General features: G+C 71.4%; 34 protein-coding genes and 1 tRNA gene. 12 read left to right on the top strand and 23 right to left on the bottom strand.

Features of this window, described 5'->3' with window-relative positions:
• Window positions 1-167: 167 nt before the first annotated feature.
• Entirely contained in the window at window positions 168-620 is a 453-nt protein-coding gene (locus tag AC1DQF_RS10075; protein WP_477525093.1) for a DUF4870 domain-containing protein, read from the bottom strand.
• A 179-nt stretch (window positions 621-799) separates the two neighbouring features.
• On the opposite strand from AC1DQF_RS10075, the gene AC1DQF_RS10070 reads away from it, so the two are divergent.
• The 3 genes from AC1DQF_RS10070 (at window position 800) to AC1DQF_RS10060 (ending at window position 3553) form a co-directional block, all read left to right on the top strand.
• Window positions 800-1330 carry an ArsR/SmtB family transcription factor gene (locus tag AC1DQF_RS10070; protein ID WP_477525092.1) on the top strand — a complete coding sequence of 177 codons (531 nt, stop codon included), beginning with the start codon at window positions 800-802 and terminating at the stop codon, window positions 1328-1330.
• Window positions 1327-2583, top strand: a complete 1257-nt coding sequence (locus AC1DQF_RS10065) for an MFS transporter (RefSeq protein WP_477525091.1) — start codon at window positions 1327-1329, stop codon at window positions 2581-2583. Before AC1DQF_RS10070 ends, AC1DQF_RS10065 begins: the two co-directional genes overlap by 4 nt.
• Window positions 2584-2791: 208 nt before the next feature.
• Window positions 2792-3553, top strand: coding sequence for an SDR family NAD(P)-dependent oxidoreductase (locus AC1DQF_RS10060; protein WP_477525090.1), 762 nt, complete (start codon window positions 2792-2794; stop codon window positions 3551-3553).
• A gap of 16 nt (window positions 3554-3569) precedes the next feature.
• On the opposite strand, the gene AC1DQF_RS10055 is transcribed toward AC1DQF_RS10060, so the two are convergent.
• The 7 genes from AC1DQF_RS10055 to AC1DQF_RS10025 form a co-directional block, all read right to left on the bottom strand.
• Complete coding sequence (locus AC1DQF_RS10055) at window positions 3570-4391, bottom strand: MIP/aquaporin family protein (RefSeq protein ID WP_477525089.1); 822 nt, start codon at window positions 4389-4391, stop codon at window positions 3570-3572.
• Between the two features lie 156 nt (window positions 4392-4547).
• Window positions 4548-4620, bottom strand: a tRNA-Ala gene (locus AC1DQF_RS10050).
• A gap of 60 nt (window positions 4621-4680) precedes the next feature.
• Complete coding sequence (locus tag AC1DQF_RS10045; RefSeq protein WP_477525088.1) at window positions 4681-5325, bottom strand: histidine phosphatase family protein; 645 nt, start codon at window positions 5323-5325, stop codon at window positions 4681-4683.
• The gene (rsfS, locus tag AC1DQF_RS10040) at window positions 5322-5780 is read right to left on the bottom strand and encodes a ribosome silencing factor (RefSeq protein WP_477525087.1); all 459 of its coding nucleotides are present in this window, start codon (window positions 5778-5780) and stop codon (window positions 5322-5324) included. The genes AC1DQF_RS10045 and rsfS overlap by 4 nt, the downstream gene beginning before the upstream one ends.
• On the bottom strand, window positions 5777-6403 hold the full coding sequence (nadD, locus tag AC1DQF_RS10035; RefSeq protein ID WP_477525086.1) for a nicotinate-nucleotide adenylyltransferase: 627 nt from the start codon (window positions 6401-6403) through the stop codon (window positions 5777-5779). The genes rsfS and nadD overlap by 4 nt, the downstream gene beginning before the upstream one ends.
• On the bottom strand, window positions 6403-6552 hold the full coding sequence (locus AC1DQF_RS10030; RefSeq protein ID WP_477525085.1) for a hypothetical protein: 150 nt from the start codon (window positions 6550-6552) through the stop codon (window positions 6403-6405). Before AC1DQF_RS10030 ends, nadD begins: the two co-directional genes overlap by 1 nt.
• A gap of 88 nt (window positions 6553-6640) precedes the next feature.
• Window positions 6641-7921 (bottom strand): glutamate-5-semialdehyde dehydrogenase, encoded by a 1281-nt coding sequence (locus AC1DQF_RS10025; RefSeq protein ID WP_477525084.1) that lies wholly within the window; start codon window positions 7919-7921, stop codon window positions 6641-6643.
• Window positions 7922-7995: 74 nt separating this feature from the next.
• On the opposite strand from AC1DQF_RS10025, the gene AC1DQF_RS10020 reads away from it, so the two are divergent.
• Window positions 7996-9555 (top strand): hypothetical protein, encoded by a 1560-nt coding sequence (locus AC1DQF_RS10020; protein ID WP_477525083.1) that lies wholly within the window; start codon window positions 7996-7998, stop codon window positions 9553-9555.
• Between the two features lie 64 nt (window positions 9556-9619).
• On the opposite strand, the gene AC1DQF_RS10015 is transcribed toward AC1DQF_RS10020, so the two are convergent.
• The 4 genes from AC1DQF_RS10015 to AC1DQF_RS10000 form a co-directional block, all read right to left on the bottom strand.
• The gene (locus tag AC1DQF_RS10015) at window positions 9620-10582 is read right to left on the bottom strand and encodes an electron transfer flavoprotein subunit alpha/FixB family protein (RefSeq protein WP_477525082.1); all 963 of its coding nucleotides are present in this window, start codon (window positions 10580-10582) and stop codon (window positions 9620-9622) included.
• Between the two features lie 27 nt (window positions 10583-10609).
• Window positions 10610-11401 carry an electron transfer flavoprotein subunit beta/FixA family protein gene (locus AC1DQF_RS10010; RefSeq protein ID WP_477525081.1) on the bottom strand — a complete coding sequence of 264 codons (792 nt, stop codon included), beginning with the start codon at window positions 11399-11401 and terminating at the stop codon, window positions 10610-10612.
• Between the two features lie 165 nt (window positions 11402-11566).
• Window positions 11567-11926 (bottom strand): hypothetical protein, encoded by a 360-nt coding sequence (locus AC1DQF_RS10005; protein WP_477525080.1) that lies wholly within the window; start codon window positions 11924-11926, stop codon window positions 11567-11569.
• A gap of 77 nt (window positions 11927-12003) precedes the next feature.
• A complete protein-coding gene (locus tag AC1DQF_RS10000) occupies window positions 12004-12795 on the bottom strand; it encodes an enoyl-CoA hydratase/isomerase family protein (protein WP_477525079.1) in 792 nt (263 codons plus the stop codon).
• A gap of 71 nt (window positions 12796-12866) precedes the next feature.
• Between AC1DQF_RS10000 and glgX the strand changes: the two genes are divergently transcribed.
• Window positions 12867-15032, top strand: a complete 2166-nt coding sequence (glgX, locus tag AC1DQF_RS09995; protein ID WP_477525078.1) for a glycogen debranching protein GlgX — start codon at window positions 12867-12869, stop codon at window positions 15030-15032.
• The gene (locus AC1DQF_RS09990; RefSeq protein ID WP_477525077.1) at window positions 15029-15715 is read left to right on the top strand and encodes an ion channel; all 687 of its coding nucleotides are present in this window, start codon (window positions 15029-15031) and stop codon (window positions 15713-15715) included. Before glgX ends, AC1DQF_RS09990 begins: the two co-directional genes overlap by 4 nt.
• Before the next feature lie 299 nt (window positions 15716-16014).
• On the opposite strand, the gene AC1DQF_RS09985 is transcribed toward AC1DQF_RS09990, so the two are convergent.
• Both AC1DQF_RS09985 and glgP read right to left on the bottom strand, forming a co-directional pair.
• The gene (locus AC1DQF_RS09985; protein ID WP_477525076.1) at window positions 16015-16920 is read right to left on the bottom strand and encodes a helix-turn-helix transcriptional regulator; all 906 of its coding nucleotides are present in this window, start codon (window positions 16918-16920) and stop codon (window positions 16015-16017) included.
• A gap of 70 nt (window positions 16921-16990) precedes the next feature.
• A complete protein-coding gene (glgP, locus tag AC1DQF_RS09980) occupies window positions 16991-19603 on the bottom strand; it encodes an alpha-glucan family phosphorylase (protein WP_477525075.1) in 2613 nt (870 codons plus the stop codon).
• Window positions 19604-19718: 115 nt separating this feature from the next.
• Between glgP and AC1DQF_RS09975 the strand changes: the two genes are divergently transcribed.
• From AC1DQF_RS09975 to glgB, 5 genes are all read left to right on the top strand, one after another.
• Window positions 19719-23573, top strand: a complete 3855-nt coding sequence (locus AC1DQF_RS09975) for a M36 family metallopeptidase (RefSeq protein ID WP_477525074.1) — start codon at window positions 19719-19721, stop codon at window positions 23571-23573.
• A 95-nt stretch (window positions 23574-23668) separates the two neighbouring features.
• Window positions 23669-25639, top strand: a complete 1971-nt coding sequence (locus AC1DQF_RS09970) for an alpha-1,4-glucan--maltose-1-phosphate maltosyltransferase (protein WP_477525073.1) — start codon at window positions 23669-23671, stop codon at window positions 25637-25639.
• Window positions 25636-27408 (top strand): maltose alpha-D-glucosyltransferase, encoded by a 1773-nt coding sequence (gene treS, locus AC1DQF_RS09965; protein WP_477525072.1) that lies wholly within the window; start codon window positions 25636-25638, stop codon window positions 27406-27408. Before AC1DQF_RS09970 ends, treS begins: the two co-directional genes overlap by 4 nt.
• Window positions 27405-28808 (top strand): maltokinase N-terminal cap-like domain-containing protein, encoded by a 1404-nt coding sequence (locus AC1DQF_RS09960; RefSeq protein WP_477525071.1) that lies wholly within the window; start codon window positions 27405-27407, stop codon window positions 28806-28808. Before treS ends, AC1DQF_RS09960 begins: the two co-directional genes overlap by 4 nt.
• Entirely contained in the window at window positions 28805-30742 is a 1938-nt protein-coding gene (glgB, locus tag AC1DQF_RS09955; RefSeq protein ID WP_477525070.1) for a 1,4-alpha-glucan branching protein GlgB, read from the top strand. Before AC1DQF_RS09960 ends, glgB begins: the two co-directional genes overlap by 4 nt.
• 65 nt (window positions 30743-30807) lie before the next feature.
• Here the strand turns inward: glgB and AC1DQF_RS09950 are convergent, their stop codons facing one another.
• From AC1DQF_RS09950 to AC1DQF_RS09935, 4 genes are all read right to left on the bottom strand, one after another.
• Window positions 30808-31668: a hypothetical protein gene (locus AC1DQF_RS09950; RefSeq protein ID WP_477525069.1), complete on the bottom strand. Its 861-nt coding sequence runs from the start codon at window positions 31666-31668 to the stop codon at window positions 30808-30810.
• 50 nt (window positions 31669-31718) lie between these two features.
• Window positions 31719-32579, bottom strand: coding sequence for a hypothetical protein (locus tag AC1DQF_RS09945; protein ID WP_477525068.1), 861 nt, complete (start codon window positions 32577-32579; stop codon window positions 31719-31721).
• Window positions 32580-32775: 196 nt separating this feature from the next.
• Window positions 32776-33621, bottom strand: coding sequence for a hypothetical protein (locus AC1DQF_RS09940; RefSeq protein ID WP_477525067.1), 846 nt, complete (start codon window positions 33619-33621; stop codon window positions 32776-32778).
• A gap of 185 nt (window positions 33622-33806) precedes the next feature.
• Window positions 33807-34655 carry a hypothetical protein gene (locus AC1DQF_RS09935; RefSeq protein ID WP_477525066.1) on the bottom strand — a complete coding sequence of 283 codons (849 nt, stop codon included), beginning with the start codon at window positions 34653-34655 and terminating at the stop codon, window positions 33807-33809.
• Between the two features lie 156 nt (window positions 34656-34811).
• On the opposite strand from AC1DQF_RS09935, the gene AC1DQF_RS09930 reads away from it, so the two are divergent.
• Window positions 34812-36674: a multicopper oxidase domain-containing protein gene (locus AC1DQF_RS09930; protein ID WP_477525065.1), complete on the top strand. Its 1863-nt coding sequence runs from the start codon at window positions 34812-34814 to the stop codon at window positions 36672-36674.
• Window positions 36675-36684: 10 nt separating this feature from the next.
• On the opposite strand, the gene AC1DQF_RS09925 is transcribed toward AC1DQF_RS09930, so the two are convergent.
• The 5 genes from AC1DQF_RS09925 to AC1DQF_RS09905 all read right to left on the bottom strand — a co-directional run.
• Complete coding sequence (locus tag AC1DQF_RS09925; protein ID WP_477525064.1) at window positions 36685-37320, bottom strand: GntR family transcriptional regulator; 636 nt, start codon at window positions 37318-37320, stop codon at window positions 36685-36687.
• A 32-nt stretch (window positions 37321-37352) separates the two neighbouring features.
• The gene (locus AC1DQF_RS09920) at window positions 37353-38249 is read right to left on the bottom strand and encodes an NAD(P)-dependent oxidoreductase (RefSeq protein ID WP_477525063.1); all 897 of its coding nucleotides are present in this window, start codon (window positions 38247-38249) and stop codon (window positions 37353-37355) included.
• Entirely contained in the window at window positions 38246-39298 is a 1053-nt protein-coding gene (locus AC1DQF_RS09915) for an ABC transporter substrate-binding protein (RefSeq protein WP_477525062.1), read from the bottom strand. The genes AC1DQF_RS09920 and AC1DQF_RS09915 overlap by 4 nt, the downstream gene beginning before the upstream one ends.
• A complete protein-coding gene (locus AC1DQF_RS09910; protein ID WP_477525061.1) occupies window positions 39295-40107 on the bottom strand; it encodes an ABC transporter ATP-binding protein in 813 nt (270 codons plus the stop codon). Before AC1DQF_RS09910 ends, AC1DQF_RS09915 begins: the two co-directional genes overlap by 4 nt.
• On the bottom strand, window positions 40104-40419 hold a 316-nt coding region (locus AC1DQF_RS09905), incomplete at its 5' end, for an ABC transporter permease (protein WP_477525060.1). The genes AC1DQF_RS09905 and AC1DQF_RS09910, both read right to left, overlap by 4 nt.

Genomic DNA, 40419 nt, shown 5'->3' with positions numbered 1-40419 from the left:
GGTCCGGGCATGAAAAAACCCCTCGCAGGGAGGGGTGGCCGCGCGACTCGTGGAGTCAGCGCGGCTGGCCAAGGAGCAGGGACTGCGTGCACATGTCGTCCATGCTACCGCCGTACGTCGACCGGCGGCGACCCGGTTGTCGGGCCGCCGCCGGTCGTGGGCACGGTTCAGCGCACGAATCGCGGCGTCATCGGCGGGTCCCACCACTGACCGTTGTTGGCCTTGATCGCCCCGATCAGGTGCACCACGAACGCGAACACGAGCGCGAGGAAGTAGGTCACGAAGCCGACGAGCACGAACATCAGCGGGATCGAGATCAGCAGGACGATCCCGGTGACGATCTGCACGTTGAGCGAGTTGGCTGCGTGCTGGCGCACGAACGGCCCGCGGTCCTTGTACATCAGGTAGATCACCAGGGACCCCACGAAGCCGAGCGTGCCCGCGGAGAGCACCATCGCGACGAGCGGCACGCCGTGGGCGGCGGCACCGAGGGTCCTCTCCTGGGCGGGCGAGATCGACGTCTGCGGGGCGCTGTAGTCCGCCGGGGGCTGGTAGGCCGGCGGTTCGTACGCCGGCCGCTCGCCGTACGGGTTGGACGGGTCCAGCGGTGACTGGCTCATGGTGACCTCCTGTGGTCTGTGTCCTCCACTCAACCACGCGGTGGGGCGGAAACCATCCCGGCTCAGGGGTGGTTCAGGGTCGGCTCAGGGGTCGGCACGGGTAGACCCCCCAAGAACTCCTTGACAGTGGGCCCGGACGTGGGTGACGATCACTCCCCAACGACTGCTGGAGGGTTCTCGTGGACGCCACGGACAAGACGGCCATCTCGGCCCTGCGCTCGGTGGCGCACCCGGTGCGCCTGCGCATCCTCTCGATGCTGACCGCCCAGCCGATGAGCGCCGCCGAGGTGGCCCGTGAGCTCGATCTCACGCACGCCAACGCGTCGTACCACCTGCGCGTGCTGCACGACGCCGGCGAGCTCGTGGTCGAGAGCGAGGAGAAGATCCGCGGCGGGACCGCGAAGCGCTACCGGTACGTCGTGGGCGGCGACCCCGCGCGCCCCTCGGGACCACCGACCGTCGAGGACGAGATCGCCTGGCAGCACGCGACCCACTCCGAGATCGTGCGGCGGCTGGGCCAGCGCGTGCGGGGGCCGGGCAGCTCCTCGGACATCGAGACCTGGGTGACCCCGGAGACCTGGCGCGAGGCGATCGACATGGTGTCGGCCGCGATGACCCTCCTGCACGACCGGGCACGACCGCCCGGTACCGAGGGCACCGTCCACGTCAGCGCCTCGTCGCAGGCCTTCATGATGGGAGACCGGTCATGAGCTGGGCCGACGCGATCCAGCCCCTGCGGCAGCGCAACTTCGCGTGGTACTTCGCCTCGCGCTTCGTCAACACGCTCGGCACCATGATGGCGACCATTGCGTTGACCTTCGCGGTGCTGGACATCACCGACTCGGCCGCCGCCCTCGGCCAGGTGCTGGCCGCCCACACGATCCCGATGATCCTGCTGCTCCTGTGGGGCGGGGTCATCTCCGACCGGTTCCCGCGCACGCTGGTGCTCCAGTTCTCCAACGTCGCATCGGCGCTGACCCAGGGCGTGATCGCCTTCCTGGTGCTGTCCGGCCAGGCGGAGCTGTGGATGCTGATCTCGCTCTCGGCCGTCCACGGTGCGGTCTCGGCCATCTCCATGCCGGCGATGGCCAGCGTGATGCCCCAGCTGGTGCCGCGCGAGCAGCTCCAGCCGGCCAACGCACTGGTGGCCCTGACCCGCAACGGCCTCACCGTCATCGGCCCGACCGTCGGCGCCCTGCTCGTGGTCACCGCCGGCTCCGGCTGGGCCCTGGCCGTCGACGCCGTCACCTGGCTCCTGTCGGCGCTCCTCCTCGTCCCCGTGAAGATCCCGGCCCCTCCGCCCCGCGCCGAGCAGACCAGCACCCTCACCGAGCTCCGCGAGGGCTGGACGTTCTTCCGGGCGACCACCTGGCTGTGGGTCGTCGTGCTCGGCTTCGGCTTCCTCAACGCCATCCACACCGGCGCGATCTTCACGCTCGGACCCGTCGTCGCCGAGGACACGATCGGGCGCCAGGCGTGGGGCTACGTGCTGTCGGCCGAGGCGCTGGGCCTGCTCGCCATGACCGTGGTCATGCTGCGCGTGCCGCTCCAGCGCCCCCTCCTGTGGGGCATGGTCGGGTGCTCGGCGATGTCGGTCCCGATGTTGATGCTCGGGCTCGACCCGCACCTGGTCGCCCTGGTGGTGGCCGCCTTCATCGGCGGCGCCGGGATCGAGGTCTTCGGCATCGGCTGGAACCTCGCCATGCAGGAGAACATCGAGGAGCGCATGCTCTCGCGCGCCTTCTCCTACGACATGCTGGGCTCGTTCATCGCCATGCCCGTCGGCCAGCTCCTCTGGGGGCCGCTGGGGGTCGCGTTCGGGAACTCCCGGGTCCTGGTCGTCTCGGGCATCGCGTACGCCGCGATCTGCCTGCTCGTCCTGTGCTCGCGATCGGTGCGGGACCTCCCCCGGCGTACGAGCGACGTCGAGGTCGTGGCGCCGGCTGGTACGACGACGTCGTAGCAGGAGTGGCTGGGCCACATTGCGTCCGGCCCTGCCGGCCGCGGGGGCGGTGAGTCAGCCACATTCCTGCGACCTGGCACGTGGCTGGCTCACCGCCTCCCCGGCGAGTCCCGGCGACCCGCCGTACGAGCGGTGACTCAGCCACCATGCTGCGACCGGGAATGTGGCTGGCTCACCGCCCCGCAGCCGGCTGGCTAGAGTCGCGGCCATGACGACTCCCGAGATGTTCCGGCTCGACGACAAGGTCGCCATCGTGACCGGCGCCTCCAGCGGCCTGGGCGTGGCGTTCGCGCAGGGCCTGGCCGAGGCCGGCGCCGACCTGGTGCTCGGCGCCCGCCGTGCCGACCGGCTCGAGGAGACCGCCCAGCTGGTGCGCGACGCCGGCCGACGCGTCCTCACCGTGCAGACCGACGTCGCCGACCCGGCACAGTGCCAGGCACTCGTCGACGCCGCGATGGCGGAGTTCGGCCGCGTCGACGTGTTGGTCAACAACGCCGGCGCGGGCACCGCGGTGCCTGCCACCCGCGAGACGCCCGAGCAGTTCCGCTCGGTCATCGACGTCAACCTCAACGGCTGCTACTGGATGGCCCAGGCCTGCGGCCGGGTCATGCAGCCGGGGTCCTCGATCGTCAACATCTCCTCGGTCCTCGGCATCACCACCGGCGGCCTGCCGCAGGCGGCGTACTCCGCGTCCAAGGCCGGCCTCAACGGCCTCACCCGCGACCTCGCACAGCAGTGGACCGAGCGCAAGGGCATCCGGGTCAACTCGGTCGCGCCGGGCTTCTTCACCTCCGAGATGACCGACACCTACCCGGACGGCTACCTCGACCTCGCGATGCAGCGGGTGCCCGCCCGTCGCAAGGGCGACCCGGCCGAGCTCGCGGCCACGGTGGTCTTCCTCGCCTCCCCCGCCGCCGGCTACATCACCGGCCAGACGCTGCCCGTCGACGGCGGCATGACGATCGCCTGAGAGGCCGGGGCCTGGCTCAGATCCCCGTCGGGTCCTGGTCGAGGATGCCCTGCGCGGCATCGGCGCCGCTCGCTGTCGGCCTCCCCTTGAGCAGGTACTCGAACCCGACGGCGACCAGCGCACCGGCGATCGGCCCCACGACGTAGATCCAGTAGTTGCTCAGGTCCCCCGCGATCAGCTCGGGCGCGAACGAGCGGACCGGGTTCATCGACGCGCCGGTCACCGGTGCCGCCCAGACGGACACCAGCCCGATGTAGCCGCCCACGGCCAGCGCACCGTTGAAGCCGATGTTCCGGGCGCCCGACGCGGTCCCCAGGATCACGCTGACCAGACCCAGCGTCAGCACGCCCTCGGTCAGCGCCGCCACCGTCAGGCTCACGTCCTTGGTCGGCTCGGTGGCGCCGTTGATGATCCCGCCGTACATCGCCTCCAGGAACCATGCCGCCAGGACCGCCCCCACCAGCTGCGCGACCAGGTAGCCCGGCACCCGCCGCCAGGGGAAGTTGCCGCGCACGGCGAAGGCCAGCGTCACCGCCGGGTTGAGGTGGGCTCCGGAGATGGTGCCCATGAAGAAGATGATCGCCATCACCATGACGCCGGGCGCGAGGGCCTTCATGGCGAGCGTGAGGTCGCCGCCGTACGCCGTCGCCCCGACCACCCCGCCGCCGGCGGCGACGAGCACCAGCAGGAAGGTCCCCCAGGCCTCGCTGAAGAGGCGGCGGAACTCTCGCCGGGGATCGTCGAACTCGACCTCGAGCCGGTGCGCTCGGGCGCTGTGGCGGCTGAGCCAGGCGAGGGCCGGCTCACCGCTGTCGAGGTGCGGCTGCATGTGGGTCATGGTGGCCTGCCTTCCCGCGGGACACGTCCGTTTCTACGGGCCCCGGCGGGCGCCGGGTAGGGTCCTTCGGCCCTGCGCCCATGCTCGTCACAAAGATGGCGTCACGGGAAATGACATCAGGCCGGGCCCTCGCGGGTCCGGCCTGATCTGTGTCGGTGGAGGTGAGGGGACTCGAACCCCTGACCCTCTGCATGCCATGCAGATGCGCTACCAGCTGCGCCACACCCCCAACGGGTGCGTCCTCCGGAGCGGGCTCCTTCGGACAACTCGCAGAATATTAGCCAACCGACTACCGCGGTGCGAAATCGGGGGTCCGGTTCCACGCCACGAGGCGCAGGGACGCCCCGGGACCAGCGTCGTCGAGCACCGTGTGGCCGCAGTTGTCCATGCCCCGCAACGTGCGGGCAGCGGCCGGCTCCCAGCCGAGCAGCGCGACCGTGGCGACGCGCAGGGCGGCGCCGTGGCCCACCACGCAGGCCGTGCCGCCGGGCGCGACGGCGGCGAGCGCCTCACGCAGGGCAGGCAGGATGCGCGCCAGGACGTCGGCGGCCGTCTCCGCGCCGGGGACCGCGTCGGCGTGCTCGAAGGAGCCACCGGCCGCGGTCCAGCGCGCGTGCTCGGCGGGGTACGCCGCCGCGAACTCGGGGATCGTCAGGCCGGCCCGCTCCCCCACGTCGTACTCCCGCAGGCGCGCATCGTGCCGGACCCCGAGCCCGGTGGCCTCGGCGACCGCCGCCGCCGTGGCCGCGGCGCGGGCGAGGTCGGAGCTCCACAGGACCTCCGGGCGCAGTGCGGCGATGGCAGGGGCCACCGCCGCCGCCTGGGCGCGGCCGACGTCGTCCAGGCCGACGTCGAGGTGTCCCTGGGCGCGACCCTCCGCGTTCCAGGCGGTCTGCCCGTGGCGCAGGAGGACCAGGGTCCGCGGAGCCCTCACTCCTCGTCGGGGGTGGCGGCGTCGCTCTCGTCGGGCGCGTCGGTGGCGTCGGTCGTGCCCGCGTGGGCCGCCCCGGGCACCTCGGCGACCAGCGGGGTGGTGACGTCGACCGAGATCACCGGGCAGTCGCGCCACAGCCGCTCGAGGGCGTAGAACTGACGCTCCTCCTCGTGCTGCACGTGCACGACGATCTCGCCGTAGTCCAGCAGCACCCAGCGTCCCTCGCGGTGGCCCTCGCGGCGGATCGGCTTGGCGCCGTGCTCGCGGAGCTTGTCCTCGACCTCGTCGACGATGGCCTTGACCTGGCGTTCGTTGGTCGCCGAGGCGAGCACGAAGGCGTCGGTGATGGCGAGCTGCTCGCTCACGTCGAAGGCGATCACCTGCTGGGCGAGCTTGTCGGCGGCCGCGGCAGCGGCGACCTGGACGAGCTCGATGGCGTGGTCGGTGGCAGTCATACGGGCTCCTTGTCGGGAGAGGCTCCCGCAGTGGTGGTGTAGAGGTCGTGCTTGGCGATGTACTGCACGACACCGTCGGGCACGAGGTACCAGACGGGTTCGCCGCGACGCCTGCGCGCGCGGCAGTCGGTCGAGGAGATCGCCAGGGCCGGGATCTCGACCATGGTGACCTTGTCGGAGGGGATCTTGTCGAGCGTGGCCGGGACCATGTCGTAGCCCGGCCGGGTGCAGCCGACGAACTGGGCGAGGGCGAAGAGCTCGTCGACGTCGCGCCAGGTGAAGATGTCGGCCAGCGCGTCGGCGCCGGTGATGAAGTAGAGGTCCGCGTCCGGCATCTCGGCGCGCAGGTCGCGCAGCGTATCGATGGTGTACGTCGGCCCGGTGCGGTCGATGTCGACGCGCGAGACGTTGAAGCGCGGGTTGGACGCCGTGGCGATGACCGTCATCAGGTAGCGGTCCTCGGCCGGCGACACCTCACGGTCGGCCTTCTGCCAGGGGGCGCCCGTCGGCACGAACACGACCTCGTCGAGGTCGAACCAGGCCTGGACCTCGGACGCCGCGACGAGGTGGCCGTGGTGGATGGGGTCGAAGGTGCCACCCATCACGCCCACACGACGGGGCATCAGCTGTGCTCGCGCCCGCCGCCGAATGCGACCAGGGCCACCATCAGGCCGAGGAGGATCGTCAACGCGATGCCACCCACGAGGTAGGGGTGGATGGTGGGCGCGTCCTGGGACTCGGCGGCCAGGATCGTCAGGGCGTTCAGCGACATGGCGCGATCCTATCGCCCACGGAGCGCGGGACGTGCCTCGGCGCCCACCCCCTGCGGCACCGCCGCCGGCGCCGCGCGTGGCGTCTCGTCAGCGCACGTGTCCGTCGCCGACGACGACGTACTTGGTGGACGTCATCTCGGGCAGCCCCATCGGGCCGCGGGCGTGCAGCTTCTGGGTGCTGATGCCGATCTCGGCGCCGAAGCCGAACTCGCCGCCGTCGGTGAACCTGGTGGAGGCGTTGACGAGCACCGCGGCCGAGTCGACGGCGGCCACGAAGCGCCGGATCGTCCCCTGGTCGCGGGCCACGATCGCCTCGGAGTGGCCCGAGGAGAAGCGCCGGATGTGCTCGATGGCCCCTTCCACGTCGGCCACCACGGCGGCGGAGATGTCGGAGGAGAGGTACTCGGTGGCGTGGTCCTCGTCGGTCGCGGGGACCACGTCGTCGTACTCTGCGAACGCCTCGTCGCCGTGGATGGTGACGTCGTGGGCGCGCAGGGCGTCGATGACCGCGGGCAGGAAGTCGTCGGCGACGTCCTCGTGCACGAGCAGCGACTCGGCGGCGTTGCAGACGCTGGTGCGCTGGGTCTTGGCGTTGACCACGATCGCGAGCGCCTGGTCGAGGTCGGCCGAGGCGTCGACGTACACGTGGCAGTTGCCGACCCCGGTCTCGATGACCGGCACCGTGGACTCCTCCACGACGCTGCGGATCAGGCCCGCTCCCCCGCGCGGGATCAGCACGTCGACCAGCCCACGAGCACGCATGAGCGCCTTGACCGAGTCGTGGCTGTCCCCGGGCACCAGCTGGACGACGTCCGCGGGCAGGCCGGCGGCGACGACGGCACCGCGCAGCGCCTCGACGATGGCGGCGTTGCTGGAGCGCGCGCTCGAGGACCCGCGCAGCAGGACGGCGTTGCCGGACTTGAGGCAGATGCCGGCGGCGTCGGCGGTGACGTTGGGCCGGGCCTCGTAGATCATCCCGACGACGCCGAAGGGAACCCGCAGCTGACGCAGCTCCAGCCCGTTGGCGAGCGTCGAGCCCCGGACCACCTCGCCCACAGGGTCGGCCAGCCCGGCGACGTCGCGCAGTCCCGAGGCCATCGCCGCGAGCCGGTCGTCGGTGAGGCGCAGCCGGTCGATGATGTGGGCGGGAGTGCCCGCCTGCTCGGCGCGCGCGACGTCCTCCGCGTTGGCGGCCAGAACCGTCGGTGCCTGCTGCAGCAGCGCGTCGGCCATCGCGTGCAGGGCCGCGTCCTTGGCGGCGCGGGTGGCCAGGGCGAGGTCGTGGCTGGCGGTCCGGGCGCGGGTGGCGACCTCGCGGACCCCGGCCTCGTGGTCGGCCCGGTCGTGCGTGGGGACGTCGGTGCTCATGCCTCGAGCGTAGGTCGACCGGCTCCCGCTCGTGACGCCGTCTCAGCCGCGGGAGCGGGGTTAGGGTCCCGTGCATGACGGGGACCCGGGGACGACTCCTGCCCAGGCTGGTCGGGGGCGGCATCGCCGTCGCCCTGCTCGCCAGCACGCTGACCGCGGCACGTGCCGAGGAGGCGCCGGCGCCGGCGGTGGCCGACCTGCCGACCCGGACGACCCGCGGGGTCGTGGTCGACCTCGCGGACGGGGACCGGTTCGAGGTGAGCGTGGCGGGCAACCTGCGCTCGGTGCGGGGACGCCGGTACGACGCGACCACCGGCACCTGGAGCGAGCGCACGGTGCTGCTGAGGCGCAGGCACCTCTTCTGCGGCGACGTCGACGCCCGCGCGGCCGGCACCTCGGTCGCCGTGATCGCCGAGTGCGACCGCTTCGGCTACGCCGAGGACCAGGCCCCCACCCACTCCCAGGCGCTGTGGTCCGACGACCTGGTCTCCTGGCGGGTCCACCGACTCGAGGGCGAGGCCTACGAGGAGCCGGGCATCTCCCCCGACGGCCGGTCCGCCGTCTGGTCGCAGTACCAGGGCTACCTCACCCTGACCCCCGCCGAGGGCTTCGTGGCCCGGACGATCTCGCTGCCCGGCCAGGAGTACACGGAGACCGCCACGATCGCCGACGACGGCCGCGTGTCGATCATGTACGGCGCCGGCGACCGCTCCGGGTCGGGCTGCCGGCTGGCGGTGGCCACCCGCCTCGGCGACGACGACCCCGTCCGGCAGGAGCTCGACGTGAGCAACGCCTGCGGCGACGTGGACCTCGTCAACGTCGACGCGCTCACGGTCCTCTTCGGCGACGCGAGCTCGCCGGCGTACGTCGCGACGATCACCCGGCCCGACCAGGCCTCGCCCTGGACGGTCACGGCGGTCGCACCGGCGGAGGCTCCCGGCCTGGTGACTCGCCGCGGTCGCGCCGGGACGACGTTCGTGGACTCCCCCGGTCTGCCGCTGGTCGCCCTGTCCTCGGTTGACCGCAGCACCATCGACGTGCAGGACTACGACCCCCTCGCCCAGCGGTGGGGACCGCTGCGGACGCTGACCACCCTTCCCGGGCCGTGCCACTGGGAGAACGCTTTCTCCTCGGAGCCGTTCGGCGTGCTCGTCGCGCAGGTGACCTGTGACGGTCGCAGGAAGGTCCTGGTGTCCACCGACGGGTCCACCTGGACCGTGGCCGCCATCGCCCGGCACCCGCTCGGCGTCTCGGCGGACCGGCGCTGGGTCTCCTCCAGCACCCGGCGCTCGACCAGCATCTTCTCCCGGGARCTCGGCCGGGTCGTGCTCCCGGCCGGGGCCACCCGCCGCTGCGACGCCGTGCTCCCGTCCGGTCCGGACTCGGCCGTCCGACTGACCACGCCTCGCAGCTCCGGCTGGCCCAGCGTGCTGCAGGAGTCCACGACATCGGGCTGGCGTCGTACGGACACCGCCGTCCCGCGCGCCAGGGCCCGCAGGGACACGTGCCGGCGTGTGCAGGCCGACCTCTACGAGACGGTGCCCGCCTACAGCTTCTCCGGCCGCCTGCGCGGCACCACGCTCTCGGTCGTCCCCCGCGGCGACGGCTGGAAGGTCCGCCCGACCCGCTACTGAGGTCGGGACGCGCGAACGCCCCCGACCGTGGCGGTCGGGGGCGTTCGTCGTACGACGGGCGGGCTCAGCCCTTGCGCTGGGTGACCTTCTCGGTCGCGGCCGGCAGGACCGTGTGGAGGTCGCCCACCACACCGAAGTCCACGAGCTCGAAGATCGGGGCCTCCTCGTCCTTGTTGACCGCCACGATCGTCTTCGAGGTCTGCATCCCGGCCCGGTGCTGGATCGCGCCCGAGATCCCGTTCGCGACGTAGAGCTGCGGCGACACCGTCTTGCCGGTCTGGCCGACCTGGAACGCGTGCGGCATCCAACCCGAGTCGACCGCGGCACGCGAGGCACCCACCGCCGCCCCGAGGGAGTCCGCGAACGCCTCGATCGGCGCGAAGTCACCACCCGTGCCCCGACCACCCGAGACCACGATCGCGGCCTCGGTCAGCTCCGGACGACCGGTCGACTTCCGCGGCTGCGAGGCGATGATCTGCGCCGACTTCGCACCATCAGAGATGCTCGGCGCGAACGCCTCCACCGTCGCGGCACCCGCGGCCTCCTCCGGCGCAGCGGAGTTCGGCTTGACCGTGATGATCGGCGTCCCGGTGGTGACCTTCGCGGTGACGGTGTAGTTGCCCGCGAACACGCTCTGCGTCGTGACCGGGCCGCCATCGCCGGACTGGACGTCGACGGCGTCGGTGATCAGGCCGGAGCCGATCTTGATCGCCAGCCGGGCACCGATCTCCTTGCCCTCGAACGTCGAGGGGATCAGCACCGCGGCCGGTGAGGACTTCTCGACCAGCTGCTGCAGCGCCTCGGCCTTCGGGGCCACCAGGTAGCCCTTGAGCTCGGCGTCGTCGACGACGTAGACCTTCTCCGCGCCGTACGCCTTGACCTTCTCGGCCACCGCGTCGCCCTGCGCCGAGGCGCCGAAGAACACCGCGGACGGCTCCCCGAGACGACGGGCGATGGTGAGCAGCTCGTACGTCGGCTTCTTGACCTCGCCGTCGGCGTGGTCGATGACAACCAGGACTTCACTCATGATCTGCGTCTCCCTCTTCCCGGGCGCTCAGATGAACTTCTTGGAGGCGAGGAACTCGGTCAGCGCCGCGGCACCCGACCCGTCCTCGTCCTTGACGATCTCGCCGGCCGTGCGCGGCGGGCGGGCGGTCGTGTCCTCGACCTGCGTCCAGGCCACCGACAGCCCGACCTGGTCGGCCTCGACCCCGATGTCGGCCAGCGACAGCGTCTCCAGCGGCTTCTTCTTCGCCGCCATGATGCCCTTGAACGACGGGTAACGCGCCTCACCCGACTGGTCGGTCACCGAGAGCACCAGCGGCATCGTCGCGCCGATGACCTCCGTCGAGCCCTCGTTGTCACGCTTGATGCGGACCTGGTCGCCCTGGGACTCGATCACCGACGCCAGCGTCACCTGCGGCAGGCCCAGGCGCTCGGCCAGCATCGCGGGGATGACGCTGCCCGACGCATCGGTCGACGCCATCCCGCAGACCACCAGGTCAGGCACGCCGATCTTCTCGATCGCCTTGGCCAGCACCAGCGACGTCGCGGCGTAGTCCGAGCCCGCGATCGCCTCGTCCATGACGTGGACCGCCTTGTCCACGCCCATCTGCAACGCCTTGCGGGCCGCGTCGACCGCCTTCTCCGGACCCACGCACAGCGCGGTCACGGTGACGTCCTCGCCCTCGCGCTTCTCCTTGAGCTGGAGCGCCTGCTCCACGGCGTACTCGTCGAGCTCGGACAACAGACCGTCCACGCCGACCCGGTCAACGGTGTAGTCCTCCTCGAAGTGCCGGTCGGCAGTYGAGTCGGGCACGTACTTCACACAGACGACAATGTTCATGGTGTGTGGCCTTTGCGGCCCCTCCTGAGCTGGTGACCCGTCGGGCAGCAGCCCGTCGGATCCGAGGATGGTGTGGTGGCGAGGTTACAAGTCAGTAACCCCACCACGGAACAGCATCCGCGGTGGGGTTACTCACAGTGACGCTGTCAGCGTCGCTCGCCGGGTTCAGGGACGGATGATCCGGTCCAGGACACGGCCGATGATGAGCCACACGATCGCGGCGAGCCCCCAGTTGACCAGGGCGTTCTTGGTGGCGGCGTTGGCCCCGTCGAACTTCAGGATCCCGTCGCGACGGTCGAAGACACCGAGGTCCACGGCGCTCGCCGCGTCCTTGATGAAGACGACGAGCGCGTTGTCGGTGTTGGCCTTGAGCGCCACCAGGAGGGCACCGAGTGCGCACGCCAGCGCGCACAACGCGCACACCAGCCAGACCAGCTGGGCGATCCGCGCGCGAGCGGCGGCGGCCGCTGAGGCGGTGCTCCTCTTCCTCGACTTCTCGGTGGTGGTGGTGTCGTCCTTGGCCACAGTGGTGTCCTTCCGGGATCCTGGGTCGTGGGGTCGTGAGCGGGTGGTCGCCGGCGGCCTGCCGGCGTGCGCGGGGGCTACCGTCCCACGAAGGCAGCCTTGCCCGGCCCCTGCTCAACGAACGACTGCATGCCGATGGCACGGTCCTCGGTCGCGAAGAGTGCCGCGAACTGCTGGCGCTCGATCTCCAGGCCTGTCTCGAGGTCCACCTCGATGCCCCGGTCGATCGACTCCTTGGCCGCCCGTACGGCGTACGCGGCCGCCGTGCTGAACTGGCCCGCCCACGCGACCGCGGAGGCGTACACCTCGGCGGCCGGGACGACCCGGTCGACCAGCCCGATGGCCAGCGCCTCGTCGGCCCTGACGAAGCGGCCCGAGAAGATCAGGTCCTTGGCCCGGCTGGGACCCACGAGCCGGGTCAGCCTCTGGGTGCCGCCGGCGCCGGGGATGATGCCGAGGAGGACCTCGGGCTGACCCAGCGTGGCGTCGTCCGCCGCGATCCGGATGTCGGCGCACAGCGCCAGCTCGCAGCCCCCACCCAGGGCGTAGCCGTTGACCGCGGCGACGACCGGCTTGGGGATCCGCGCGACCGCCGAGAACGCGGACTGCAGCCCGCCGGAGCGCTTGACCATGTCGGTGTAGGACATGTCGGCCATCTCCTTGACGTCCGCGCCCGCGGCGAAGACGCGCTCGCCGCCCCACACCACCACGGCCCGGACGTCGTCGCGCTCGGTCGCCTCCAGCGCCGCCGACCGGATCTCCTCCTGCATCTGGACGTCCAGGGCGTTCATCTTGGGGCGGTCCAGGCGGATCGTGGCCACTCCGTCGGCCACCTCGAGCCGGACGAACTCACGCGTCGCGTCGGTCATGTCACTCCTTGGTGCGCACTCAGTGCGGTCGGTTGACGGGTTCGGGCATTCAATCAGGGACAATGCCGGGCGTGACACCGGGAATGTGGGAGCACCAGGGCGAGACGACCGAGGTGTGGCCCGGCCGCAACTGGCCGCTGGGCGCGACGTGGGCAGCTGAGTCGACCAACTTCGCGGTCTACGCGCCGCTGGCCCGCACCGTCTGGCTGTGCCTCTACGACGACCGCGACACCGAGCGGCGCATCGAGCTCACCGAGCAGTCGCTCGGCATCTGGCACTGCGCGGTGCCCGACCTGCGGCCCGGCAGCCGCTACGGCTACCGCGTCGACGGCGACTGGGACCCCGAGCGCGGCCTGCGCTTCAACCCGGCCAAGCTGCTGCTCGACCCCTACGCCACCGCGGTCGCCGGCGACCTGACCGTGGATCCCGCCATCTACGGCTACCGGGTGGACCACCCCGAGCTGCGCAGCGACCTCGACTCCGCGCCGTACCTGCCCCGGAGCGTCGTCGTGGACCCGGCCTTCGACTGGGAGGGCGACGACGCGCCGATGCGTCGACGCTGGCGCGACACGGTGATCTACGAGCTGCACGTGAAGGGCATGACCGCCCTGCACGACCGCGTCCCCGAGCACCTGCGCGGGACGTACGCCGGGCTGGCGACGCCTGCGGTCACCGACTACCTCCACGACCTCGGCGTGACGGCGGTCGAGCTGCTGCCGGTGCACCAGTTCTTCAGCGAGCCCGCGCTCGCCGAGCGGGGGCTGGTCAACTACTGGGGCTACAACTCCCTCGGCTTCTTCGCCCCCCACAACGCCTACTCCTCGTCGGGTGATCGTGGCCAGCAGGTCCGCGAGTTCAAGGAGATGGTGAAGGCCTTCCACCGTGCCGGCATCGAGGTCATCCTCGACGTCGTCTACAACCACACGGCCGAGGCGGGACCGGAGGGGCCGACGCTGAGCTTCCGTGGTCTCGACGACCTCGGCTACTACCAGCGCGTCGTCGACCCCGACCCGCTCGCCGAGCCGGAGCCRGACACCTACTGGGACGTCACCGGCTGCGGCAACACCGTGGACGCCAGTCGCACCCAGAGCCTGCGGATGATCCTGGACTCGCTGCGCTACTGGGTGGGCGAGATGCACGTCGACGGCTTCCGCTTCGACCTGCTGAGCGCCCTGACGCGCACGGGCCAGGAGGTGGACCTCGGCAGCCACCTGATGACCGCGATCGGGCAGGACCCGGTCCTGCGGCACGTCAAGCTCATCGCCGAGCCCTGGGACGCCTCCATGGACGGTTACCGCGTCGGGGAGTACCCGCCGCCGTGGGTGGAGTGGAACGACCAGTACCGCGACACCGTCCGCGACTTCTGGCGCCGCCACACGTCCGGCGTCCGGACGGTGGCCACGAGGCTCGCCGGATCCAGCGACCTGTACGCCGACGACGGGCGCTCGCCGTACGCCTCGGTCAACTTCGTCACCGCCCACGACGGCTTCACCCTGCGCGACCTGGTGTCCTACGAGCACAAGCACAACGAGGCCAACGGCGAGCACAACCGCGACGGCACCGACAACAACCGGTCCTGGAACTGCGGGGTCGAGGGCGAGACGGACGACCCGACGGTCCTCGCGCTGCGACGTCGGCAGGCCGCCAACCTGATGGTGACGCTGTGCCTGTCCAACGGCGTCCCGATGCTGACCGCCGGCGACGAGCGCGGCCGCACCCAGGGTGGCAACAACAACGCCTACGGCCAGGACAACGAGACCTCGTGGATCGACTGGCGCCCCGACGACGCCTGGCTCGACGTCTACGAGATCACCAAGACCGCGCTGCGCCTGCGCCGCGACCACCCGGCGCTGCGGCAGCGGCACTGGTTCGAGGGGCGCCCGGCGATCAAGGGCGGTCCCAAGGACCTGGCCTGGATGCACCCCGACGGGCGCGAGATGACCTCGTCGGACTGGCACGACGACGGCCTGCACACGGTGGGGATGTTCGTCTCGGGAGATCCGCTCCGCTCCCCCGGCCCCCGCGGCGAGCAGCTGCGGGACTCCTCGTTCGTGATCTGGCTCAACGCCTCCTCCCAGGACGTCGAGGTACGTCTCCCGGAGAACGCCTGGGTCCACAAGGGCGAGGTGGTGGTGTCCACCTGCCCCGACAACCCGATCGGCACGCCGGTCTCCTCCGGCGGCACGCTGGTGCAGCAGGCCCGCTCGGTCGTGGTGCTCCGGGAGGTCAGGGGATGAACGTGCGCACGATCCCGGTGCTGCGCCACCCCTGTGCCGACCTGCTGATCGTGCAGCTCCTGGGGATCGTGATCTACCCGTTCCTGGGCGACCAGCCGCTGGGCCGGGCGCTGTTCTCCATCTTCGCCCTGCTGGTGCTGGCGATCGCGGTCTTCGCCGTGCGGATGACCCCGGCCCTGAGCTGGATCTCGGCGGGGCTCGGTCTGCCGGTCGTGGTGCTCACCCTCTGGGAGGCGGTGTCGCCGGGGGTCGAGTCGGTCGTGCTCTGGTCGTCGGTCTTCCACGCGGCGTTCTACTTCTACACCGCCTACGCGCTGCTGCGGTACATGTTCGACGACCACGTCGTCACCACCGACGAGCTCTACGCCACCGGCGCGACGTTCACCGTGGTGGCCTGGGGCTTCGCCTACGTCTACCTCGCCGTCGAGATCGTCCTTCCGGACTCGTTCACGGTCATCGGCGACCCGCTGGATGCCACGGCATGGTTCGAGATGCTCTACCTGTCCGTGACCACCATGACCAGCCTGGGGCTCTCCGACATCGTCCCGATCCGCCCGCACGCCCGCTCCTTCGTGATGCTCGAGCAGATCGCGGGGATGCTCTACCTGGCCCTGGCCGTGGCGCGGATCATGGCGCTCACCGTCGCCCGGACCGCCTCGCGCGACGAGCGCCGGAGCGACTGATCCTGGGCTGCTCGAACGGTCGCTGAGCTCGCGGACCGACGCCGGGGTGGCGGTGAGCCAGCCACCCTCACTCGACGGGGAAGGTGGCTGAGCCACCGCTCCCGGACGCGCCGCGGAGGACCCGCCCGCGTGGCGGTGAGCCAGCCACCCTCACTCGACGGGGAAGGTGGCTGAGCCACCGCTCCCGGACGCGCCGCGGAGGACCCGCCCGCGTGGCGGTGAGCCAGCCACCCTCACTCGACGGGGAAGGTGGCTGAGCTACCGCTCCCGGACGCAACGAGCGCCGGAGCGATTGAGGCTCAGGCGAGGGCGGCGACCCACTCGATCGGGTCCCCGGCGTCGAGGTCGGTGATGCCCGCCGTCTCGAAGGCGCCGAGGACGACGACGCGTCGTACGGCGGCGAAGGTGAGCACGTGGGCGACCATCCCGCCGTAGGTGAAGACGCGGGGCGGCTCGCACGTGACGTCGACGAAGGTGTCGTCGAGCCGGCCCTCCTCGATCGTCTGGCGCAGCTGGGCCAGGAATGCGGGCCCCTCCTCGGCCAGCTCGCGGCGCAGGGTCCCGAGCGACTTGCCGCGCTCGTCCCAGTTGTATCGGCGTTGCGAGGAGGCGGCGTTCCACTGGGCGAGCTGGCCGACGAGCCGCCCGAGCACGGAGCGGATCGTCATGTCGTCGTCGATGGTCCCGATCGGGATCTCGATCGAGGCGTCGAGCTGGGCGTCGGTCAGGCGGGCGGCCCGGTCCAGCATCTCGCCGGTGAGCCACAGGTGGTGCTCGATCATGCGCGTCATCAGGTCCATCGGGGTCACCTTCGAGGTCGTCGGCAGCCGCAGCGTGCCGGGCGGGTGGAAGTGCACCCGGCTCGGCGCAGGCAGCTGCGTGCGAGTCGGGTGCTGACGCCAGTGGGTCGGGGCCACGCCGTACTCACGCCGGAAGGCGCGGGTGAACCCCTCGTGCGAGTCGAAGCCCGCCTCGATCGCGATGTCGGTGACCTGCCGGCCGGTGACCGCCAGCTGGTACGCCGCCCGCTCGAGCAGGAGGCGTCGCCGCATCCGTCCGGGCGGCTCGCCCCCGGTGGAGGAGACGATCCGGTCGAGGTGGAACCGCGACAGGTGCATCCGTCGCGCCCGCTCCTCGCCGGTCAGGTCGAGCGTCTCGGCCAGCACGGCGAGGAACGAGGCGAACGTGTCGGTCGCTGTCGTCATGGCCCCACCCTGCCCGTGCGGTGCTGCCGGCGCTTGACCGTCCTTGTGCAGCCCGGTGGGCAGTATCCCGTCAGCCGGGCGCGGAGACCAGCCCCAGCTCGGCGACCGAGGCCAGCGACTCGTTGCGCGGCAGGACCCGCACCGTGTAGCCGAACGGGCCCGAGCGGTCGAGGCGCACGGAGGCGTCGAAGCGGTGCCGGTTGCCCTCGTAGGACTCCGACACGTGCATCGGCGTGGCCACCTGGTCGAGCAGGTCGTCGTCGGCGCCGGGACGGCCGTGGACGACCTGCACCTCGACGTCGTCGGCCGACAGGTCGCCCAGCGCGACGTAGGCCCGGACGGCCAGCGTGGCGCCGACCTCGGCCGCGTCGCCGACCCCGTCGGACTCCACGTGCTCGACCCGGACCGAGCCCCACGCGCCGCGCACGTGCTGCTTCCACTGCGCGAGCTCGCGGGCGCCGGTGTAGTCGGAGTTGAGGGCGCGGGAGGTGTGGGCCGCCGGGGCGTACAGCTCGCGGACGTAGTCACGCACCTGGCGGGTGGCGAGCACCTTGGGGCCGAGGGACTTCAGGGTGTGGYGCACCATCTCGAGCCAGCGCGTGGGCACGCCCTGCTCGTCGACGTCGTAGAAGCGCGGGGCGACCTCGTTCTCGATCAGGTCGTAGAGCGCGGTGGCCTCGAGGTCGTCACGACGGTCGGGGTCGTCGACACCGTCGGCCGACGGGATCGCCCAGCCGTTGTTGCCGTCGTACCACTCGTCCCACCAGCCGTCGAGGATCGACAGGTTGAGACCGCCGTTGAGCGCGGCCTTCATGCCGGAGGTGCCGCACGCCTCGTAGGGGCGCAGCGGGTTGTTGAGCCACACGTCGCAGCCGGGGTAGAGCGGCTGCGCCATCGCGATGTCGTAGTTGGGCAGGAAGACGATGCGGTGCCGGACCTCGGGGTCGTCGGCGAAGCGGACCATCTCCTGGATGAGCTTCTTGCCGCCGTCGTCGGCGGGGTGGGACTTGCCGGCGATGACCAGCTGCACCGGGCGCTCGGGGTCGAGCAGCAGCCGCTTGAGGCGCGCGGGGTCGCGCAGCATCAGGGTGAGTCGCTTGTACGACGGCACGCGGCGCGCGAACCCGATCGTCAGCACGTCGGGGTCCAGGGCCGTCTCGATCCAGCCGAGCTCGGCCGGGGCCAGCCCCCGCTTGGCCGACGACTTGGCCAGCCGCACGCGGGCGTCGTCGACGAGGCGACCGCGCAGGGTGCGCTTGAGGTCCCACAGGCGCTTGCCGTCGATGCGGTCCACCAGCGGCCACAGGGCGTCGGTGTCGTCACTGTCGACGTCGGCGCCGAGCTCGGCGGCGAGCTCGAAGACCTCGCGGGCGATCCAGGTGGGGCCGTGGACGCCATTGGTGACCGACCCGATCGGGACCTCGGCCTCGTCGAAGGCCGGCCACAGTCCGTTGAACATGCCACGCGACACGTGGCCGTGCAGCCGGGAGACGCCATTGGCGCGCTGGGCGAGGCGGAAGCCCATGACGGCCATGTTGAAGACCGCGGCGTCGCCGCTGTCGTAGTCCTCCGCGCCGAGCGCCAGCACCCGGTCCGCGGGCACTCCGGGCGTCGGGGACGCCTCGCCGCCGAAGTACTGGTGGACCAGCTCGCGCGGGAAGCGGTCGATGCCCGCGGGCACCGGGGTGTGGGTGGTGAAGACCGTGCCGGCGCGGGAGACCTCGAGCGCGGTGTCGAAGTCGAGGCCGGGGCCGCCCTCTCCGACGGTGAGCTCGCGGATCCGCTCGATGCCGAGGAAGCCCGCGTGGCCCTCGTTGGTGTGGAAGACCTCGGGCGCCGGGGCGCCGGTGATGCGGGAGTAGACGCGCAGCGCGCGCACGCCACCCACACCGAGGAGCAGCTCCTGGCGCAGGCGGTGCTCCGAGTTGCCGCCGTACAGGCGGTCGGTGACGTCGCGGTAGTGCTGCGGGTTCTCCTCGATGTCGGAGTCGAGCAGCAGCAGCGGGACGCGACCGACGTGTGCGACGAAGACGCGCGCCAGCAGCGGCTGGCCGCCGGGCAGGTCGATCGACACGATCGCCCGGGTGCCGTCGGTCTCGCGCAGCAGCGTCAGCGGCAGCTCGTCGGGATCGAGGACCGGGTAGGTCTCCTGCTGCCAGCCCTCACGGGACAGCGACTGCTTGAAGTAGCCGTGCCGGTAGAACAGGCCGACACCGACGACCGGGATGCCGAGGTCGGAGGAGGCCTTGAGGTGGTCGCCGGCGAGGATGCCCAGACCACCGGAGTACTGCGGCAGGACGGCGGTGATGCCGTACTCCGGCGAGAAGTAGGCGACCGCACGGGGGGCTTCGCCCTCCGGGTGCCCCCCGACAGCCCCCTCGGGGTACTTGCGCTGGTACCAGCGGTCGCCGTTGAGGTAGCGGTCGAGCGACTCGGTGGCCACCCGCAGCCGCTCGAGGAAGGCGGGGTCGCCGGCCAGCTCGTCGAGGCGGTCGCGGCCCACGGCGCCGAGCAGGCGCACCGGGTCGTGGTTGACGCCGGCCCACAGCTTCTCGTCGATCGCCCGGAAGACGTCCTGCGTCTCCGGGTGCCACGACCAGCGCAGGTTGCCGGCCAGGGTGGCCAGGCCGGCCAGCGGCTCKGGCAGGACAGGACGGACGGTGAATCGTCGGATCGCTCGCACGGACCCGACCGTAGGGCATTTCTTTGATCGATCCAAGAACCATCCCAGGACTCCCCCGGCACGCACCGGACCAGACCACGCGTAACCCCGATCAGGACTGCGCCGTTGTGGGCGCATGACCCGCACCCGTGCCCCGCGCCGCACCGGACTCCTCGCCGGCCTGCTCGCGCTCACCGTGATCGGTGGCCTCTCCCAGCTGCCCGCCGCCGGCAGCACCGCGCCCGCCGCGGGGATCGACCCCGACGCCGTCAGCACCCTCGGCGACCCCGTCGTGGCCCTCGGCGACCGGGACCTGCGCGGTACCGCCGTCCCGCTGGCCGGTCAGCGACGGGCGGTCGAGGCACTGGGAGCCACCACCGTGCGGTGGAACGACCTCGGCACCCCCGCCTCGATCCTGCCCACCGACGGCTCCCTCGGCGCCGCTCCCGGCGATGCCGTCGCCGGCGCCCGGGCCTGGCTGCGCGAGCACGCCGCGGCCTTCGGCCTCACCACCGCCCAGGTCGACGACCTCGACCTGGTCAACGACCAGCACCTCGCCGGCATCGACGCCCGGGCCGTCCTGCTCCGCCAGCAGTACGACGGTCTCCCGGCCGCCGCCGGCGGCATGGTGACCGTGGGGGTCGCCGGCGGCCAGGTCCGCTACGTCTCGTCGTCGCTGGCGCGCAGTACCGCCTCCTCGGTCCCGGCCGCGGTGCTGACCCCGCTCCAGGGCTGGCTCGCCGCCGCGGCCGACGCCGGGCTTCCGCGCGTCGAGGCCGCGGACGTCGACGTCGTCGGGTCCACCACCGGCTGGACCCGCCTCACCGTCCCGGGCCTGGGCCGCGAGCAGCAGGTGCGCCTCCGGGCGCTCCCGATGGCCGACGGCACCGTGCGCCCGGTCCTCGAGGCCAACGTCGTCGACGTCGCGGGCGGCGCGGCGTCGGCGTACACCTCGCTCGTCGACGCGGTCACCGGCGACGTGCTCGTGCGCCGCAACCAGGTCGACAACGCGTCGTACGACAACCTCTTCACCGGTTCGATCAGCGCGACCGACTGCGGTCCGCGGCACGCCTTCGAGCTCACCGACGACCTGACCCGCTCCATCAACGCCGTCGCGGTCGCACTGCCCGCCGACGACGTGACGATCACGGTCCGGGGTCCGGGAGACGTCCTGCTCGGCACCTACGACCTCGGCACCAGCCCCGAGGTGGCGACGTACACCGCGGACGCCATCCCCGCCGGCACCTACTCCGTGCAGGTCTGCCCGTTCGACGGCACCTCGGTGGTGCTCGGTCAGTACACCCTCGCGGTCACCACCAGCGACACCGCGGCCCCGTCCGGCGACGAGGTGGGCTTCGCGCCCCGCTGGCGCTACTTCCCCGCCAACCCGACGCTCGACTCGCCGACAGAGACACCCACCAACAGCGTGGTGGGCTGCTGGACCCTCCCGGGCGAGGACTGCGACACCCCGCCCGGCGCGCTCGCCAACGTGGCGGCCTTCGGCCCCTGGGACACGATCGCGGCCGGCCTGGCGAGCTCCACGACCGTCGGCAACAACGCCAACACCCACGAGGCGTGGCTGGACCCGCTGGCCCCCGGCGGGACCGCCCAGGCGCCGGTCTCGCCGACGCGCGACTACACCCCCGAGTTCACCGACGCGTGGAACAACTCGCGGTGCAACCCCGCCCAGCTCAAGCCCGGCGGCAACGACATCGAGGCCTCGGTCGCCAACCTCTTCGTCGCGCACAACCGCATGCACGACTTCAGCTACTACCTCGGCTTCACCGAGGACAACTACAACCTGCAGACCGACAACGGCGGTCGTGGCGGGGTCGCGGGCGACCCGGAGGTCGGCAACGCCCAGGCGGGTGCCATCACCGGCTCCAACTACACGACCGGGCTCGGGCGCGACAACGCCAACCAGATCGCCCTGCAGGACGGCATCCCCGGCATCACCAACCAGTACCTCTTCCAGCCGATCGCCGGCGCCTTCTACGCCCCCTGCACCGACGGCGGCCTCGACATGGGCATCGTCGGCCACGAGTACACCCACGCCATCACCAACCGGATGGTCGGCGGCCCCGACGAGGGCCTGACCTCCGAGCAGGGCGGCGCGATGGGTGAGTCGTGGGGCGACCTCGTCGCCGCGGAGTACCACCACGAGCACGGCTACGGCAACGGCAACAACATCTGGGCCGTCGGCGCCTACGCCACCGGCAACCTCTACACCGCGATCCGCGACTACGCCATCAACCGCAACCCCCTCAACTACTCCGACTACGGGTTCGACATCACCGGCGCCGAGGTGCACGCGGACGGCGAGATCTGGAACGGCACGATGTGGGAGGTCCGCCAGGCCCTCGTCGACGAGTACGACGCCTCGTTCGACTACGAGGACCGGGCCCTGCAGCTGCGCTGCGCCCAGGCCACGCGCATCGCGAGCCCGACTGCGGCCGAGGCCTGCCCGGGCAACCGGCGGTGGCTCCAGCTGATGTTCGACTCGTTCCTGCTCCAGCAGGGCGCCACCTCCATGCTGGACGCCCGCGACGCGATGCTCGCAGCCGACCGGATGCGCTTCGACGGCGCCGACCAGGACGTGCTGTGGCGGGCCTTCGCCCGTCGGGGCATGGGCGTCGATGCCTCGGTGGCCTCCGCGGACGACGACGAGCCCGTCCCGAGCTTCGCGGCCCCGACCGGCAACACCGCCGTCACGTTCGCGACCAGCGGTGCGGCCCGGGTCTACGTGGGCGACTACGAGGCGCGCGCCACCCCGGTCGCCGACACCGACGCGGTGACGCCCCTGGGCGCCACGGCYTCGTTCACCCCCGGGGAGTACGACATGCTCGCGGTCTCCCCCGACCGCGGCTTCACCCGCTTCACCCTCACCGTCCCCGCGGGCGGTGGCGCCCTCACGGTGCCGGTGGCCGACGACCTCAACGTGGCCTCGACCGCTGCGGGCGCGACCGTGATCGGTGCGACCGAGGGATCGCTCAACCCCGAGGCCCTGATCGACGGCACCGAGGCCACCAACTGGGGTGGCGTCACCGAGGGCAACGTCGACACCACGCACCCCTCGGTCGCCGTCGACCTCGCCGGCGACGTGCAGACCGTCCGCCGTGTGGGCGTCAGCGCCTACCTGACGCCGGCACCCACCGACGACAGCACGGTCCCGCTCGCCCAGGACGACCCCGACTCGGGCTCCCGCTTCACCGCGCTGCGCCAGTTCGCCCTGGAGGCCTGCACCGCCGGCTGCGGGTCCGCCGACGCCACCTGGACGCGGTTCTACACCTCGCCCGCCGACGCCTTCCCCGGCGTCAAGCCGCGGCCCGTCGCCCCCACGCTGACGATGCGCGACTTCGACGTACCGGACACCGAGGCCGCCGCCGTGCGCCTGGTGACCCTGCACAACCAGTGCACGGGCGGTCCGGACTTCGCCGGCGAGCAGGACGACGACCCGCTCAACGACACCGACTGCGCCACCGCGTCCGACCGCGGCACGATCGTGCACGCCGCCGAGCTGCAGGTCTTCACCACCGCCTCCGGCACCCCCGCGGGGGGCGACACGGGCACCGGCGGGAGCACCGACCCCGGGACCGGGGCAGGTACCGGAGGCACCGGAACAGGGACCGTGACAGGGACCGGGAGCACCCCGTCGGCCGGCGGCAGCACCTCCGGCCCACCCGCGCGGGTGGGCACCTCGATCCGGCTCCGGATCCGGCGCGCGGCGCAGACCGGCGCCAACCCGGCCCCGGTGCTGYGCGCCCGGCTCCGGCTCGACGGGGCCCGCGCCGAACGCCTCGGACGCTGGGTCGTGACCGTCGACGGACGTCGCTACGCCAGCTCCCGGGTCGACCGGTTGACCCTGAGACTGCGGGTCTCACGACCTCTGGCCCCCGGCACGCACCGGGTGCGCGTGGCTTTCCGGCCGGCCGACCGCAGGGCCTTCGCACCGTCCCGATCGGCGCTCGCGCGGATCGTCGTACGCCGCTGAGCGGCACGCACCACGGCGGTCCGGGGGGCCCGGCGGCGGCGACCGGTCCGGACCCCGGCTTGCGTGAGCCCCCCGGGTTCGAAAGTGTGGGGCGCATGGTTGGACGCATACCCGTCATGGACGTCTCCCCCGTCGTCGACCTCGGCCGGCAGGCGGCCAAGGCCACCGTCGGCGAGCCGATGCCCGTCCGCGCGTCCGTGTTCCGGGAGGGACACGACCAGCTGAGCGCCGAGGTGGTGCTGACCGACCCGTCGGGCGCACGCCGCGCGCCGGTGCGGATGGTCAAGCACGCCGAGGTGCCCGACCGCTACGACGTGTGGGTCACGCCCGACACCGAGGGGACGTGGACCTTCGAGATCGCGGCGTGGTCCGACCCGCTCGCCACCTGGGAGCACGACGCCGGGCTCAAGATCCCGGCCGGCGTCGACGTCGAGCTGATGTTCACCGAGGGCCGACTGCTCCTCGAGCGCGTGGTCGCCGCCGGCGACCTCGACGCCCACGAGACGTCGGTGGTCCGCGGAGCCGCCCAGGCCGCGGGTGACACCGCACGGCCGGTCGAGGCCCGCCTCGCCGCGCTCCAGAGCCCCGAGCTGTGGGGCGTGCTGTCCCGCCACCCGCTGCGCGAGCTCGTCTCGACCGAGGGCCCCTACCCGCTGTACGCCGACCGCACCCGCGCGCTCTACGGCAGCTGGTACGAGTTCTTCCCGCGCTCCGAGGGCGCGACCAAGGACCCGAAGACGGGCGCGGTCACCAGCGGCACCCTGCGTACGGCGGCCGAGCGGCTCGACGCCGTCGCCGACATGGGCTTCGACGTGATCTACCTGCCCCCGATCCACCCGATCGGCGAGGTCAACCGCAAGGGCCCCAACAACACCCTCACCCCGGGCCCGGAGGACACCGGCTCCCCGTGGGCGATCGGCAGCAAGGACGGCGGCCACGACGCCATCCACCCCGAGCTGGGCGACTTCGACGACTTCGACGCCTTCGTGGCCCGTGCCGGCGCGCTCGGACTCGAGGTCGCGCTCGACCTCGCGCTCCAGGCCGCGCCCGACCACCCCTGGGTCACCAGCCACCCGCAGTTCTTCACCACCCGCGCCGACGGCTCCATCGCCTACGCCGAGAACCCGCCGAAGAAGTACCAGGACATCTACCCGGTCAACTTCGACAACGACCCGACGGGCATCTGCCGCGAGGTGCTGCGCATCGTGCGGCTGTGGATGTCGCACGGCGTGCGGATCTTCCGCGTGGACAACCCCCACACCAAGCCGCTGGCCTTCTGGGAGTGGCTGCTCAAGGAGGTGCGCCGCACGGACCCGGACGTCCTGTTCCTGTCCGAGGCGTTCACCCGCCCGGCGATGATGCACGGACTCGGGGCGGTCGGCTACCACCAGAGCTACACGTACTTCACCTGGCGCACCGGCAAGCGCGAGCTCGAGGACTACCTCACCGAGCTCGCCACCGAGTCCGACCACCTGATGCGGCCGAACTTCTTCGTCAACACCCCCGACATCCTGCACGCCTACCTCCAGTACGGCGGCCCGGCGGCGTTCAAGGTCCGCGCGGCCATCGCAGCGACCGGCTCCCCGAGCTGGGGCGTGTACGCCGGCTACGAGCTCTACGAGCACGTGGCGGTCAAGCCCGGCAGCGAGGAGTACCTCGACTCGGAGAAGTTCCAGATCCGGATCCGGGACTGGGACGCCGCCGACGCCGAGGGCCGCACGCTCGCGCCGTACCTCACGCGGCTCAACCACATCCGGCGGGCACACCCGGCGCTGCAGCTGCTGCGCAACCTCACCGTGCACTCCAGCGACGACGACCAGGTGCTGGTCTACTCCAAGAAGCAGGACGACGACGTCGTCCTGGTGGTGGTCAACCTCGACCCGCACGGCACCCGCGAGACGATGATCCACCTCGACATGCACGCCCTCGGCCTGGACTGGCACGACTCGTTCGTCGCCCACGACGAGATCACCGGGGAGGAGTGGAGCTGGAGCCAGAACAACTACGTCCGCCTCGACCCCGGCCACGAGCCCGCCCACATCATCTCCGTCAGGAGGCCCCGTTGACGACCACCGGCGACCGCACCCCCGTCACCACCGATCCCAGCACCGACCTTCCCACCGTCCACACCGGCAGCGAGGAGTTCGAGGACACCTCGACGACCGCTGCGACCCCGGACTGGTTCAAGACGGCCGTCTTCTACGAGGTGATGGTCCGCTCGTTCCGGGACTCCAACGGCGACGGCGTCGGCGACTTCAAGGGGCTCATCGAGAAGCTCGACTACCTGCAGTGGCTGGGTGTCGACTGCCTGTGGGTGCCGCCGTTCTTCACCTCGCCGCTGCGCGACGGGGGCTACGACGTCGCCGACTACACCGACATCCTCCCCGAGTGCGGCACCGTCGAGGACTTCCACGAGTTCCTCGACGAGTGCCACAAGCGCGAGATCCGGGTCATCGTCGACTTCGTCATGAACCACACCAGCGACGCGCACCCGTGGTTCCAGGCGAGCCGCGAGGACCCCGAGGGCCCCTACGGGGACTTCTACGTCTGGTCCGACACCGACGAGCTGTACGAGGACGCGCGGGTCATCTTCGTCGACACCGAGCCGTCCAACTGGACCTGGGACCCGGTGCGCCAGCAGTACTACTGGCACCGGTTCTTCCACCACCAGCCGGACCTCAACTTCGACAACCCCAAGGTCCACGACGCGATCATGGACGCGATGGCCTTCTGGCTCGACATGGGCCTCGACGGCTTCCGGCTCGACGCCGTGCCCTACCTCTACGAGCGACCCGGCACCAACGGGGAGAACCTCCAGGAGACCCACGACTTCCTCAAGAAGTGCCGCCGCTTCGTCGACGACAACTACCCCGGCCGGGTCCTGCTGTGCGAGGCCAACCAGTGGCCGGCCGACGTCGTGGAGTACTTCGGCGACGCCAGTGTCGGCGGCGACGAGTGCCACATGGCGTTCCACTTCCCCGTGATGCCGCGCATCTTCATGGCCGTGCGCCGCGAGTCGCGCTTCCCCATCTCGGAGATCCTCGAGCAGACGCCGGAGATCCCCGACAACTGCCAGTGGGGCATCTTCCTGCGCAACCACGACGAGCTCACGCTCGAGATGGTCAGCGACGAGGACCGCGACTACATGTGGGAGGAGTACGCCAAGGACCCGCGGATGAAGGCCAACATCGGCATCCGCCGTCGGCTGGCCCCGCTCCTCGACAACGACATCAACCGGATGGAGCTCTTCACCGCCCTGCTCCTCTCCCTCCCGGGCTCTCCCGTCCTCTACTACGGCGACGAGATCGGCATGGGCGACAACATCTGGCTCGGTGACCGCGACGGCGTGCGCACCCCGATGCAGTGGACCCCGGACCGCAACGCCGGCTTCTCCTCCGCCACCCCGGGCCGACTGCACCTGCCCGCCATCCAGGACCCCGTCTACGGCTACCAGTCGGTCAACGTCGAGGCGCAGCTGGAGAACTCATCCTCGCTTCTGCAGTGGACCCGCCGCCTGGTGCACGCCCGCCGGCGGCACCACGCCTTCGGGCTGGGGACCTTCACCGACCTCGGCGGGTCGAACCCGTGYGTGCTCTCCTACGTGCGCGAGCACGTGGCCGAGGACGGCACCCGCGACGTCATCCTGTGCATCAACAACCTGTCGCGCTTCCCGCAGCCGGTCGAGCTGGACCTGCGCCACTGGGAGGGCATGGTCCCCGTCGAGCTGCTCGGCGGCGTGCCGTTCCCGCGCATCGGCGAGCTGCCCTACCTCCTCACCCTGGGCGGCTACGGCTTCTACTGGATGCGCCTCGTCGAGGAGGGCCGTCACCCGTGACCGAGACCCTGCGCGACTTCATCGGCGGCGCCCGCTGGTTCGGCGGCAAGGGCCGGGACTGGGACCTCACCGGCGTACGCCGGGTGGGCGAGCTCCCCGATCCCCCGCCCGGCCTGCACGTCACCATCGAGCTGGCCGAGCTGACCTACACGGGCAGCGACGGGAGCACCGAGACCGAGCTCTACCAGCTGCCGCTCGCCTACTACACCGACCACCAGGAGCGCATCGAGCACGCCTCGGTCGGCGAGTGGGACGACCCGGACTTCGGCCACGTCTTCGTCTACGACGCGGTCCACGACCGCCAGGCGATGGGCCTGTGGCTGCGCGCCTTCGCCGAGGTCACCGACGGCCGGGTCACCCGTGACCGGCTGGCCTTCCACCGGGTCGAGGGTCATGAGCTGGACCTCACCGTCCACTCCACGCTCTTCAGCGGCGAGCAGTCCAACTCCTCGGTCGCCTTCGGCGAGGACTCGCTGATGAAGGTGTTCCGCAAGGTCACCCCGGGCGTCAACCCGGACATCTCGATCCACGAGGTGCTGACCCGGGCCGGCTCGGAGCACGTCGCCTCCCTCTACGGCTGGCTCGACGTGGTCGACGACGAGTCCGACACCACCATCCAGCTGGCCATGCTGCAGCAGTTCCTGCGGACCGCCTCCGACGGCTGGGACCTGGCGCTCTCCAGCGTGCGCAACCTCTTCGCCGAGGCCGACCTGCACGCCGAGGAGGTGGGTGGGGACTTCGCCGGCGAGGCCTCCCGGCTCGGCACGGCCCTCGCGGAGACCCACGAGACGCTGGCCATGCACTTCCCGGTCTCCACCCGCACGGCCGCCGAGACGGCCGAGCTGGCCGCCGCCATGCGCGGACGGCTGGAGGCGGCCCTGGACGTGGTCCCGGGCCTCTCCGAGCACGCAGCCTCGCTGCGGGCGACGTACGACGCGCTGGCCGCCCTCGACGGGGTGAGGATCCAGCAGGTCCACGGGGACCTGCACCTCGGCCAGACGCTGCGCACGGTCAGGGGCTGGAAGATCGTCGACTTCGAGGGCGAGCCCGCCAAGCCGCTGGCCGAGCGGATGCTGCCCGACTCCCCGTGGCGCGACGTCGCTGGGATGCTCCGCTCCTTCGACTACGCCCCGCGCGTGGTGATGATGACCGGCTTCGCGGCCGATCCGGCCGAAGGCACCGAGGACCAGCAGTCCTACCGCGCGACCGAGTGGTCCGCACGCAACTCGACGGCGTTCCTGGCGGCCTACGCCGGACGCGACCTGACCGCCGAGGAGCAGACCCTGCTCTCGGCGTACGTGGCCGACAAGGCCGTCTACGAGGCGGTCTACGAGGCCCGCAACCGGCCGACGTGGGTGGGTATCCCGCTCGACGCGCTGGCCAGGATGGAGCAGCCATGAACACTCCCACGAACCCCCCGAGCAAGACCGGGGCGACCGACCCGAGCCAGCCCGGCGAGCTCGACATCCACCTGATCAACGAGGGCCGGCACGAGGAGCTGTGGACGGTGCTCGGCGCGCACCCCACGCCCGACGGCACGACGTTCCGCGTGTGGGCGCCCAACGCCCTCGAGGTCCAGGTCGCCGGCGAGTGGGCCGGCTGGGACGGCTCCCGGCACCCGATGACCCGGGTGGGCGACTCCGGCGTGTGGCACGTGCTGGTCGCCGAGGCCGGCATCGGATCGCAGTACAAGTACCGCCTGCGCGGCGCCGACGGCGTCTGGACCGACCGCGCCGACCCGATGGCCTTCTACGCCGAGAAGCCGCCGAGCTCCGCCTCGATCGTGTGGGCGTCGGAGCACGAGTGGAACGACGCGGCCTGGCTGGCCGCGCGGGCCGACAGGCAGCCGGTCGACGAGCCGATGGCGATCTACGAGATGCACCTCGCCTCGTGGCGCCGCCACTACCCGCACCAGGGCCAGGCCGGCGACATCTACTCCTGGGACGAGATCGCGGACGCGCTCGTGCCCTACCTCGACGACCTGGGCTTCACCCACGTCGAGCTGATGCCGGTGATGCAGCACCCGTTCGGCGGATCGTGGGGCTACCACGTCACGTCGTACTTCGCCCCCGACGCCCGCTTCGGCGACCCGGACGGGCTCAAGCGCCTCATCGATCGCCTGCACCAGGCCGGCATCGGCGTCATCCTCGACTGGGTGCCCGGCCACTTCGCCACCGACGAGTGGGCGCTGGCCCGCTTCGACGGGACCCCGCTCTACGAGGACCCCAACCCGCAGCGCGGGTGGCACAAGGAGTGGGGCTCCCACATCTTCAACTTCGGTCGCCACGAGGTGCGCAACTTCCTCTACGCCAACGCGCTGTACTGGCTCGAGGAGTTCCACGCAGACGGCCTCCGCGTCGACGGCGTCGCCTCGATGCTCTACCTCGACTACGGGCGCGAGCACGGCGAGTGGAGCCCCAACAAGTTCGGCGGCCGGGAGAACCTCGAGGCGGTGCAGTTCCTCCAGGAGATGAACGCCACCGTCTACAAGCGGGTGCCCGGCGCCGTGACGATCGCCGAGGAGTCCACCGCCTGGCCGGGGGTGACCGGCCCGACCTCCGAGGGGGGCCTGGGCTTCGGCTTCAAGTGGAACATGGGCTGGATGCACGACTCCCTGGGCTACGCCTCCAAGGACCCGATCTACCGCAGCCACCACCACGGTCAGATGACGTTCTCGCTGGTCTACGCCTTCACCGAGAACTACGTGCTACCCATCAGCCACGACGAGGTCGTGCACGGCAAGGGGTCGCTGCTGCGCAAGATGCCGGGTGACCGGTGGCAGCAGCTGGCCAACCTGCGGGCCTACCTCGCCTTCATGTGGGCGCACCCGGGCAAGCAGCTGCTCTTCATGGGTGCCGAGATCGGCCAGGAGTCGGAGTGGGCGGAGTCCCGCGAGCTCGACTGGTGGCTGCTCGAGCACCCGGAGCACTCCGGGGTGCACGCGATGGTGCGCGACATGAATGCCGCGTACGTCGCCTCGGGCGCCCTCTGGGGCCGGGACAACTCGCCGGAGGGCTTCGAGTGGCTCGACGCCAACGACGCCCACCGCAACGTGTTCTCCTTCGTGCGCCGCTCCCCCGGTGAGCCCGACGTCGTGTGCGTGGCCAACTTCGCGGCCCTGCCGCACGAGGGCTACCGGCTGCCGCTCACGGCCACCGGGCGCTGGACCGAGATCCTCAACACGGATGCGTCGGCCTACACCGGTTCCGGCGTGGGCAACCTCGGCGCCGTGCAGGCGGTCGAGGGCAGCAGCGGGGGCAGCCACCACCCGGCGTACGCCGACATYGTGGTGCCGCCGCTCGCCACCGTGTGGTTCCGCCACGAGTCGGAGTGACCACGTGCCCCACGGGCCGGACCGCCGTCCGGTCCGTGGGGCCACGCACGGTTCAGCCGGTCAGGTCACTGCAGGTGGATCATCTCGATCATCCCCATCAGTGCGTGCGGCATGCCGTGCATGTCGGGGTCGGGCATGAAGCACAGCACGACGTACTGACCGGCCGGCAGGTCGTAGTCGACCGTCATGGCGCGGTGCGGCGAGACCACGTCCGTGTCGAGCGACCCGGACAGCACCCAGTCGGGGTCCGGGCCCTGGTCGCTCTGCAGTACTTCGAGCACCTGGTCCACGGTCGTGCCCTCGGCGACGTGCTGCATCGACATGAAGTGCAGCACCGGTGTCGTGGCCGCGTTCTTGAAGAGCACCGTGCCCTTCGCCGGCAGCTGGGAGCTGCCGCGCCACCCGGGTCCGTCCGCCGCGACGATCTTGCCGTCGACGTGCGGTGTCTTGGTCGTCCTCTTCGCCCCGACCTGGAAGAGCACGGGATCGCTGATCTTCTGTCCGGAGGTGAACGCGAAGTACTGGCCGGGGTGCGGGAACACGATGGTGCCGGTGCTGCCCGCGGCGAGGCCCCCGATGGCGTCGGCCTTGGCGTAGATCCGCTTGATCGCCTTGGAGTTGTTCTTGCCGAACCCCAGGGCGAGGTCCTTCATGAAGGCGTCCATCGAGTAGCCCGCCTTCAGGGTTCCGAACGAGACCGTGGTGTTGCCCTTCCCCTTGACCACGAGCTTGGCACGYCCGGCGTGCAGGCCTTTGACGCCCTTGAGCGAGACGCCCTGCTTGGTCACCTTCGCGGTGATCGTGGGGGTGGCCGCCCTGGCGTGCTCGGCCGGTCGGGCGGTCGCCGGTGACGTCAGTGCCGGCGCCACGAGAGCAGTTGCGCACGCGCCGGCGATGACCGTGCGCACGAGCAGGTTGATCCGCATGTTTCCCTCCTCGGTTGGGTGGAGTGCGGTCGACGACCGCCGACTTCAGGTCACGTCAGGTGGATCATCTCGATCATGCCCATGAGCGCGTGCGGCATCCCGTGCATCTTCGGGTCCGGCATGAAGCACAGCACGACGTACTGACCGGCCGGCAGGTCGTAGTCGACCGTCATGGCGCGGTGGGGCGAGATCACGTCCGTGTCCATCGAGGCCTGCAGCGCCCAGTCGGGTGGCCCGGAGCCCTCGGGCCCCTGGAACGTCTCGAGCACCTGCTCCACAGTGGTCCCCTCCTTGACCTGCTGCATCGACAGGAAGTGCAGCACCGGTGAGGTGGCGGCGCTCTTGAACATCAAGGTGCCCTGGGCCGGCAGAGTGGTGCTGCCGCTCCACCCGGGACCGTCCGTGGCGACGATCTTCCCGTCGACGTGCGGCGTCTTCGTCTGCTTCTTCGACCCCACGTGGAACATGGTGGGCTTGGAGGTCCGCCCGGCCACCAGGATGGCGAAGTACTCCCCCGGGTGCGGGAAGACGATCGTCCCGGTGTCTCCCGGCGCGAGGCCCCCGAGGGCATCCACCTTGGCGTAGACACGCTTGATCGCCTTCAGGTCGTTGGTGTTGAAGCCCCGCACGTCCTTGAGGAACTGGTCCATGGTGTAGCCCGACTTCAGGCTCCCGAACGTGACGGTCGCGTTGCCCTTGCCCTTGACCACGATCTTGGCGCGTCCGGCGTGCAGGCCCTTGACGCCCTTGAGCGACACACCTTGCTTGGTCACCTTGGCGGTGATCTTGGGGGTGGCCGCCCTGGCGAGCTCGGCCGGCTGGGCACTTGCCGCCGACGTCAGCGCCGGCGCCACGAGAGCAGTGGCGCACACACCGGCGATGGCAGTGGGCACGAGCAGGTTGATCCGCATCTTTTCCCTCCGTAGCTGCGTGAGTGAGGTCGACGTCCGCCGGCCCGTCCCGAGCATTTCCACGCTGGCACGGCTCGTCACCGATGCGACCTCCCTGCAGGAAGAACCGCCGTTTTGGGGATGCGGTCGCGCAGACCACAGGGCACACTTCCCGCGCACGTGGACCGATCACCCCACGTGAATCAGCCCAGGTGGATCAGCCCAGGTGGATCATCTTGAGCATGCCCATGAGCGCGTGGGGCATGCCGCCCATGCTCGGGTCGGGGAAGAAGCACATGACCACGTACTGCCCCGGCGGCAGGTCGTAGTCCACCGTCATGGTGTGACCCGGACTGAGCGATGCGGTCTCCAGGCTTCCCTCGAGGAAGAAGGGCGGGGGCGGCTCCTGGCTCTGCAGGGACGTCAGTACCTGATCGGTGGTCGTGCCCTCGGCGACCTGGCTGAGCACGACGAAGTGCGGCACCGTCGAGTCGCCGTTCTTGAACGTGAACGTCCCCCTGGCCGGGAGCTGGCTGGACCCTCCCCACGTCGGGCCGGTGCGGCCGATGATCCTGCCGTCCGTGTCGGGCGTCCTGGTCTGCCTCCTGGCTGCCGCCCTGAGGTCGGCGTGACCGCGCGAGCTGAAGGAGAAGACCGTGTAGTCGCCGGCCCTCGGGAGCACCACCGTGCCCCGGCCCCCCGGCTCGAAGCCCCCGAGGAACGTCGTGCGGGAGATGGCGCGCCGGAGCGCCTTCATGTTGCCCGCCTGGTCGGAGATCCGGACATCCCGCATGAACTCGGCGAGGTCGTAGCCGCGCGCGAACCTCACGATCTCCGCGACACCCCGTCCGGTGACCTCGACCTCGATCCGGCCGGCGTGCAGTCCCCGAGCACCCTGGACGGTGATCGCCTTCCGGGCGACGTTGATGGTGAGGGACTGCATGGGAGCCCCAGCACGCGGCGTGGCCGCCGTCGACGTCGTGGGCACCAGGAGGGGTGCGGCCACGAGAGCAGTCGCGCACACACCGGCGGTGGCAGTGCGGACGAGCAGGTTGATCCGCATGTCGTCCCTCCTTGGCTGAGTCGTGGGAGGTCGACCTTCGCCGGCCCTCCGAGCCTTCTCACGCTGGCACGGGTTGTCGTCGATCGACGTCGACATGCAGCAGACACCCTCGTTCTGGGGATGCACAGGGACGCAGCGCCCGTGCCGAACGCGTCGGGGCACGGGCGCTGCGTCCTGGGGTCGGGTCACCCCAGGTGGATCATCTTGAGCATGCCCATGAGCGCGTGCGGCATGCCGCCCATGTTGGGGTCGGGGAAGAAGCACATCACCACGTACTGCCCCGGGGGCAGCTTGTAGTCGACGGTCATGCTCCGTCCCGGGCTCAAGGACCCGGTCTCCAGGCCCGCCGGCAGGATGAAGTCCGGAGGCGGGCCCTGCTCCTCGCTCTGCAGCGCAGTGAGCACCTGGTCGGTCGTCGTGCCCTCGACCACCTGCTGGAGGACGACGAAGTGGGGTGTGGTCTTGTCGGCGTTCTTGAAGGCGAAGGTGCCCTTGGCCGGCAGGCTGCTCGAGCCGCCCCACTTCGGGCCGGTCCGGCCGATGATCTTGCCGTCCACCGCCGGCGCCTTGGTCTGCTTCGTGGCTCCCGCCGTGAACTCGGCGTGACCTCGCGACGAGAACGAGAAGACGGTGTACTCGCCGGCCTTGGGCAGGACCATCGTCCCGGTGCCGCCGGGCTGGATGCCGCCGAGGATCTGTGAGTGCGCCAAGGCGTGCTTCAACGCCTTGAGGTCGCCCTTGTCGAACTTGGCGAGGTCCTTGCTGAAGTCGCCGTAGTCGTAGCCCCGGTCGAACATCACGACCTCGGCCACGCCCTTGCCCTGCACACTGACCTTGACCCGGCCGGCGTCGAGGCCACGGGCGCCGCGGACGTTGATCGCCTTCTTGGCGACCTTGATGGTGATGGACTGCATGGCCGCCTCGGCACGCGCCGGGGCGGCCGTCGACGTCGTGGGCACCAGGAGGGGTGCCGCCACGAGCGTGGAGATGCACGCCACGGCGACCCCCGTGCGTGCTGACCTGATCAACTCCATGAGCGACTCCTTGGGTGTGGAGAGTGGAGTTGCACACTGCCCAAGGTCATCCGTCGGCATCGTCGCCGAGTCGCGGATGTCCCCAGTGTCGGGGATGACCGGGCCGGGAAGACGTGCGTTCACTGGCAGGGTGAGTGGACGCGGGAGAGGACGCGCGTGAGGACGCAGGTGGCGAGCACCGGACGTCGGTCACGACGCACCCGCTGGCTCGTCGGCCCGCTGGCCCTCGCCCTGGCCTGGGCGGCCGCCCTGGGTGCGGCACCGACGTCCCCACCCCCGGCGGAGGCCGCCGTGGGCGGCACGTCCGTCACCATCCTCATCGAGCGGGGCGGTGCCAACCAGGGCTTCTCCACGCCCACGGTGACCGTGGTCGGCGACGGCACCCTCAGCGTCACCAACCTCGACACCTACGACCACACGATCACCTCGGTTGCCCTCGACGCGGCCGGGGCGCCGCTGTTCGACGTCAAGGTCCTGCACGGCACCACGGTGGCGATCCCGGCGGCCGACGCCCTCGCGTCCGGCAGCTACGAGTTCTACTGCCGGTTCCACCCGAACATGCGGGGCACGCTCGTCGTCGACCGCGCCGGAGGCGGCACGACCGCGGCGGAGCCGGAGTTCGACCAGCCCCTGGTCGTCCCGTCCGTGCTCACCGGGTCGCACATCCGCCTGCGGATGCGCGAGGCAGGTGTCCGCACCCTGCCCACGGGACCCCCCACCCGCATGTGGACGTACGCGGGCACCTGGCCCGGTCCCACGATCAGGCGACCGGCCGGTCGTGACACCAGGGTCACCTTCGTCAACGACCTGCCGCGGGGCGCCGGTGCCATGTCGGTCCACCTCCACGGCGACCACCACGCCGCGAAGGACGACGGCCAGCCGACCCGGTTCCTGATCCACCGCGGTGGGTCCCGCACCTACCGCTACCCCCTGACGTACGGCGGCGCGCCCGAGCCCAGCTCGTTCTTCTGGTACCACGACCACCGGATGGACCACACCGCGCGCAACAACTGGCGCGGCCTCCAGGGGATGTTCGTCATCAAGGACGCCACCAGCCGGTCGTTGCGCCTACCGACGGCCTCGCACGACGTGCCGCTGATGGTGGCGGACCGCTCGTTCGACGAGGGCAACCAGCTGACCAACCCCTTCGCGGCGGGCCCGCAGATGGTGCACCACCACGGCGAGATGCGCTTCACCGGCGAGCACGCCCCTCCCAACGACGCGACGACCGGCACCCACGTGCTGGTCAACGGCCGCTACCTCCCCCACCTCGACGTCACCGCCACCCGCTACCGGCTGCGACTGCTCAACGCGTCGAGCGCGTCGGCGTACACCTTCGCCCTCTCGGACGGGCGCCCCCTCATCCAGATCGGTACCGGCAACGGCCTTCTCCCGCGGCCCGTCGCCCGCACGGGGCTGCTGCTGGGCCCCGCCCAGCGGGCCGACGTCCTGGTCGACTTCCACGGCGAGGAGGGGTCGAGCGTGGTCCTCCGGTCGGTGTCGCGCACCGACGGCGCCACGGGGACGGGGAGCCGCACGGCGCCACTGATGCAGTTCCGGGTCCAGGGCAGCGCGAAGGACCGCTCGGTGCTGCCCGCCGAGCTGCCCTCCCCCGAGCTCGTCCGGGCCCCACGGCGGGTGAGCAAGACCTGGACCTTCGACCTCACCGGCAACCCGCGCACCGGCAGCGCCTGGACGATCAACGGCCGTTCCTTCGACCCCGACCGGATGGATCACCGGGCCACCCTGGGCACCGTGGAGCGGTGGCGGCTGCGCAACACCAGCGACGTGACCCACTACGTGCACATCCACGCCGAGCAGTGGCGCACCCTGCTGCGCGACGGGAAGCGTCCGCCCCCGTGGGAGCGGGGGCTGGAGGACACCTGGAAGCTCGACCCGGGAGAGGTGGTGGAGGTCGCCGCACGGTTCACCGACTACACCGGCTCGTTCATGATCCACTGCCACATGCTCGACCACGAGGACCACGGGATGATGTCGCGCTTCGACGTCGTGAGGTGATCCCCACGGCTCAGCCGAGGTCCTGGTGACGGGTGAGGACCGCGCGCACGTGGGCGGACGCGGCCGCGGCGGCGGCGTCGGCGTCCCCGGTGCGGATGGCGGCGAGGATCACCCGGTGCTCGGCGAGCGCCTTGCGTGGCCACCGGGACAGGTCACCGGAGAGCATGGCCACCTGGGCCCGGCCGAGCAGCGGACCGAGCGCCCGGGTGAGGTGCTCGTTGTCGGCGGCGTCCAGCACCGCCTGGTGGAACGCCTGGTCCGCCGCGATGATCGCCTGCTCGTCGTCGGCCCTGATGGCCTCACCGTGAGCGGCGACGGAGGCACGCAGGGTGGCCAGCAGCGCCGAGTCGCGGCGACCGGCCACCAACCGGGCGGCGAGGCCCTCGAGCACGCCGCGCACGGCGTAGACGTCGGCCAGGTCGGACGCGTCCACACCGGCCACCCGGGCGCCGCGGTGGAACTCCTCGACCGCGAGTCCCTCGACCACCAGCCTCTGCACGGCCTCGCGGACCGGGCTGCGCGACAGACCCAGGGACTCGGCGAGCACAGGCACGCTCAGGTGGTCGCCCGGCACCAGCGCGCGCGTCATGATCTGGTCGCGCAGCACGGCGTACACCTGGTCGGCGAGGCGCTGGCGCGAGATCACGGGGTGATCGTCCACGGACACGGCGACCGCCCTCAGCCGCCACGCCGTACGACGACGCCCGACGCGTCCTCCAGGACGCCCAGCACCGCGATCGAGTCCCGGTCGCCGAGCCCGGCCTCGATGCCCCGGGCGTGCAGCGCCAGGGCGGCCGAGGTCACGGGCACTGGCACCCCGGTCTCCCCGGCGAGGGCCACGGCCAGGGCGTTGTCCTTGCGCATGAGGGCGAGGGAGAACACCGGGTCGTAGTCCCCGGCCACCGCGCGGGGCGCCACGTCACGGAACAGGCCGCTGACCGAGGCGGCGCCGCTGTCGATCACCGTGTCCACGAACACGCCCGGGTCGAGCCCGGCGGCCGTGGCCACGGCCAGCGCCTCCGCGGTGCCCGCGTTGATGACGGCCAGCATCTGGTTGTTGACCACCTTGACCGTTGCTCCCGCACCGACGTCCCCCACCGGTACGACGCGCGCCGCGACCGGGCCCAGCAGCGCGTCAAGCCCGTGGCCGGGTGTGGACCCGCCCACCGGGATCGTCCAGCGGCCCACGGCAGCGGGACGCCCGAGCACCGGCGCGTCGACGTAGGCCACGCCGCGCTCCGCGCAGCGGACGGCGTGGACCCGCGAGTCGGCGGGGCCGATGGTCGAGGTGTCGACCACGAGCGTCGGGGGCGACCCGAGCCCCAGCAGGACCTCGAGCACGTCGGCCACGACCCCCGCCTCGGGCAGGGACAGCACGACGGTGTCGACGACCTCCCCCAGGCCGGCCAGCGAGGAGGCGACCTCGCACCCGGAGGCCGCTCCCCTCGCGGCGGCCTCCGGGGACGGGTCGTGCACGACGACGCGTCGACCCCGGGCGAGGGCGGCCGCGATCGGGCCGCCCATCGCCCCGAGGCCGACCACGCCGACGACGCCGTGCCGATCCGCGCTCGTCACCCGAGGTGCGCCTTCGCCTGCTCGACGAACAGGGAGGTGTCGAAGAACTCCGACGGCTCGACGTAGTCCGGGACCCCGCCGAGGTCCACGTAGGCCTGCTCGGCGGTGCCCACGACGTCGAGGACGGTGCCGTCCTCGTAGGCCGCCAGCCACTCCTCGTTGGTCTGGTCCGTCTGGTTCTCGACCTGGTAGGTCAGGTCCTCGATCGTCGCCGCGCCGTCGTAGGCCTCGGCCTGCACCTTCTCCAGCGAGCCCTCGGGGTCGTCGCGGAAGGCGTCGTTGACGTCGAGCCACGCGTCGATGATCGTGCGGACGGTGTCCTCGTTGTCGGCGTACCAGTCGTTGTTGGCGATCCAGCCGTCGGCGACCGCGGCGTCGGGGTAGTTGCCGGCGTCGTCGATCTCGGTGGCGTCCGGGAGCGCCTCCTTCACCCGCAGGTCGAACGGCACCCACAGGGCGATGGCGTCGGCCGAGCCGCCCACGAAGGCCTGGACGGCGTCGGGCATCTTGGCGTTGACGACGTCGACATCCGCGCGGTCCACCTTTGCCGCGGTCAGCGCACGGTGCAGGAAGATGTCGGCGGTGGTGCCCTCGGTGGTGACGACCGTCCTGCCCTCGAGGTCGGCGGCGCTCTCGATGCCGCTGTCCGGAGCGGCGAAGAGGCGGGCAGTGGCGTTCTCGATCGAGTTGACCAYGAAGATCTGGCCCTCGCCCTGCGCCGGGAAGTTGGACGTGACGCCACCCATGATGGCCACGTCGAGGCTGCCGCCGGCGAGGGCCTGGCTCAGCTCGATGCCGGTGGCGAACTCGGTGGTCTCCAGGTTGAGACCGTGGTCGGCCCACTGTCCGCCGATCTGGCCGAGCCACAGCTTGTCGTCGACGGCGATGGTGTGCAGGTAGCCGACCCGGACGGTCGTCCCGTCCTCGGCGCCGGAGGCCGCGGTGTCGCCGCCCTCGTCGAGGGCACCGCAGGCCGAGACGAGGGTGAGGGCGAGGCCGACGGCCAGCCCGGTGGTCAGGGTGCGCAGTGGCCTGCGGAGAGATCTCATCGGTGTGCCTTTCGCAAGGCGCTCCCCGACAGGGAGCGCATGACGCCCTCGAGGTGCCCACGCAGCTCGAGGAACTCGGGTTGGAGCCGCGACTCGGGTGAGCGCGGCCAGGGGACGTCCACGTCGAGGACCTCGTGGACCGTGGTCGGGCGGTTGCCCAGGACGACGATCCGGCTGGAGAGGTAGATCGCCTCCTCGACGGAGTGGGTGATGAGCATCGCGGCGCGCCGCTCGGCCTGGCTGGCCTCGTGGAGGAGCTCCTGCATGAACTCGCGGGTCTGTGCGTCGAGCGCCGCGAACGGCTCGTCGAGGAGCAGCACGTCGGGGTCGGTCGCGTAGGCCCGCGCCAGGGCCACGCGCTGCCGCATGCCACCCGACAGCTGCTTGGGCAGGGCCTTCTCGAAGCCCTCCAGCCCCATCAGCTCGATGTAGCGCCGCACGCTGGCCTCGACCTCCCCCCGGGGGCGCCGGTTGCGCTTGAGGGTGAGCCCGAAGGCGATGTTCTTCTCCACGGTGAGCCACGGGAAGATCGCGTACTGCTGGAAGACCACGCCGCGGCGGCTGTCGGGCCGGGTGACGCGCTCCCCGTCGAACCGGACCTCGCCGGCGTCGGGAGCCAGGAAGCCCGCAGCCATGTTGAGCAACGTCGACTTGCCGCAGCCCGAGGGCCCCAGGACGCTCACGAACTCGCCGGCCCCCACGTCGAAGGAGACCCCGTCGATGACCTCGACGCGCTTGCCGCCGCGACCGAAGCCGACGTGTACGTCGTCGAAGGAGACTCGCTGGTTGGTGCCTGCGTCGCGCGTCATCGGACCACCCGCTCCTGCCAGCTGACCGCCCGGGCCTGGACGAGCCGGACCCCGACGTCCATGAGCAACGCGCAGATCCCGATGAGCAGGATCCCGGCGTACACCTCCTCGGTGCGGAAGAAGCTGGCCGAGCGCTGGATCGAGGCGCCGAGGCCGCGGCGCGCCGCGATGAGCTCGGCGGCGACCAGGGTCGCCCACGAGACACCGAGTGCGACCCGGACGGCGACGAACACCTGCGGCACCGTGGCCGGCACGATCACCCGACGGAAGAGCTCGAGGTCGGAGGCACCGAGGGCGCGGCCGGCACGGACA

The sequence above is a fragment of the Nocardioides sp. P4_G4 genome (assembly GCF_056401085.1).
The sequence above is the reverse complement of the archived record's forward strand: the minus strand, read 5'-3'. Positions and strand labels throughout refer to the sequence as shown.

What these genes read in the sequence shown, in the direction of transcription:
- AC1DQF_RS10055 (WP_477525089.1), bottom strand. Translation starts at nt 4,391, where the DNA reads ATGACCCACATGCAGCCGCACCTCGACAGCGGTGAGCCGGCCCTCGCC.
- AC1DQF_RS09945 (WP_477525068.1), bottom strand. Translation starts at nt 32,579, where the DNA reads ATGCGGATCAACCTGCTCGTGCCCACTGCCATCGCCGGTGTGTGCGCC.
- AC1DQF_RS10015 (WP_477525082.1), bottom strand. Translation starts at nt 10,582, where the DNA reads ATGAGTGAAGTCCTGGTTGTCATCGACCACGCCGACGGCGAGGTCAAG.
- AC1DQF_RS09910 (WP_477525061.1), bottom strand. Translation starts at nt 40,107, where the DNA reads ATGACGCGCGACGCAGGCACCAACCAGCGAGTCTCCTTCGACGACGTA.
- AC1DQF_RS09970 (WP_477525073.1), top strand. Translation starts at nt 23,669, where the DNA reads ATGGTTGGACGCATACCCGTCATGGACGTCTCCCCCGTCGTCGACCTC.
- rsfS (WP_477525087.1), bottom strand. Translation starts at nt 5,780, where the DNA reads ATGACTGCCACCGACCACGCCATCGAGCTCGTCCAGGTCGCCGCTGCC.
- AC1DQF_RS10025 (WP_477525084.1), bottom strand. Translation starts at nt 7,921, where the DNA reads ATGAGCACCGACGTCCCCACGCACGACCGGGCCGACCACGAGGCCGGG.
- AC1DQF_RS09935 (WP_477525066.1), bottom strand. Translation starts at nt 34,655, where the DNA reads ATGGAGTTGATCAGGTCAGCACGCACGGGGGTCGCCGTGGCGTGCATC.
- AC1DQF_RS10000 (WP_477525079.1), bottom strand. Translation starts at nt 12,795, where the DNA reads ATGACCGACGCGACGCGTGAGTTCGTCCGGCTCGAGGTGGCCGACGGA.
- nadD (WP_477525086.1), bottom strand. Translation starts at nt 6,403, where the DNA reads ATGCCCCGTCGTGTGGGCGTGATGGGTGGCACCTTCGACCCCATCCAC.
- AC1DQF_RS10075 (WP_477525093.1), bottom strand. Translation starts at nt 620, where the DNA reads ATGAGCCAGTCACCGCTGGACCCGTCCAACCCGTACGGCGAGCGGCCG.
- AC1DQF_RS10065 (WP_477525091.1), top strand. Translation starts at nt 1,327, where the DNA reads ATGAGCTGGGCCGACGCGATCCAGCCCCTGCGGCAGCGCAACTTCGCG.
- AC1DQF_RS10030 (WP_477525085.1), bottom strand. Translation starts at nt 6,552, where the DNA reads ATGTCGCTGAACGCCCTGACGATCCTGGCCGCCGAGTCCCAGGACGCG.
- AC1DQF_RS09990 (WP_477525077.1), top strand. Translation starts at nt 15,029, where the DNA reads ATGAACGTGCGCACGATCCCGGTGCTGCGCCACCCCTGTGCCGACCTG.
- AC1DQF_RS10060 (WP_477525090.1), top strand. Translation starts at nt 2,792, where the DNA reads ATGACGACTCCCGAGATGTTCCGGCTCGACGACAAGGTCGCCATCGTG.
- AC1DQF_RS09985 (WP_477525076.1), bottom strand. Translation starts at nt 16,920, where the DNA reads ATGACGACAGCGACCGACACGTTCGCCTCGTTCCTCGCCGTGCTGGCC.
- AC1DQF_RS09940 (WP_477525067.1), bottom strand. Translation starts at nt 33,621, where the DNA reads ATGCGGATCAACCTGCTCGTCCGCACTGCCACCGCCGGTGTGTGCGCG.